Source organism: Puia sp. (genome assembly GCF_035546395.1).
Taxonomy (GTDB): domain Bacteria; phylum Bacteroidota; class Bacteroidia; order Chitinophagales; family Chitinophagaceae; genus Puia.
In genome coordinates this window covers 57,672-115,342 of record NZ_DASZXR010000008.1, presented here as the reverse complement: position 1 = coordinate 115,342, position 57,671 = coordinate 57,672, and the positions used below count along the sequence as shown (strand labels likewise).

General features: G+C 53.0%; 53 protein-coding genes (1 of these 53 only partly in view). 30 read left to right on the top strand and 23 right to left on the bottom strand.

Annotation, left to right across the window (positions count from 1 at the left end; genetic code table 11):
- Nucleotides 1–26 precede the first annotated feature (26 nt).
- A complete protein-coding gene (locus tag VHE34_RS08960) occupies nt 27–359 on the top strand; it encodes a hypothetical protein (RefSeq protein ID WP_325586894.1) in 333 nt (110 codons plus the stop codon).
- A gap of 125 nt (nt 360–484) precedes the next feature.
- Here the strand turns inward: VHE34_RS08960 and VHE34_RS08955 are convergent, their stop codons facing one another.
- The 5 genes from VHE34_RS08955 to VHE34_RS08935 all read right to left on the bottom strand — a co-directional run bounded on the left by VHE34_RS08955 (nt 485) and on the right by VHE34_RS08935 (nt 6,352).
- Nucleotides 485–1,165 carry a hypothetical protein gene (locus VHE34_RS08955; RefSeq protein ID WP_325586892.1) on the bottom strand — a complete coding sequence of 227 codons (681 nt, stop codon included), beginning with the start codon at nt 1,163–1,165 and terminating at the stop codon, nt 485–487.
- A 345-nt stretch (nt 1,166–1,510) separates the two neighbouring features.
- Entirely contained in the window at nt 1,511–1,813 is a 303-nt protein-coding gene (locus VHE34_RS08950; RefSeq protein ID WP_325586891.1) for a hypothetical protein, read from the bottom strand.
- A 268-nt stretch (nt 1,814–2,081) separates the two neighbouring features.
- On the bottom strand, nt 2,082–4,283 hold the full coding sequence (katG, locus tag VHE34_RS08945) for a catalase/peroxidase HPI (RefSeq protein ID WP_325586890.1): 2,202 nt from the start codon (nt 4,281–4,283) through the stop codon (nt 2,082–2,084).
- Nucleotides 4,284–4,406: 123 nt separating this feature from the next.
- Nucleotides 4,407–5,729, bottom strand: a complete 1,323-nt coding sequence (locus tag VHE34_RS08940) for an ABC1 kinase family protein (RefSeq protein WP_325586889.1) — start codon at nt 5,727–5,729, stop codon at nt 4,407–4,409.
- Nucleotides 5,726–6,352, bottom strand: a complete 627-nt coding sequence (locus VHE34_RS08935) for a TetR family transcriptional regulator C-terminal domain-containing protein (protein ID WP_325586887.1) — start codon at nt 6,350–6,352, stop codon at nt 5,726–5,728. The genes VHE34_RS08940 and VHE34_RS08935 overlap by 4 nt, the downstream gene beginning before the upstream one ends.
- Before the next feature lie 98 nt (nt 6,353–6,450).
- Here VHE34_RS08935 and VHE34_RS08930 point away from each other — a divergent pair, with 98 nt between their 5' ends.
- On the top strand, nt 6,451–7,470 hold the full coding sequence (locus VHE34_RS08930) for a hypothetical protein (RefSeq protein ID WP_325586885.1): 1,020 nt from the start codon (nt 6,451–6,453) through the stop codon (nt 7,468–7,470).
- Between the two features lie 18 nt (nt 7,471–7,488).
- Entirely contained in the window at nt 7,489–8,529 is a 1,041-nt protein-coding gene (locus VHE34_RS08925; RefSeq protein WP_325586883.1) for a hypothetical protein, read from the top strand.
- On the opposite strand, the gene VHE34_RS08920 is transcribed toward VHE34_RS08925, so the two are convergent.
- Together VHE34_RS08920 and VHE34_RS08915 are read right to left on the bottom strand one after the other, a co-directional pair.
- Nucleotides 8,526–11,036, bottom strand: coding sequence for an Hsp70 family protein (locus VHE34_RS08920; RefSeq protein WP_325586881.1), 2,511 nt, complete (start codon nt 11,034–11,036; stop codon nt 8,526–8,528). The genes VHE34_RS08925 and VHE34_RS08920 overlap by 4 nt on opposite strands.
- Nucleotides 11,037–11,047: 11 nt before the next feature.
- Nucleotides 11,048–11,362, bottom strand: a complete 315-nt coding sequence (locus tag VHE34_RS08915) for a hypothetical protein (RefSeq protein WP_325586879.1) — start codon at nt 11,360–11,362, stop codon at nt 11,048–11,050.
- Between the two features lie 99 nt (nt 11,363–11,461).
- On the opposite strand from VHE34_RS08915, the gene VHE34_RS08910 reads away from it, so the two are divergent.
- Both VHE34_RS08910 and VHE34_RS08905 read left to right on the top strand, forming a co-directional pair.
- Nucleotides 11,462–11,992, top strand: coding sequence for a hypothetical protein (locus tag VHE34_RS08910; RefSeq protein WP_325586877.1), 531 nt, complete (start codon nt 11,462–11,464; stop codon nt 11,990–11,992).
- Nucleotides 11,993–12,000: 8 nt separating this feature from the next.
- The gene (locus VHE34_RS08905; protein ID WP_325586875.1) at nt 12,001–12,303 is read left to right on the top strand and encodes a helix-turn-helix transcriptional regulator; all 303 of its coding nucleotides are present in this window, start codon (nt 12,001–12,003) and stop codon (nt 12,301–12,303) included.
- A 27-nt stretch (nt 12,304–12,330) separates the two neighbouring features.
- Here VHE34_RS08905 and VHE34_RS08900 read toward each other — a convergent pair whose 3' ends face one another.
- From VHE34_RS08900 to VHE34_RS08880, 5 genes are read right to left on the bottom strand one after another with little or no spacing between them, the layout of a single operon-like run.
- Nucleotides 12,331–13,524 (bottom strand): glycoside hydrolase family 130 protein, encoded by a 1,194-nt coding sequence (locus VHE34_RS08900; RefSeq protein WP_325586873.1) that lies wholly within the window; start codon nt 13,522–13,524, stop codon nt 12,331–12,333.
- 11 nt (nt 13,525–13,535) lie between these two features.
- Nucleotides 13,536–14,579, bottom strand: coding sequence for a LamG domain-containing protein (locus VHE34_RS08895; protein WP_325586871.1), 1,044 nt, complete (start codon nt 14,577–14,579; stop codon nt 13,536–13,538).
- A gap of 7 nt (nt 14,580–14,586) precedes the next feature.
- Nucleotides 14,587–16,104, bottom strand: a complete 1,518-nt coding sequence (locus VHE34_RS08890; protein ID WP_325586869.1) for a RagB/SusD family nutrient uptake outer membrane protein — start codon at nt 16,102–16,104, stop codon at nt 14,587–14,589.
- A gap of 18 nt (nt 16,105–16,122) precedes the next feature.
- The gene (locus VHE34_RS08885) at nt 16,123–19,509 is read right to left on the bottom strand and encodes a TonB-dependent receptor (protein ID WP_325586867.1); all 3,387 of its coding nucleotides are present in this window, start codon (nt 19,507–19,509) and stop codon (nt 16,123–16,125) included.
- A gap of 25 nt (nt 19,510–19,534) precedes the next feature.
- Nucleotides 19,535–20,599 carry a FecR family protein gene (locus VHE34_RS08880; protein ID WP_325586866.1) on the bottom strand — a complete coding sequence of 355 codons (1,065 nt, stop codon included), beginning with the start codon at nt 20,597–20,599 and terminating at the stop codon, nt 19,535–19,537.
- A gap of 75 nt (nt 20,600–20,674) precedes the next feature.
- Between VHE34_RS08880 and VHE34_RS08875 the strand changes: the two genes are divergently transcribed.
- Nucleotides 20,675–21,244 carry an RNA polymerase sigma-70 factor gene (locus tag VHE34_RS08875; protein WP_325586864.1) on the top strand — a complete coding sequence of 190 codons (570 nt, stop codon included), beginning with the start codon at nt 20,675–20,677 and terminating at the stop codon, nt 21,242–21,244.
- Here VHE34_RS08875 and VHE34_RS08870 read toward each other — a convergent pair.
- Together VHE34_RS08870 and VHE34_RS08865 are read right to left on the bottom strand one after the other, a co-directional pair.
- A complete protein-coding gene (locus tag VHE34_RS08870; RefSeq protein WP_325586862.1) occupies nt 21,231–22,031 on the bottom strand; it encodes a TonB family protein in 801 nt (266 codons plus the stop codon). The two genes, VHE34_RS08875 and VHE34_RS08870, sit on opposite strands and share 14 nt — an antisense overlap.
- A gap of 7 nt (nt 22,032–22,038) precedes the next feature.
- Entirely contained in the window at nt 22,039–22,731 is a 693-nt protein-coding gene (locus tag VHE34_RS08865) for a hypothetical protein (protein WP_325586860.1), read from the bottom strand.
- A gap of 1,003 nt (nt 22,732–23,734) precedes the next feature.
- On the opposite strand from VHE34_RS08865, the gene VHE34_RS08860 reads away from it, so the two are divergent.
- Nucleotides 23,735–24,238 (top strand): hypothetical protein, encoded by a 504-nt coding sequence (locus tag VHE34_RS08860; protein ID WP_325586858.1) that lies wholly within the window; start codon nt 23,735–23,737, stop codon nt 24,236–24,238.
- A gap of 31 nt (nt 24,239–24,269) precedes the next feature.
- Here VHE34_RS08860 and VHE34_RS08855 read toward each other — a convergent pair whose 3' ends face one another.
- The 3 genes from VHE34_RS08855 to VHE34_RS08845 all read right to left on the bottom strand — a co-directional run bounded on the left by VHE34_RS08855 (nt 24,270) and on the right by VHE34_RS08845 (nt 27,521).
- A complete protein-coding gene (locus VHE34_RS08855) occupies nt 24,270–25,499 on the bottom strand; it encodes an MFS transporter (protein WP_325586856.1) in 1,230 nt (409 codons plus the stop codon).
- Between the two features lie 263 nt (nt 25,500–25,762).
- A complete protein-coding gene (locus VHE34_RS08850) occupies nt 25,763–26,512 on the bottom strand; it encodes a hypothetical protein (RefSeq protein WP_325586854.1) in 750 nt (249 codons plus the stop codon).
- Between the two features lie 256 nt (nt 26,513–26,768).
- Nucleotides 26,769–27,521, bottom strand: a complete 753-nt coding sequence (locus VHE34_RS08845; protein WP_325586852.1) for a hypothetical protein — start codon at nt 27,519–27,521, stop codon at nt 26,769–26,771.
- 187 nt (nt 27,522–27,708) lie between these two features.
- Here VHE34_RS08845 and VHE34_RS08840 point away from each other — a divergent pair, with 187 nt between their 5' ends.
- From VHE34_RS08840 to VHE34_RS08825, 4 genes are all read left to right on the top strand, one after another.
- On the top strand, nt 27,709–29,190 hold the full coding sequence (locus VHE34_RS08840; protein WP_325586850.1) for a rhomboid family intramembrane serine protease: 1,482 nt from the start codon (nt 27,709–27,711) through the stop codon (nt 29,188–29,190).
- A 77-nt stretch (nt 29,191–29,267) separates the two neighbouring features.
- The gene (locus VHE34_RS08835; RefSeq protein WP_325586848.1) at nt 29,268–30,908 is read left to right on the top strand and encodes a hypothetical protein; all 1,641 of its coding nucleotides are present in this window, start codon (nt 29,268–29,270) and stop codon (nt 30,906–30,908) included.
- Nucleotides 30,909–30,926: 18 nt separating this feature from the next.
- The gene (locus VHE34_RS08830; protein WP_325586846.1) at nt 30,927–31,814 is read left to right on the top strand and encodes a YihY/virulence factor BrkB family protein; all 888 of its coding nucleotides are present in this window, start codon (nt 30,927–30,929) and stop codon (nt 31,812–31,814) included.
- A 188-nt stretch (nt 31,815–32,002) separates the two neighbouring features.
- Nucleotides 32,003–33,025: a carboxypeptidase regulatory-like domain-containing protein gene (locus VHE34_RS08825; protein ID WP_325586844.1), complete on the top strand. Its 1,023-nt coding sequence runs from the start codon at nt 32,003–32,005 to the stop codon at nt 33,023–33,025.
- Nucleotides 33,026–33,106: 81 nt separating this feature from the next.
- Here the strand turns inward: VHE34_RS08825 and VHE34_RS08820 are convergent, their stop codons facing one another.
- Together VHE34_RS08820 and VHE34_RS08815 are read right to left on the bottom strand one after the other, a co-directional pair.
- Complete coding sequence (locus tag VHE34_RS08820; protein ID WP_325586842.1) at nt 33,107–34,297, bottom strand: ATP-binding protein; 1,191 nt, start codon at nt 34,295–34,297, stop codon at nt 33,107–33,109.
- A 220-nt stretch (nt 34,298–34,517) separates the two neighbouring features.
- Complete coding sequence (locus VHE34_RS08815; RefSeq protein ID WP_325586840.1) at nt 34,518–34,871, bottom strand: hypothetical protein; 354 nt, start codon at nt 34,869–34,871, stop codon at nt 34,518–34,520.
- A 71-nt stretch (nt 34,872–34,942) separates the two neighbouring features.
- Here VHE34_RS08815 and VHE34_RS08810 point away from each other — a divergent pair, with 71 nt between their 5' ends.
- From VHE34_RS08810 to VHE34_RS08750, 13 genes are all read left to right on the top strand, one after another.
- Nucleotides 34,943–36,247 (top strand): SWIM zinc finger family protein, encoded by a 1,305-nt coding sequence (locus VHE34_RS08810; protein ID WP_325586838.1) that lies wholly within the window; start codon nt 34,943–34,945, stop codon nt 36,245–36,247.
- Nucleotides 36,247–37,746, top strand: coding sequence for a DUF5691 domain-containing protein (locus tag VHE34_RS08805; protein WP_325586836.1), 1,500 nt, complete (start codon nt 36,247–36,249; stop codon nt 37,744–37,746). The genes VHE34_RS08810 and VHE34_RS08805 overlap by 1 nt, the downstream gene beginning before the upstream one ends.
- 4 nt (nt 37,747–37,750) lie before the next feature.
- Entirely contained in the window at nt 37,751–38,833 is a 1,083-nt protein-coding gene (locus VHE34_RS08800; protein WP_325586834.1) for an AAA family ATPase, read from the top strand.
- Entirely contained in the window at nt 38,830–41,100 is a 2,271-nt protein-coding gene (locus VHE34_RS08795) for a DUF5682 family protein (protein ID WP_325586832.1), read from the top strand. The genes VHE34_RS08800 and VHE34_RS08795 overlap by 4 nt, the downstream gene beginning before the upstream one ends.
- On the top strand, nt 41,093–42,232 hold the full coding sequence (locus tag VHE34_RS08790) for a VWA domain-containing protein (protein ID WP_325586830.1): 1,140 nt from the start codon (nt 41,093–41,095) through the stop codon (nt 42,230–42,232). Before VHE34_RS08795 ends, VHE34_RS08790 begins: the two co-directional genes overlap by 8 nt.
- A gap of 27 nt (nt 42,233–42,259) precedes the next feature.
- A complete protein-coding gene (locus tag VHE34_RS08785) occupies nt 42,260–43,042 on the top strand; it encodes an endonuclease NucS domain-containing protein (protein WP_325586828.1) in 783 nt (260 codons plus the stop codon).
- Between the two features lie 351 nt (nt 43,043–43,393).
- Nucleotides 43,394–44,305, top strand: a complete 912-nt coding sequence (locus VHE34_RS08780) for a site-specific DNA-methyltransferase (protein WP_325586826.1) — start codon at nt 43,394–43,396, stop codon at nt 44,303–44,305.
- 5 nt (nt 44,306–44,310) lie between these two features.
- Nucleotides 44,311–44,772: a hypothetical protein gene (locus VHE34_RS08775; RefSeq protein WP_325586824.1), complete on the top strand. Its 462-nt coding sequence runs from the start codon at nt 44,311–44,313 to the stop codon at nt 44,770–44,772.
- Nucleotides 44,769–46,073 carry a hypothetical protein gene (locus VHE34_RS08770; protein WP_325586822.1) on the top strand — a complete coding sequence of 435 codons (1,305 nt, stop codon included), beginning with the start codon at nt 44,769–44,771 and terminating at the stop codon, nt 46,071–46,073. Before VHE34_RS08775 ends, VHE34_RS08770 begins: the two co-directional genes overlap by 4 nt.
- The gene (locus VHE34_RS08765; protein WP_325586818.1) at nt 46,073–47,965 is read left to right on the top strand and encodes a DEAD/DEAH box helicase; all 1,893 of its coding nucleotides are present in this window, start codon (nt 46,073–46,075) and stop codon (nt 47,963–47,965) included. Before VHE34_RS08770 ends, VHE34_RS08765 begins: the two co-directional genes overlap by 1 nt.
- A 5-nt stretch (nt 47,966–47,970) precedes the next feature.
- On the top strand, nt 47,971–48,804 hold the full coding sequence (locus VHE34_RS08760; RefSeq protein WP_325586816.1) for a DUF3883 domain-containing protein: 834 nt from the start codon (nt 47,971–47,973) through the stop codon (nt 48,802–48,804).
- A 39-nt stretch (nt 48,805–48,843) separates the two neighbouring features.
- Nucleotides 48,844–49,917: a DGQHR domain-containing protein gene (locus tag VHE34_RS08755; RefSeq protein WP_325586814.1), complete on the top strand. Its 1,074-nt coding sequence runs from the start codon at nt 48,844–48,846 to the stop codon at nt 49,915–49,917.
- 9 nt (nt 49,918–49,926) lie between these two features.
- Entirely contained in the window at nt 49,927–50,883 is a 957-nt protein-coding gene (locus VHE34_RS08750) for a hypothetical protein (protein WP_325586812.1), read from the top strand.
- 104 nt (nt 50,884–50,987) lie between these two features.
- On the opposite strand, the gene VHE34_RS08745 is transcribed toward VHE34_RS08750, so the two are convergent.
- Together VHE34_RS08745 and VHE34_RS08740 are read right to left on the bottom strand one after the other, a co-directional pair.
- Complete coding sequence (locus VHE34_RS08745) at nt 50,988–51,425, bottom strand: hypothetical protein (protein WP_325586810.1); 438 nt, start codon at nt 51,423–51,425, stop codon at nt 50,988–50,990.
- Between the two features lie 57 nt (nt 51,426–51,482).
- Complete coding sequence (locus VHE34_RS08740) at nt 51,483–51,746, bottom strand: S8/S53 family peptidase (RefSeq protein WP_325586808.1); 264 nt, start codon at nt 51,744–51,746, stop codon at nt 51,483–51,485.
- Nucleotides 51,747–51,777: 31 nt separating this feature from the next.
- On the opposite strand from VHE34_RS08740, the gene VHE34_RS08735 reads away from it, so the two are divergent.
- Nucleotides 51,778–51,981 (top strand): hypothetical protein, encoded by a 204-nt coding sequence (locus VHE34_RS08735; protein ID WP_325586806.1) that lies wholly within the window; start codon nt 51,778–51,780, stop codon nt 51,979–51,981.
- A 300-nt stretch (nt 51,982–52,281) separates the two neighbouring features.
- On the opposite strand, the gene VHE34_RS08730 is transcribed toward VHE34_RS08735, so the two are convergent.
- On the bottom strand, nt 52,282–52,527 hold the full coding sequence (locus tag VHE34_RS08730; RefSeq protein ID WP_325586804.1) for a hypothetical protein: 246 nt from the start codon (nt 52,525–52,527) through the stop codon (nt 52,282–52,284).
- A gap of 177 nt (nt 52,528–52,704) precedes the next feature.
- Between VHE34_RS08730 and VHE34_RS08725 the strand changes: the two genes are divergently transcribed.
- The 5 genes from VHE34_RS08725 to VHE34_RS08705 all read left to right on the top strand — a co-directional run bounded on the left by VHE34_RS08725 (nt 52,705) and on the right by VHE34_RS08705 (nt 57,507).
- Complete coding sequence (locus VHE34_RS08725; protein WP_325586802.1) at nt 52,705–53,760, top strand: Fic family protein; 1,056 nt, start codon at nt 52,705–52,707, stop codon at nt 53,758–53,760.
- A gap of 370 nt (nt 53,761–54,130) precedes the next feature.
- Nucleotides 54,131–54,289, top strand: a complete 159-nt coding sequence (locus VHE34_RS08720) for a hypothetical protein (RefSeq protein ID WP_325586800.1) — start codon at nt 54,131–54,133, stop codon at nt 54,287–54,289.
- Entirely contained in the window at nt 54,282–54,611 is a 330-nt protein-coding gene (locus VHE34_RS08715) for a hypothetical protein (RefSeq protein WP_325586798.1), read from the top strand. Before VHE34_RS08720 ends, VHE34_RS08715 begins: the two co-directional genes overlap by 8 nt.
- Nucleotides 54,612–54,849: 238 nt before the next feature.
- Nucleotides 54,850–57,231, top strand: a complete 2,382-nt coding sequence (locus tag VHE34_RS08710) for an ABC transporter permease (protein WP_325586796.1) — start codon at nt 54,850–54,852, stop codon at nt 57,229–57,231.
- A gap of 102 nt (nt 57,232–57,333) precedes the next feature.
- Nucleotides 57,334–57,507 (top strand): hypothetical protein, encoded by a 174-nt coding sequence (locus tag VHE34_RS08705; RefSeq protein ID WP_325586794.1) that lies wholly within the window; start codon nt 57,334–57,336, stop codon nt 57,505–57,507.
- A 21-nt stretch (nt 57,508–57,528) separates the two neighbouring features.
- Here VHE34_RS08705 and VHE34_RS08700 read toward each other — a convergent pair whose 3' ends face one another.
- Nucleotides 57,529–57,671: the 3' portion of an AsmA-like C-terminal region-containing protein gene (locus VHE34_RS08700; RefSeq protein WP_325586792.1), read on the bottom strand. It continues 2,605 nt past the right edge of the window; the window shows 143 of its 2,748 coding nt (coding positions 2,606–2,748); its start codon lies off the right edge, out of view; its stop codon occupies nt 57,529–57,531.

The window sequence follows — 57,671 nt, the reverse complement described above, 5'->3', positions numbered from 1 at the left end:
ATTTTACCCCCTCAAAAAGTGAAACCATGGCCAAATACTGTTTGACCTACGACGCCAAAGACGCACTAGCCTGGGACCCCGAAGAATTGAAACTCGAAGTCTCCCGCCTCCTCCTCGACAACGGCGGCGACTACCTCGAAAGCCCGGTGGCCAACACGATCCTCTTCGAAGACGGCAAGGACCGCAACGAACTCCAGCAATGGAACCATCTCCTCAGCAAGAACCTGCACGAAGATCTCTTCTACTACCTCTGCGTCGTCGCCCGCACCAAGGAAGGCGATCACTTCGAACGCAACGAGGGCGACCCGGATCTGAACGATGATTACCAGCAGCTGCTGGAAGATCTCGAGCGGGATTAAGGCCGGGCGGCGCAAAGCCGTCAAAGCCCTTAAGGATTATTTGGGCGTTCCCCTCCGCTACAAGTCCTCGACCTCCTCCGCCAAGCGTCGCGCTCCGACACGGGACTCCTCGTTCGTAACCTTCGCTACGCTCGGTACGACCAACTTAGCCGCCCAAATTTCTTGTCGAGTTTGTTTTGCTCGATTTGCCTCAAAAAGTCTTCTCGCCTATTTATGCACTCATGTACTTTTTGAAGCCAATCGTCCACATCAACGCCATAGGCCTTAAAGTGGATTTTATCCCAGTTTATGCCAACGATTTCCCGATACAATGCTTCCGTCTCTTTACGTCCCTCGTATAAATTGATCTTCAAAATAGCTTCTCGGAATTTGGCCTGATGAAATGAGTTAGTGGTCGCGCTTAAAGGCGCTTTTCGAGCATATGATTCCATGACACCCAAAAGATGACCGATGGATATTTCTTTATAAGACAAAATGGGCTTTTGTTCTCCCACGCTAATCAGCACCTCATTGAAAATTAGCGTGTGGTTTTCGTATGGTATACTAAACTGCTGATTCCTTTTGGTATAAAATTCCTGCACAAGAATTATTGCCGTGAAACACTTGTCAGGGTTCTCTTCCCATAAAGGATACATCACGAAATGCGGACGATATTCCTCCGATCTGGGTAACTTAATCAATTCCAAACCGAGAAGTACACATCCGGCAATCCTATAGAATTTGTTCTGCGCATAGCCGGACAATTCGGGGAAGGCTTTTAGCCAATCGGTAGCGATGATTTTCTTAGTTTCAGTTCTTATCGGCATATTTTAGTCCGGCAATTTGCAAGTTCCAATCACGTCCAATTGAGCATATATCTGTTATTTCAGCGTCTTTATTCCGAATTTTGCTTCTATTCTCCGCGCATCGACGAAAGATTGATGAATATACTGGCATGCATCAAATTCCGACGTGAAATTTCGCACATCATTTTTACCTCCTCTTTCATCAAAATAGAATACTTCGAATGAAGTTCCCGTTTGACACAACACTATTGTGTCGGGCATTAAACCGCAATCCAAACTGTAGTTGTTGGAATTAATACCCAATTCAGTCAATCTTATTTTTAGTTCCTGAACTGTCATATTTTAAATTCGAGGTTGAATTGTCATTTATTTCTTCATTTCCATTATTTTTCCCTGTGCTATTTGTACTGGAAAAGTACCCAATTTAAATTCGCATCCAACATGAAGTTGATCTTTTAGAAAATCTCTATCGATAATAGCTATTTCGGCCATATATTTCTTGCCTGGTTCCATAAAGCCAGTTCCAAGCGGAGTAATTTCAGCTGGAGTAGAAGGATTTTCAGGCGATATCCAGAAGGACATGCGTATCGGATTCATGACCGGGAATTTGAATCCTATCTTGGTGTTTTCAATAAAATTAACCTCAGCAATCATAAGAACATCTTCCATTCAGCTACGATTTAGAAACATTCCGCCATTAATATGGTTTCTTCTGCAATTATCCCGAAATTCATGGTCAATTGTAACCAATAGACATTTTCGAAAAGCAATTTTCCTCTTCCTTCATCACGCCAATCCATTTCAAATTCAACCGTGTCTTCGTGCCCGGGCATTCCACCAAAGCCATCTTGTAATGTCGAATATATCCCCCTGGCCGGCTTCCCGCAAAAAAGAGGCCTCCCGCAAGGGAGGCCCCATCAAAATATAACAAAATCCCCTACAAATCAAACCGATCCCCATCCATCACCTTCCCCCACGCCGCGACAAAGTCCCCCACAAACTTTTCCTTCGCATCCGCAAACGCATACACCTCCGCAAACGCCCGCAGCTCGGCATTGGACCCAAAGATCAGATCCACCCTCGTGCCCGTCCACTTCTTCTTACCCGTGGCCCGGTCACGCCCCTCGAACTCCTGCGCCGCATCCGAAGTCGCATGCCAGCTCGTGCCCAGATCAAGCAGGTGCACAAAATAATCGTTCGTCAGCACGCCGGGAGTGGAAGTCAACACCCCATGGGCAGACCCATCCCAGTTGGCGCCCAGCACGCGCAACCCACCGATCAGCGCCGTCAGCTCGGTCTCATTCAATCGCAGCAACTGCGCCTTGTCGATCAGCATCTCTTCCGCCGTTCCGGGAGCGGCTGCACTCAGATAGTTCCGGAACCCATCGGCCTGTGGCTCGAGCACCGCAAAGGACTCGACATCGGTCTGTTCCTGCGAAGCGTCCACGCGGCCCGGATGAAAGGGCACCGAAATAGAAACACCCCCATCCTTCGCCGCCTTCTCGACAGCCGCACAACCCGCCAGCACGATCAGATCGGCCAGCGACACCTTCTTCCCGCCGGAAGCCGTCTTATTAAACTCAGTCCGCACACTATCCAACACCCCAAGCACCTTCGCCAGCTGCGCCGGGTTATTCACCGCCCAATCCTTCTGCGGAGCCAGCCGGATCCGCGCCCCATTCGCGCCACCGCGCTTGTCGCTGCCGCGGAACGTCGACGCGGAAGCCCAGGCCGTCGAGACCAACTGCGCCACCGAAAGGCCACTCGCCAATATCTTCCCCTTCAACGCAGCAATATCCTGGGCATCGATCAGCGCATGATCCAGCGCCGGCAACGGATCCTGCCAGATCAATTCCTCGGCCGGCACATCGGGACCGAGATACCGCACCCGCGGCCCCATATCCCGATGGGTCAGCTTGTACCACGCCCGAGCGAAAGCATCCGCAAACTCGGCGGGGTTCTCATAAAAGTGCCGCGAAATCTTCTCATACGCTGGATCGACGCGCAGGGCCAGATCGGTGGTCAGCATCGTCGGATGCGTCTTCTTCCCCGGAATATGCGCATCAGGCACCGTCCCTTCCCCGCCGCCGCCAACCGGCCGCCACTGGTTTGCGCCCGCCGGGCTCTTGTACAGCTCCCACTCATATCCAAAAAGATTCTCGAAGAAATTGTTGCTCCACTTCGTAGGCGTGGTCGTCCAGACCCCTTCCAACCCGCTGGTGATCGTGTCGGCGCCGAAACCCGTGCCATAGCTGTTCTTCCAGCCCGTGCCCATCTCCTCCAGCGCCGCGGCGGCCGGCTCCCGGCCGACAAACTTCGTAGATGCGGCGCCGTGGGTCTTGCCGAAGGTATGGCCGCCCGCGATCAAGGCCACCGTCTCGTAATCATCCATCGCCATCCGCGCAAACGTCTCGCGGATATCCCGGGCCGAAGCCAACGGATCGGGTTTCCCATTGGGTCCCTCCGGGTTGACATAGATAAGTCCCATCTGTACCGCGCCCAACGGCTTCTCAAGGTCCCGGTCGCCCGTATAGCGCTTGTCACCCAGCCACTCCGTCTCGACGCCCCAGTATACATCCTCCTGCGGCTCCCAGGCATCCTCGCGGCCACCCGCAAAACCGAAGGTCTTTAAGCCCATCGATTCCAATGCGATATTACCCGCGAGAATCATCAGATCCGCCCACGAGATCTTCCGCCCGTACTTCTGTTTGATCGGCCATAACAACAACCGCGCTTTGTCCAGGTTCTGGTTGTCGGGCCAGCTGTTCAGCGGCGCGAAGCGCTGCATCCCGCTTCCCGCACCGCCCCGGCCGTCGTGGATACGATACGTACCCGCGCTATGCCAGGCCATCCGGATAAAAAAGGGCCCGTAATGCCCCCAGTCCGCCGGCCACCAGGGCTGCGACGAAGTCATCAGCGCGTGAAGATCCTTCTTCACCGCGTTCAGGTCGAGAGAGTTGAAAGCCGCCGCGTAATCGAAGTCCTTCCCCATCGGGTTAAAGACCGGCGAATGCTGCCGCAGGATATACAACTTCAGTTCATTGGGCCACCAATCCCGGTTTCTCGTACCGCCGCCGGCGCTGGACCTCATCGTCCCATTGTGAAATGGACACTTGCTTGTGGATGTGGATGTTTCCATGTTTTTTGGTTTGAGGTACTAAAGCTACCCCTATGGCGGACAGCGGCCAAATTGATATTTTTTATGATCTGATAGTCAATCTCTATGAGTTTGGAAAAATCATCCGGCCGGAGAGGCCGCCCCCTACCTCCCCCGCAACATCGCCGGGGTATATTCATTGGACGTAACGATCCTCGCCTTCAGATCGCTCAGAATAGAATACAATCCAAAATACGTGCGATTCACATACAGCGAATGCCGCGACCCACGCGCCACCTTCGACTCGCGCACCTCCTTCAGGTTGTAGAGATAGTCCACATACGCATAGATCTCCTCGAAATAGGACTCATCTCCAAAATCGAACGTCTCGCGGGTAAACGGCAGTGTCAGCATATCGATCATTTTTTGGAACAATCCCGAGAAGAACACGATTTCCTTCTCCGTATCGGTGGGATGGATCATCTCGAGGTTGGTATAGATCTCCCGCCGCCGCTGTTCGTCGCGTAACACCTCGGGGTTCGTCAGCAGGAAATAATTGACATAAAAATCCTCCGGGATCTCCTTGATACACCCGAAGTCGAACACCCCAACGGTGCCATCATCCCGCATCAAAAAGTTCCCCGGATGCGGATCGGCATGCACCCGTTTCAACGAATGCACCTGGTATTGATAAAAATCCCACAACGCCTGGCCGATGGAATTCCGGGCCTCCTGCGAAGGATTGCGTTGCAGAAACTCCTTCAAATGATACCCGTGCAACCAGTCCATGGTAATAATTCGGTCACTCGACAATTCCGGGTAGTACGCCGGGAACACCAGGTTCGGAATGCCGCCGCACTGCGCCGACACTTCCATGCTCCGCCGCAACTCGAGGGTGTAATCCGTCTCCTCGAGCAGCTTCCCTTCGATCTCGTCGAAGTATTTATCCATGTCCACCTCGTTCATCCCCACGATACGAATCGCAAACGGCTTCACGATCCGCAGGTCCGACTTCACACTCGCCGCCACACCGGGATACTGAATTTTCACCGCCAGCTCCTTACCCCATTTCATCGCCTTATGCACCTGGCCGATGGACGCGGCATTGGCCGCCTTCATGTCAAAGGAATCGTATAATTGCGTGGGCGTCTTGCCCAGGGTCTTGACAAAGGTATTCACCACCAGCGGCCCCGAAAGCGGGGGCGCGCTGTATTGGGACATCGCAAAACGCTCGGTATAGGCCTTGGGCAGCATCCCCCGATCCATGCTCAGCATCTGCGCCACCTTGAGCGCACTACCCTTCAGATCGCTGAGGGTGTCGTAGATGTCCTCCGCGTTATCGGCATGCAACTCCTCCCGCGTCGTCGTGGGATCGATCAGCTTCTTTGTATAATGCTTCAGGTAATTGGCGCCAACCTTGGCGCCGGTCGCGATAAATCGGGTCGCCCGTTCGACTTTCCCGGTCGGGATATTGGTCTGCTCTTTCATTTTTTCGTAAACACAAATTTGCCGAAGTCAAGGATACTATCCAACGTATTACTACTGATCAATTGAAAACTCAGATTCACCGCCTTTTCGATCGCGGCATCCGTCATCTCGAACCCTTCGCTGTCGTCCTTGACCCAGTACTGCAGCACAAACAACGCCTGCAGCCAGAATCCATGAACGTATTGATCCGAGATATACTTGCGCTCTTTCACTTCCCCGCTCTGGTAGCCTTCCTTGATCAGGTCGCGGATATAATCATAGAAGGCGACCCGGAAGAACTCCAGTTGGTCGAGATGCAGGGGCGGGGCGAGATATTTTGCCTTTTGCAACAGGATATAGCTCCGGTTCTGACGCAGCTGCTGGACCCAAAGGAAATAAAAGGCCAATAGCTTCTCCCTGACCCCATAATTGCGGTAGGTTTCGTCCTCTTTCAACTTTTCGAGCGTATCCTCGAAAAAACTACGCCAGGCGTCTTTCTCGACGGCGTCAAAGGAGGAATACTGGTCGTAAAAGCCGGCTTCCGGCATTTCCAGCTGCTGGCAGAAGGCATACACCGACACCGGCCGACGGCCGTTTTCCAGCCAGTACTTGATATAAGCTTCGCGAATTTGCTTTTTGTCCATGGAAGGGGTGTTTAACGTTATGAACAACAGTCCGCGGGACGGGTTGGTTTAGCAAAAAACGACATATTTAGTATAAATTTCTCCCTATCTTGTCCGACATGCGCTACCTATCGCCCACCTCTCTTCCCGACAGCCCGCCGCTTGACCCGCCGGACAAAAAGGCGATTCAATTGTCCCGGAGAAAGCTGCTGGCCGAGCTGGAATTGAGCGCAGATGGCACCCTCCTCCTCAAAGACAGGCCCTTCAGCCGCAACGATATCCTCGAATATTTCGAGACCCTGCAGGACGACACCGTCTTACAATACCACGCCGCCCTCGGCAAGGATGAGGCCCTGCTGGCCTTTCTCGAAGAAGGCATCCTCGGCGAAGACGCCCGATTCGCCGGGGCCCCCATCTATGACGACCCGGGCTTCATCCACTGGATAAGCCCTTATTTCTACACGGCTTTTACCGCGTTCGTTACCGATTGCCTGCGCGACATCGACGAGACCGGCCTGAAGGCCCTGCTGCGCAACCGCCTCCTGTTGACCGGCTATGATGAGGAACAGGCCTGGTTCCACATCGCCCAGGGCTTGGAGAGTACCGTCTCCCGGCTCGAAGAGCTGCACCGCCAGGCGGAACAGGATAACACCGTTCCCCCGCCCGCGGACATCCTTCCCCTCGTCGACGAGGATCGCATCCCACTCATCGTCCTTCTTCCCGAAGCCCCATTTGCGGCGGTAAGGGACCGGTATGCCGTAGCCCTCATGCAGGTGGCCATCCTCGTCTTCAACAAAAAGAAGGAGAGCCGCGACACCGCCCAAAAATGGCTCGAGAACGCCCAGGTCCTCGCCGTATCGAAAGACCTGGCCGCCGAGGTCATGGACAAGCTCCGCGAAGTGGAGAAGATCCGTAAGAAACCCGACGCCGGCCTCGTACGCGCCGCGGTGATCATGGGCATCATCATCCTCAAGTTCGTCGTCTTCCAGAGCCCCCGCAGCTCAGGTTATGAGGCTCCTAAATTCACCAATTTCACGTATATCAACGGCAGAGACACCGTCGCCATCAAGAGTATCCACCAGCTGGATTCGATGATGCATCGCCGGCCCGATTCTGTAAAACTTCGACAGTCCCATTGATTGTTTGTATTTTGCCGTATGCACTACCTAAGCCCCGCATCCTTTCTCGGAGACCATTTTCAACTTCCCCTCGACGCCAGGGCCCTCCAGCGGGAAAGAAAGCGGCTGCTCGCCGACCTCGAGCTCACGGGCGGGGACAGCATCGAACTACAAGGCCGGCATTTTACAAAGAACCAACTCCTTGCCTACTTCGACGAGCTGCAACAGGGAAACATCGCCAGCTGGCACCTCGCTATAGCCGAAGACCCGGTGCTCCTGCGGTTCCTGCAGGACGCGACCATCCGACCCGGCGCCGACTTCAAAGACACCGCCGTATACACCGATCCCGCCTTTATCCATTGGCTAAGCCCCTATTTCAGCTCCGCCTTCACCGACGCAGTCACCGCCTGTTTTGAAATGGGGGATGCGGCCCGGATGCGGGCGATGCTGGATAACAAGCTGCTGATGACCGCGGACCACGAAGAGCAGTGCTGGCTGTTCATCGCCGGCATCCTCGAGAAGAATATCGCCCTGTTCGACCACTACCATACCCGCGGCCAGAAGACCGCGCCGGCCATGATGCCGATCACGCAGATCTCCGCCTTTATCGGTCATGGCTATATAGAGGTCATCCGGCAGCTGCCGGACCACCGGTTTGGCCGTCTGAAAGACAGCTATGCCTTCAACATGCAGCATCCCGCCATCGCCGTCTTCAACCGGGATCTTCGAAACCGCCCCCTGACAGTGATCTGGCTCGAAGAGGCCATCAGCCTGGCCGTATCGCCCAACGCAAAAGCGGTGATCAGGGCAAAATTGGAGGAGTTCAACCAGTTGATGAGAAAAAGGAAAAGAAGGCAGTATTTTCGTTATGCATGGATAGCGATGGTCGTCCTGGGCCTTATTTCCGGGATCTTCGGGGATCCCTCTTCCAATCCGGGCGAATTCTTTTTCCAGAAGACGCCCACCGACCCGGTAAGGACCGTAACCCTACCCGACCCAATGACAGACACCACCGGCCACCTCGACTCGTATACCCCGGAAGTGCATGCACCCGGAAAAGATTCCGCCCGGCATCCTTAACCCCTCAACCCCGTCCCCTTGATCGTCTCGCCGTCACTCTTATCGATAAGCAGATCGTACATCCGGTAGATAATACTGAGTATCTCATCCACATTCTTCCGCCCCAGCGCCTCATCCCCCCGCGCCCGTAGCGCTTTCACCTCCTTTTGATTGCTAAAAAGCTCCAGCGGCTTCATCGCATACATCGTATACAACCACGTGACATACGAAACATCTTTTTTCCGCACTTCCCAGATCTGCCGGTCCATCTCCCTTATCCTCGACCGCAAGAATTGCGTACTCGCCGATTGTATCCATTCCTTCTCCCCGGCGCTGATCTCGTCGAATTTCCGGAGGAGCTCCTGCTGGCCCGAACCCCCGAGCAGCTCGCGGTAGAATTCCTTTTTCTCAAAATATTCCTCCCGCAGCAGGTTTTGCGTCTCCCCCCTGGCCACAGATTCGATCGTTTGGGCGATCTTCCGTTTCTGATCGTCCAGCTGGAATTTGACGTCCGTCACATCCTTGGGACCCAGCCCCCGCAGCTTGCCCTGGATGGCCTCCAGCTGGTCGATGGCCTGTTGCAACAAGGCGCCCTCCTCATAGCGTTCGTTGTCCAACAGGTGCTTCAGTTGACCCGTCGCACTGCGGCGCAGGAAATCGATCTCTTCTTTCAGCCGGGCGAGGTTCACCGCCCGCGACGAAGGATTGAACACTTCCTGGTATTCCTGGTCGATCATCGGGATATAGGCCGTGACCGTTATATCCCGGCTCTCGCTAATTTCGAAGCTGAGTTCGATATCACAGCCTTTTATCAGGTCGGTTTGGAGATCTTTGCCGCTGATGCCGATCACCCCGATGGGTAGATTGGTCTGCGGCGCCGAATAGCGGCTGCCCTCGAGGACGTTGATCAGCAGTTGGTCCTCGCTCCCTTTGGCGATCGTCCGGCTCAACACCTTCACCGTCGTCTTTCGCAGCGGCAGGATCGCGTTGCGCTGGAAGATCACCTCCAGCTGCGTCACCTTGTTATAGGTGTCGTCCACTTCCAGGCAGATATCGTTTGGCAGCGGTTGCCCATGGATCGAGAATTTGCCCTGCACGATCGTAATATCCGGTAGCTCCGCCACGACAGGCATGCCCTTCGCGTCGAATAGCCGGAGGCGAAAGACATTCAGGGTGTTCGGCAACAGGGGCAGCATCTCGCTGATGCGGGCGCCCAACGGCTTGAGCCCGCTGTCAAAGCCCCCGTCCGATCTGCCGATCCGGTACCGGCTCCCCTCCGGTGCATGTTGGATCGCCGCCGCGAAATATTCCTCGCTGTCTTTGCTGTTGCGTGAATAGGCCATCTTGACCTCTACCGGCGTGTGCCCCTGCGGCGCCGCAGGCGCCATAGCACTCCTTTCCGTTTCCACTACGGGCAACCCACTGCTCCGACTACCGGCATACCACGCCGCCCCCTCCACCACCGCCGTCGTCGGATCGATCGACGCATTCACCGCAATGCCCAACTCCTGCGCCAGCAAGCTCCTCACGAGAGGAATATACGTGCTCCCGCCCACCAGGACAATCTCGGTAATAGCCGACGGCGCCAGCTGATTTCGTTCCAGCAGGCGGCGGATAAACTGCACCGAGGCCAGGACCCGATCGCGGATACAAGCCTCGAACCGCGCGCGCGTGATCGTCAAAAACTCCTCGTGGGTCTCCCCCTTTTCGTCCGTAAAGTCGAATTCCATTTCGGCCGTCGCATGCGAGCTTAGTGCGATCTTTACCTCTTCGGCTTTATAAAGCAGTTGGTAGTAGAGCTTGTTAAAGGAACCGTCCGAGGCGCGCATCTTCACCAACAGGTCCCCGATCCCATATTTCTCGGCGAGAAAAGGCACAACCACCTCCTCCAGCAGCAGGTTGTCAAAATCGACGCCGCCAAAATAGTTGTCCCCCTCATGATCGATCACCTTCATCTCGTCATTCTCGATCCGCACCAGCGCCACGTCATAAGTGCCGCCGCCAAGATCGTACACCAGCCACTGCCCCTTCCCGTCGTCCCGGCCCTCCTTGTTGGCGAAGGCCAGGCTCGCGGCGATGGGTTCCTGCAATAGCAGCACCTCCTTGAAGCCTGCGGCATAGCCCGCCTCCTTTGTCGCGTTGCTCTGGATGGTGTCGAAACTCGCGGGGATGGTGATCACCACCGACTCCGGGGTCTCGCCCGTGAAGATGAAATTCTTCAATTCCTGCAGGATGATCGCGCTCAGTTCGATCGGCGTCTTGAAACTACCCGAATTAGGGACGAAGAAGGTCTCGCTCGTCCCCATTTTGCGCTTGAAGAACCCGAAGACGTTCAGGGGGTCTTTCTCGATGTATTCCCGGGCCTTGTCGCCGATGAGTATCCGTTCCTTCCGGAAGGCAATTACGCTGGGGAGCGTCATTTTCATCCCGGCCGGATTCTTAAAAATGTCCACCGCTCCGTTGCCGCCCTTGGCGATCAGGGAATTGGTGGTCCCAAGGTCAATTGCGAAGTTGATCGTCTGCGCCATAGTTCCGCAAGTTAAGCCTTAGTCCCCACGATAACCACCCCTTTCTGCAAAAGCGTCTGTCCCGCGTCCTGCCGCGCATACAGCACCGGTTTGATCACATCGAGCACAAACAGCTGGCCCCCCGCCGACGCAATATTGGCCTCCAGGTCGGTCCGCGTCTCCTGGTAAGGCTCGCCCATCGGGTTCAGCAACAGGACGCCTGCCTCGTCCAGCACATCCTTCATCCGCTGGACATTCCGCCGCACGCCCGGCGAATCGCTATCGCTCAATTTCTTTTCGAGCTCGAAGACAAGATTGGCCATTCTGACCCAAAGTTGTTGTGACATGGGCCCAATTTAGGGAATAAAATGCTAACATCTTTAGTTTTTAACAACTAAATACATTAGCTTCATGATTTTATTGTAAATTTGTAAATTAACTTATAAGTGAATACCTTTGTACTGGAGATTTGGGACAACGAGGCCGGCAAATGTACGTTTTATACGGTACGATGGGCGGACGCCGGGGAGAACGAAACAGATAAGTTCTTTAATAAATATAACGCTATTCCGGAATGGAAAGGCGCGACCCAGCAACTGCTGAGTTTTGTTTTGGATAGCATCGGAGAAGACCATGGCGCGATCGATAGCTTATTTAACCGGTTCGAGAACGAGGTAGTAGGTCTTCCCAACAAGGGGGAGGTTACGGTTGGCGAGATCGTCTTCTTATTCCCAAATTTTCCCTTGCGGCTGTATGCGTTGCGGATCAATAATCGCACCGACCTGGTCATTTTATTCAATGGCGGTGTCAAATCTTCCCAAACTAACCAGGGAAGTCGGGATTTGAACCTCAAATGGCGGGAAGCCTGCCAATTCGCAAGAAGAATAGAAGAAGCTATAAGAAATGGTGAACTGGTGGTAGACAAGAGGAAAAGACGTTTGTACACCGACTTCGGAGACGAAGAAATTCTTTTATAAAAAAGTAAATGATGAAAAGCAAAGTTGCCAAAAGAATACAAGATGAAACACCCGAAGAGGTGAGGATCTTTGTCCGTCAATACACCGATATTGTCGTGCGGATCAATCGGCTCATGCAGGCCAAAGGATACACGCAAAAGCAACTCGCCGAAAAAATGAATAAAAAGCCGTCCGAGATCAACAAATGGTTGAAAGGAAATCACAACCTCACACTCAAGACCCTTGCAAAATTGGAAGCAGAATTGGGCGAACCCATCATTTTTACATCCGAAGAGCAGCTGCGAAAAAAACGTCGCAAGCAAATAGCTTAATCCGCGCCACCCACCAAAGGTTCACCCCTACTTCGCCGCCCTCGCCGCCACGGCGATCTTCGAATCCGCCGTCCCATAATACAACAACCACTCCCCCTTCAACAACGCCAGCCCCTCCAGAAAACACACCTCGTTCACCTGCCCCGTGATCTCATACGGTTTATCCGGCTTCATAAAATATCCCCCCAACCGATGCACGATCTTCAGCGGATCCGCCCCATCCAGCAACACCTCCGAAGCCGCATACGTCCCCTCCGCCAACGCCGTATCGCCAAAAGAAGGCACATTCCGGCTATTGTACATCAGCAGGATACCCTTCGGCGTCAGCATCGCCGGCGGACCCGATTCCACCAGGTCGCTGTCAAAATGTTTACTCCGGGTCGGCACGACGATCTTCAGGTCGGGCATCGCCAGCGCCTGGCCGCGCAACGCCACCGGGTCGGCCTCCCCCGGATGTTTCTCCACCGGCGTCCAATTCACCAGGTCATCCGAAGTAGCGGCCCAGATAAACTGATCGCCCCAATACATCCAGTACTTCCCCCCCACCTTCGTCGCCACCACCCGGCCATCCGCCTCATAAGTCGACACGATGGACCCCGATTTCGACCACTTGTCGATATATTTCCCGCCATAGGCGCGGGCAAACGCCGGGCCCTTCTTCGTCCAATGCACCAGGTCGGGCGAGGTAGCCACCATCAGCCGCGCCAGGTTGCCGTCGTAGGCCGTGTAGGTCATATAATAAAGACCCTCCGCATCCTGCACCACCCGCGGGTCCTCGCACCCCCCCTCCCACTCATATTTCTTCCAGGCATCCTCGGCCGGATACAGCACCGGCGCCGTCTCCCGGGTAAAATGCAGCCCGTCGCCGCTCACGGCCAGCCCTATCCGCGAAGTACCCGCCGGCTTGCCGATCTTGTCCTGCGCCCGGTACAACATATACACCTTCCCATCCCGTACCACGATGGCCGGGTTGAAGACGTCCTTCTCTTCCCAGGACACCCGCTGGTGGCGGATCGGATCGACAAAACTTCCCGTCCCGGGTTGGAGCACCGGGTTGACGCTGTCCACTTTCTCAAAGTTCACCAACGCCCACCCCGTCGAATCGGGCGCCAAAGCCGCGGCCGCACTGTCCACCGTCGTCTTCCCGGCCCCGGCATCACCCGCCCCCTGGCAGCCCCCAAGAACAATGGCCGCGAAAAGGCCCAAAAAAGCTTTTCTCATTGACAAATGATTTAAAGACTACTCTCGTCCGTATAGATCGACAACACCTGCGCATCCGTCAGCGCGGTATTATAAAACCGAATATCGTCCAATGCCCCCATAAAATAGTCGGCCCCCCAAAAATAATTCGGATCGTTGGTATCCGTCAGGTTATACGCCGCCTTCGGCAGCTCATTACCGATCGCAAGGTCGATGGAAGCAGGAACCGGCATCGGCGTCCCCGTCACATCCACCGTCCTTATCAGCTTCCCATTGATATAGAACTTCTCCGTCCCCGGCGTAAACGTAACCGCCACATGCACCCACACATTGGGCCCATCCACCGCCACCCCGCCGTCATCCACGTCATGATACCCCGTGCTCGTCTGCACCGTCAAAAAGGGCAGGTTACCGCTCTGCAGCTGGAACTTATACCCATTCCAACGGTTATACGAGAACATATAGTTGTTGGCGTTAGTCCCGTCCCGCTTCACCCACAACAGGATGGTAAAGCTCTGGGGATTCAGATCCCCGCTATGCGGCACCTGCACCGTCGCCCCATTATTAAAGTAATACGCATTATTCGCCCGGCCAAACCTGTCCGCCACCAGCACAGGCAACGTCCCCCCATCCACCGCCGTGGCCGCACTCGCGCCGACCCATCCCGTCTTCAGCGCGCCATCATGCCCATTCCCCGACGAGTCCTTCGCATTCCCCGTAAAGGTCCAATACCCCACCAGGTTCGCCGCCGACACCTGCTGTAGCAGCTGGTTGCTAAACTGCTGGGCCGCATGCAACAGGCTATTCAACGCGTTGTTCACCTCCTGCTGCGTATATTGATTGCTCGCACTCACCTCCTTCGCGAGGTTGATCACCGAGTCCAGCGCCTCCCGCGCCCCCACCGCATAAGTCCCGGGCTTGGTACCTTCCACGGAATTATTGTAGACATTCGTCAACGAGTCGATCGCCGCATTCAGCGCCGTCTTGTTGGCATTGTAGGAGGCCGGCCCGCTGTTCTTCTTACACGCCACTGCCAGCAACAGCCCGCCGCCAAGAAGTAAAAAAAGTATCCTCATAAAAATATTATTTAAAAAGATTCGGATTCGCATCCCGCTCACTCTGGGGAATCGGGAACCATTTATTCGTATCATAATTGAAATTCGGCGCGATCGGCTGCAACACCGAATTGGCGTAGGCCTTCCCGTACCGGATAATGTCAAAAAACCGGTGGAACTCCAATGCCAGCTCGCTTCGCCGCTCCCGCCGGATAATGTCGCGAAGCTGAGTTTGATCCGTCGTCGTCACATCCGGCAGCAAGCCCGCCGGCACCGAAGGATAGCCGGCCAAACTATTATCGTATTGATAAGAATTCCGCGCCCGGGCCCGCACCTTGTTCAAAGGGATCAGCGCCGCCGCCGGCTGCCCGCTCTCATTCAGCGCCTCGGCGTCGATCAGCAGGATCTCGCCCAGCCGCAACGCCTCGTAGTTCACCGTCCCCACATTCTTCGTCGCCGCGGGAACCTCCGATAGGGGCTGGACCATCTTCTTCGTGTTGTACCCCGTGCTGCTCCACGTCGGATCATAGGGCAGATCGAAATACGAATGCCCCGCCCGCGCGATCGAATAGTCCAGGCGCGGATCCGCCTCCCCACCCGGGGCCGACTCATAATTGTCCACCAGGTTCTGCGTCGGGAGGAAGAACCCATATCCATTCGTCGGCGCCGGCGGCCGCGGCGCAAACCAGACGTTCAGCTCGTTGCCGATCCCCAGCGTCCCCGACAGGTGATTCACCGTAAAGATCTCCTCCGTATTGTCCTTCGTCGCCGCGCTGAAATTATCCGAATACAAATGGGTCAGCTGGTATCCCATCCCTTCCACCTGCTCCGCCGTCTGCGCAGCCAGCTGGTAATGATTCGCCAGGTCGCTGTGAAACAAATACGTCTTGGCCAGCAGCGCCAGCGCCGCCCCCTTGGTGGCCATCCCGAGGGATGGGGCGGTGGCGGGCAAGGCAGCAGCCGCCCCCATACAGTCCTGTTCGATCTGCGCGAACACGCTATCCTGCGGCCGGGCCGGCGTCTGGGCTTCCTTTGCCGTTTCGACCTTCAGGTGCAGCGGGATATTCCCATAACAGGTCGTCAGGATGAAATAGTAGTAGGCCCTCAAAAATTTTGCCTGCGCGATCCCCGAGGCCTGCATCGACGGAGAGACCTTATTGTTCCCCGTCAGCCCGTCCAGCACCACGTTGCAGGCAAAGACCCCGTTGTAATAATTCTTCCATACCGCCTCCACCGCCGAGTTGGAAGTCAGGATATTGAACTGGCTCACCGCCTGGAAATCCTGCTGGTCGCCGATGCTGCCCCCGCCCTTGATCGCATCGTCCGAAGCCAGGTCGCCCAGCACCCAGATCGCATTGTTGGCCCCCGCGTTAAAGGAAAGGAATTTATACGCTTCGTTCACCGCCTGCTGCGCGTTGGCGTCGGAGGTGAAGAAGTTACCGGGTGTATAGCTGCCCTGTACGGGCTGGTCGAGTATCTTCTTACAACCCGCGCCGGCAAACAACGCCGCCACCCCCATAAAAATCAAAAAGCGTTTTATCCGCATGACAATCGAATTAATGAGTTAGAAATTGATATTGGCCCCGATGGTAAAGGTTCGCGCGGCAGGATACGTGCCCCAGTCGATATTCAAGGCTTTGGGTCCCTCATTGGCCGATGCCGCATTGGCGCTGGTCGTCATCTCCGGATCGAGCCCCGAATATTTGGTGATGGTGAACACATTCTGCACGCTCGCGTAAATCCGCATCGACTTTATCATCAACCGCGTCAGCGTCCTCGAACCCAGGTTATACCCCAGCTGGATATTCTTCAGCTTCAGGTAGTCCCCGCTCTCGAGGAATCGCGTCGACATCTGTTTGTTGTTCGTCGCATCCGTCCAGGACAGCAGTGGCACCGAATTGCTCGTTCCCTGTCCGTGCCAGCTCTTTGTCGCCACCTTCTCCGTCATATTGAACGGCCGGTAGAAGCCCTCGATATCCATGCCGACCTGGTTATAGATCTTGTCGCCGCGAACCCCCTGGAAGAACAGGTTCAGGTCGAAGTTTTTAAACGTCACATGCCCCGTCAGCGCATAGGTCAGATCGGGTATCGGGCTGCCCGCGTACACCCGGTCCGTCTGATCGATCACCCCGTCGCCGTTCACGTCGCGGAACTTTATATCGCCCGGCCGGATGCCCGGTCCCTGGTAGGCGTGGACGAACACTTCCTTCGGCGTCTGGAAGATGCCGTCCGCCTGTAGCATATAGAAGGCGCCCACCGGGTGACCCACCGCCGTGCTCGTCGCAAACGTGTTGTTGTCGACCCTGCCGGCAGCGATAGGCTGGTTGTTCAGCAGCGCCAGCACTTCGTTATGGATGGTCGTCACATTTGCATTGACCTCCCAGGACCAGTCTTTGTTGATTGTTTGGCGGTAGCCGGCCTCGAACTCGAAGCCGCGGTTGACGATCTTCCCATTGTTCTCGAAGGCCGGGCTCGCCACCGACCCCGCGCTGCTCGGGTCCTGCGGAGCCTGCAGCAGGTTGGTCGTCCTCTTATTATAATAGTCTACCGACAGGTTAAAGGCCCCGTTGAACAGGCCGAGGTCCAACCCCACATCCGCCATCGTCGAGGTCTGCCATTTCAGGTTGGGGTTGCCCTTGGCATAGATGGTGGACGTGATCACCGGGGTATTGCCAAAGGCATAGTAGCCATTGCTGCCTACCAGCGAAGCATAGCCGTAGTTGCTCAGGGCGTTTTGATCACCCAGCTGGCCGAGACTGCCGCGCAGTTTCAACAACGAGACAGCCCGGATATTTTGCATGAAATTCTCCTTGTCGATGCGCCAGCCCACCGAGCCGGAATAGAAATTCCCCCATTGGTCGGTGGGGTCGAGCCGCGAGGACCCGTCCCGCCGGAAATTGAAGGAAGCGAGATAACGGCCGTCGTATTGATAGGACACCCGCGAGAACAGCGAGGACAGCGCCCAGGTGGATTCATTGCCGCCGACGCCCGGCGTCAGGCTGGTGCCGTTGCTCAGGTATTGGAACGTGGAAGTCTGATCCGGGTAGCCCGAATTGGACGCCGAGATCAATTTCACGTCGTTTTTGATAATTTCCGTCCCCACAAGGGCCGTGATATCATGCTTGCCTACGACAAGATGATAGTTGGCGGTATTGGTCCAGTTGTAGGTGAAGTCTGTCGTATTGGACTGAGCCAGGGCGTTGGGTGAGTTCTGGATGCGTTGGATACCCCAGGTCGGGAAGAATTGTTTATAGTCGGTGATGATAAAATTCGTCCCGAGGTCGGTTTTGAGCGTAAGATTCTTCACCGGGGTGACCTCGAGGAAAACATCCCCCAGCAGCGTATAGTTGTAGAAATTGCGGTTGGTGTTGGCCGCCAGCGCCACGGGATTGAGGCCGTCGCCAAAGACATTGGCCCCGCCAACAGCATCCGGCAGATCGACATACTGCCCCGCATAGGGACCGCTGGAATATTTCACCGGCGTCACCGGCGTCCGGAACAGGGCATAACGGACGATACTCGCTCCCGGATTCGATCCCCCCGGCGCCGAGTAGCCGTCCCCCGAGCTGCCCACCTGCCGCGTCTTGCTATACGCCAGGTTCATATTCGTCCCGACTTTGAACATCTTGTTCAGCGTGCTTGTGATCGCCGTGTGCAGGTTGAAGCGATCGTAGGAAGAGTTCAGGATCATTCCCTTCTGGTTGAAATAGTCGGCCGACACGATATAACGCGTGTTCTCGTTGCCCCCGCCGATGGACAGCTGGGCGTTGCCGATGAAGGCGTTCTTCAACACCTGTTTCTGCCAGTTGACATCCGGCAGCGTGTCCAGCATCCCCGTGGGCAGCGGCGCCCGGTTGCCCGACCCGCCGGCGACAAAATCGTTCGCCGCGGCGGTATTATAGGCGTTGAAATATTGTCTCGCATTCGCCATGGCGATCAGGTGCGCGGGTGTTTGCGTGCCGGTATAACCGTTGAAACTCAGCCGCGGCTTGCCCATACTTCCTTTCCGGGTTGTTATCAGCACCACTCCATTAGCGGCCCTTGCCCCATAGATCGAGGCCGAAGCCGCATCTTTCAGCACGCTGATGCTCTCCACGTCGTCGGGTGCAATCTCGTTGATCCCATCCGAAGTGGGTATCCCATCGATAACGTACAAAGGAGCGCTGCTGCCGAAACTCGACTGGCCGCGGATTATCACCGATACCCCGTCGCCGGGCGCCCCCGTTACCTGCGTCACCGCCACGCCCGCCGCCTTGCCCTGCATGATCTGCGCCGTACCACCCACCGGCAATCCGTTGACATCCTTTGCACCTATCGTCGATACTGAACCCGTCAGATCTTTTTTCTTCGCCGTCCCATAGCCGATCACCACCACTTCATTGATGCTCCCCGCCTGCGGCTGCAAGACCACGCTCACCGTCGTTCTTCCGCCCACCGCCACCTCCTGCGGCTGATAGCCGACAAAACTAAAGACCAGCGTCGCCTCTTCCGGCACCGTGAGTGCGAAATTCCCATCGTTATCCGTCGTCGTCCCCAACTGCGTACCCCTGATCTTCACGCTGGCGCCGGCCAGCGGATCGCCCGCCGCAGAAGTCACTTTTCCCGTTACGCGGATCTCGCTCATCGGCGCCTGTCGCGAGGTGACCACGATGAGATTGCCCGCGAGTAGTTGGTAGGCGAGCGGGGTATTTTTCAGCACCGTCTCGAGAATTTGGGGAATCGTCTGATCGACCACCGACACGTCGATCTTCTGCTTGTGGGGCAGGACATCGTTTTTGTAGAGGAAGGTGTAGTTGCTTTTCTTTTCCAGCAGATCGAAGAATCGCTCCCAGCTGATCCCCTTTTCGGTGAGGGTGAGTCTCTCCTGCGAGTGAACCTTTGCCGACACCTGCAAAAAGGTAAGCAATAGAATGGAGATGGACAGTTTCATGCCCAGAAGGATTTTTTTCATACGCAAGCCGTTATGGTTCCCTATTTTATTTGATGAGGATCGAGTCGCCCGCCAGCTCATAGTGGAATCCGAGTGAGAGTTGCAGGGCGTCCATGACATTTTTTATAGGTTGGTCCTTGAAATATCCCGTCAGTTCTTCGTCCAGGTATTTATCGTTCCCGAAGCGGATGCGGATATTGTACCAGCGTTCCAGCTTCGCCGCCACTTCCCGGAAGGGTTCCTTGCGGAAGATGAGTTTGTCTTCTACCCAGGAGGTTTCTATGATGGTTTTATAGGTGGGGTCCGCGACCACTTTATGCACCTGCTGTACTCCGTTGTGCATCGTCACCTTTTCGCTCGGCCGCAGTGCGATAGCGCGGCCGGGCATATCGATTTCCGCCTTACCGTCTATCAGCGTGGTTTCCACCACCGAGTCCCCCGGATAAGCCCTTACGTTCAATGAAGTGCCCAACACCTTAACGACAACGTTGCCCGCATGTATCAGGAAAGGATGTTCGGGATCATGCCTGATATCGAAGAAACCTTCCCCCGAGAGCGTCAGCTCCCGCTTCCCCGTAGCATACTGCACTTTGCTACCCGCATTCAGCCACAGCTTGGAGCCATCCGGCAGATCCAGGTAACTCCGTGTTCCATATTTCGCAGCGACCTCATGCCATGCGACCGGCGCCTGCATTGGCGTTGGCGGAGGTGTCTTCTTATTATAGCGAAAAACGCCCAGCGTCCCAAACACCACGACCGCTGCCGCTGCCGACCAGCGGATCAGGCGGATGCGAAGCATCCGGCGCGACCGCTCCTTCACGCCTGTTACCTCTTCCATCGGGACCGCCTCTTCCGCGCCGCGGCCCACCACATGCAATCCCGCCGCGCGCAACCTCCACTGCCTCAATCCCCGCTCCATCATCTGTTGCTCTTCGCGTTCCGTCACGCCCCTAGGTGGCGCATCCGTCACCCCATCCAGCGCCGAAGACAAAGCCTGCAGCATCGGGTCCTGCTCCAACGCAAGCCGCAGTTCCTCCTCTTCCGCGGGAGTGAGTTCGCCGGCGAGCCGCCGGGACAATAGGATAGTTATTCGATCGTGATCGGACATCATCAAAACAATATGGTATAAAGGAAGGACACAAATTTTTGAAAATACCCTTAAAAAGAAATAAAAAAATTAATTTTAATGGTCGATCCGTCAATGGACACCACGCTACATACAGCGAAACTGACTCCGACCGGTTTGAACGATGAGCATGCCTTTGAAGAATTGTACAGGCACTTTTTTGTTCGTTTATTCCGGTTCTGTTATGCCATTGTCCATGAGAAAGGCCCAGCCGAAGAGATCGCCAACGATGTCTTTCTCAATCTGTGGAAGCGGCGAGGGGATCTCCCGGCGATCGACAACCTGGAAGTCTATCTCTACGTCTCCGCAAAAAATCATTGCCTCAATCATCTCCGCCGTCAGCGCCCCCAATCCTCCTCGCTCAGCATCGAAGACATCAACGAGGAGGCCCTCCAGTTCCAGCCCGATCCCGAAAGCCTGCTGATCGGCGCCGAGACCCTCAAAAAGGTCATTGCCGCCATCGACCAGCTGCCGCCGAGATGCAAGCTCATTTTTAGATTGATAAAGGAGGATGGCTTGAGATACAAGGATGTCGCCCGGCTCCTCGATCTCTCCGTCAAGACCGTCGAAGCGCAGGTCGCCATCGCCGTGCGCAAGATCGCGCAGGTGCTGGGCCCTACTCAAGTTTGAATACCACGGGTTGGATCTTTATCGCTTCCCGCGGCTGGCCGCCGACCACTGCCGGCTTCCACTCCGGCATCTCCCGGATCACCCGAAGGGCTTCCGCATTGAGATGTTTGTCCGTCGTATAGGTCACCCTCGCGTCCATTATCTGTCCGTCCCGGGTCACCCGGAACTTCACAACCACGGTTCCCTGGATACTATGCTTCACGGCATAGTCGGGATATTTCAGGCTCTTGTTGAAGTAGCGGAGCAGTTCCGTTTTTCCGCCCGGGAATTCGGCATCCTGCTCGAACACCTTGCCCGCCTTGTTCGGCGTACCGTCCTCGTTGAAAAGTACGAGGGAACTCTCTTTTCCGGCCTTGTACACCGCTGTTCCCGCCACTTTACCCGAGGGAAAGTAGGCGGTCCAGGTGCCCGTGCGTTCTCCGCCAAAGTTCTCGCCTTTTAGCATCACGTGGCCACGTTCGTCGAAAAAGGTCTCGGGTCCGGTGGCTTTTCCTTTGTCAAAAGTGCAGGATCGGAATTCGACGCCTTTGTCATTCCACCAATGGAAGACCCCCATCTGCACCTTCATCGAGTCATCGGCGTAAAGACCCATCATATCCGGGGCGCCGGAACGATAACGGATCGCTACCGCCCAGCCCGAATCCGTCTTTGTCTTTGTCACGATATATTCGGCGCTGTCGGCAGTCGTCTTTTTCCAGATGGCGTTGTACCCAATCGTTTCCTGGGCCCGGGTGGCCTGCCAGGTCAGCAGCCCCGATAACAAGAAGAGGAGATTGCGCTTTTGCATAGTTTGATTATAATTCTGTTATAAGGCGGTCTACGAAGTGACGGGTCATCGCGCTGATGTTGGCGTCATATTCGCTGAGATGCTGCTTGGTCAGATTGCGCAGCGACTTGAACATTCCCAGGGTCAGCGTCTTCTCCTGGTCGGCGATCGTGATGCTTCCCTTTTTCAATTCCTCGTTGTTGGCGCCCAATAGGCGGTAGCCGATAACCATATCCTTTTGTTCGGGCTGCACCGATAATCTTTCCCAGCCGACCATCGTGACGATCACCCAGATGATATGACCCTTGTCATCCACGACGAAAACCTGCGGGATTTGTTCGACGGTGAGTTCCAGCCGGTTGCCGTTCAGCTTCTGCTTTAGGCCATGACTCGCATAGGCCAGCAATGTCGACGTGAAGTTGTCGATGGCGATCTGCGGGTTGAGCGTGCAGGTGTTCCGGTAATCGAATTGCCAGTAGAACAGCAGTGGCAGCAGGTGACTGGTATTCTTCCGGGTCTGGGAGAGATTTACTCCCGTTTCCGGCAGGGCGGAGGAGACGACAATGGATTCCGTCTTTTTTCGCTGTGACAACGGAGGCTCTTCGGAATAATGCTGAGCCACCCATTTATTCACCTTGTGCGGCCCGAGACAACTGGAAAGGCTAAGTGCTATGACGCCCCAGACCACTGGAAGCGCCCTCTTTACGGCAAAATTCAACATTGGAATGTGCAGATGGGGTTAAAATTGGCGCAAAATAAAAAAAATCTGCCTTTGCTTTAGGAGACTGAGTGATCGTGCGATTTGACGGATAGTCGTGTCGGTTTGGGTGATAAGCGTGTCCGAACGTCCGGGGCCAGCCGGCAAAACAAAAAAAAGGCCATCCATTACCGATGTAATTGGATGGCCTTGACCCTTTAGACAACCTGTCGCAAATCGTAAAATAGGTTATGGCCGGGCCTCTGGGGAATATGTTACGGTACGTTCGACTTCAAGCGTTCTTCAGGGATACGGATATTGTAGCGGGAAATTTCAAAGGATGGATTTCGCGGGTTTTTCAAGGTGAATTCAGTTGCTTTTCACGGATCGGTTTCAGACGGTTTTAAGGGATTGGATGGTCTTCAAGGGATTGGATGGTTTTCAACGGATTGGATTGGTTTTCAAGGACAGTTTCGGATGGTCTTCATGGATCGGATCAAATGATTCTCATAGGGCGGATTCAGGTTTCTTTCTTCTAAGCGGCTTACATATATTAGTCATCGCAGGGAGTTCCGGTGTAACCGTGATCGACAAATTATTTTTACCGCAAGAGCATCGCTCAGCGCACCCAAACAAAAAATTGTGGAAAACTTGCAGCAGGGAGGAAAAAGACGAGGGCGAAGAAGTCCAAAAAGAATACCTATCTTGAGTAGTATTCCTTGCATACCATTCCGGGGCAGAGGTTCCCCCTGAATGGTTTTTCCAAACCAAGCTTTTACGAATGGATAACTGTGTCTGACGACGATGTCAGAGCCAGATTCTTTTGGCCAAAGAATCCGGCATCGTTGAAACCCACAGGACCGCATGGCCCCCTATTGACCCGAAGACAATTGTACATTTTTGTAAAAATACAATTTATTTGGCTTTTTAAGGCCACAGATTTTACAACAATCAACGATAATTTGCCAGAGCAATGTTACAATAAAATACAATGAAGTACAAATTTTTTACAATAAATATTATCCATATGGCTCCAAAAGGAAAGAAATCCGACGCCCGTGTCCCCCTCTTCAGGGAACTCTATTGGAAGATCAGGGCTATCCCCATCTCCAATGATATGATGGCCGCAAGACTAAACATGGGCGCCGCCAACCTCTCCAGTTACGCATCGGCCGGGGGCAAGACACCCGGTCCCGTATTCCTCAAAAAGTTCTTTCTCGAATTCAAGCCCGAGATCGTCCAACTCGGTTACAAGCTCGACTACGAGGACACGGCCGCCGGTACCGCGGGCGATCCGCCGCTGGGAACGTATGCCCCCCGGGCCGAAGAATTTGCCCGCCTGCTTGATTCACACAAAAGATTGTCCAACAACTTTGATAAAATCGTCGAGACCCAACGGGTCATCGCCAACAGCAACGATCGGATGTCAAAGAGCAACTATATCCTTGCCATCACCACAAAGAAGGTGGTCGATAGGCTGCATCCCGATATAAAACTGGGCCGGCCATACCGAAATAAAAAAGATAATTGAAAGTCGTGAATCCGCGGGGCCGGCATATTGTTCACCGTCGCCGGCCCGGCTTCCCCCAAAGCGCCGGCGCAAAACCCACCGCCACCACCGACGCAATGATCCCCTGTCCCAGCACCGTCGCCGGCGCACCGATCCGCTCAGAAACAGCCCCCACCAGCAGACTCCCCAGCGGGATCATCCCAAAGATCGCCATCAGCAGGATGCCGATCACCCGACCTCGCATGTGCGGCGCCGATTCGGATTGAACGAAGATATTGCTCACGGTATACTGTGCGATGCTTCCGAATCCCATCCATACCGCCCAGAACAGCGCCAGCGGCAGTCGCGTCGTCTCCGCGAAGGCGATCAATCCTCCCGCCAGCAGCAGGGTGCTGACAAGCAGGATCTTTTTGATCGGCGCCTGCGGCGATCGCGACGCCAGGTAGATCGTCCCGACGACCGAGCCCACTCCCACAAAGCTGTTGATATAGCCAAAGGTCGAGGCATCGCCTTTAAAGATCACCTTCGCAAAAATGGGCAACACGGTGTTGTACGGTAACACCAGCAGGCTGACGATGCCCAGCATAAGGATCATCGTCCCGATATCCCGCCGCTCGGTCAGATAGCGAAAACCTTCCGCAAATTCCGCCAGCGCGTGCCGTTCCGTTCGCTTCGGCTGATGCGCGGGCAGGGTCATCAACAGGAGCGAAACGATCACCGCCCCAAAGGTCGCCGCGTTGAGGAGAAAACAGATCGGCGCCCCAAACGTGCTCAACACGATCCCCGCAAGGGCCGGCCCCAGCAGCTGCGCGAGACTCGCCGTAGCGGTGGTCAGCGCCAGCGCGTTCGGCAGATCGGCCTTGTCCGCCACGACATCGTTGATCAGCGATTGCCGCGCGGGAACGTCGAAGGCGTTGATGATCCCCAGCAGAACGCTCAGCACCAGGATCGCCCAGACGACGTTATGCCCCGAAAAGGCCAGTGCCGCCAGCCCTACAGATTGGATCATCGAAGCCACCTGCGTGATCCGGATGATCCGGTACCGGTCGTAGCGATCTGCCGCCACCCCGCCGGCCACCGAGAAAAGGAAGGAAGGAAAAATCTCGCAAAAGATGGTCATCCCGATCAGAAAGGCAGATTGCGTTAGTGAGTATACCAGCCATACCACCGCCGTGCGCTGCATCCAGGTGCCAAACTGCGACACTGCCCGGCCGATAAAATAAAGCGTATAGTTTCTGCTGCGAAAGGCGCGGAAAAGATTGAACTCGCTGACCTTCTTCATGGGACCGTGAAGGTAGGAATAAAAAAAGACCACCCGTTACGACGTAAGGATGGCCTTCGGCTATTCTTCTTCTAAAAACAACAACGCGTTGGCGACTACTAACCAGGCCAACTAACATTAACACTAAGCTAAAAATTTTAATTTGTTCCTCCGTCCACAATTCAACGAACGTGTCGATTACCCATTAAACCGTGTTGTTTGGAGCCATAAACGGTTCCGGTCCCGCCGGCAGCCGGCGGTGCGGCGGCCTCCCTGGCCTGTCGTCAATAGTAGATATAGCTCTTCACCACCGACGACCCATTATCCACCGCATCCGTCTCCTGCGTCACCCGGCCGGCGTTATCGAAGACGTAAGCGTAGGTCACCGTCGCCGTTGGATTACCCGATCCATCCTTGACCGTCATCGTAGCGGGCAGATATTTCGCCTGTGCAGGCCAATAGATCGGCGTAGTCGCCAGTTGAAACGTTTTGTTGGTATAGGTGTAGGTGGTTATGGAATTGATACCACCGGAGCCGTCCCCTTCCACATCCTTTACCAGGTTGCCATTGTTGTCATAGGTGTAGTCGTTCCGGCGAAATACAAAAGGCAGGCCGCCGGAATAGTCGTAGGTGATCTTGCTGATCAGGACATTGCCGTTGAAGATGTATTTCTCCGTCGTCGTATCGTGCGAGTTGTTGTATTGCCAGGTACTGTCGACTACCGTACCGCCTTTGATAAAGGCAAGCTCATGAATGGAGAATTGACCATTCTCGTACAGATCCAAGGTGAAGCTGGCCGTTCCATTATAGGCGTAGGTCATTTTCAGCGTTCTCGAGGTCATGGTCGTAAGCCGCCCGTCGGCGTCGTAGCCGAGACTAAAGGTGTCGGTCTGGTCAAAGGGCGTCCCATGGACGGCTTCGACGTACGACTTTATTCGGTTGGGGTTGGCGGAAGAGTTGGAGTTGCTGCTCTTCTTGCAGGAAACGTACAAACAAAATACGGCCAGGACGGCCAGGTGGAGCTTGCGGGTCATTAGGGTTAAATTAGATAACGAATTTAAGCAAAAACCTGCCCCCGTACTTTTAAGGGCACAGAACTAAACCAGCGTGTAAAAAAGTCGGGAAACCGTGTCGATATCGGTGATAGATGTGAAGCAACCCCGCGCTGTCAATGCTGCCCGAGATAGCTGATGGCGCATCCAACGCCAGGTCGTCCCCGCGCAGATACGCCTGGGTCGTCTTGCAGGGATTGATGTGAATTCCCGGAAAAAACGCCTCGAATAGGCCCGATCAGTACGTAAAAGTCTTCACCGTCACCTCGCCATCGTCCTCTGTATCGGTCTCCATGATGAGCCGGCCGGCGGAGTCGTAGACATAGTCAAAAGTGATGGTTCGCTTAGAGCTCGTTCCATTGGTGATCACCTGTGTTGCAGGCAGATTCTTCGCCGGCACGGGAATATTCGCGGGAAAGACGATCGGTAGCGGACCGGGCTTATTGGTGTAGGTATATTCGTTGACGTATTGATATGAGTTCTGGCCGTCGGTTTGAACGGTCTTGATCGTATTTCCATTAGCGTCGTATGTATATGCCACGACAAGAAAGATACCTGGCGTGCCGCCGTAAATCCAGGACAATGTTTCTTTGCTCAAAAGGCCGCCACTATACTCATATTTCCCCACCATCGAGTCGCTCGGATCTTGTATCCGAAAACTGCTGTCGATCCCTTCATTCGTGAAAAAGTCCTTCTCGTGTATCGACGGCTGTCCGGCCCCCACGAAATTCCATTCAATGCTTGTAGTTGTAGGATAGGAAAAAGTATATTTTAGGTTCTGGGCGATGGCGCCGGTCATTCGGCCTTCCTTATCGTAGGCGAGCTGAAAGGTATCCACCCGGGAATTCGACGGTGAATGATAACTCAATAGGTAGAGTCTGGGTTTGTTGGCAGGGACAGGATCGCCGGAAGCAGCGGGTGTGCCATTCTTCTTGCAGGACACGACTAAACAAAACGCGGCCAGGAGGTTCAAAAGGGGCTTATTGCTCATCAGGGTTTAAATTGGCCCGCGAATTTAATAAAAAACCGGCCTCCGTTCGTCGCGGACAATACTGACTACACCGCCGTGCAAAAAACCCAGGAATTCGTGTCGATCCGGGGGTTATTGTGCTACACCACACACCCCTTGCGGATTACAATTTAAATGTCTAGTTTACCTGGGCAAAAACCCCTCCACCATGTCCTTCGGTCTTACCCCTAACTCCTCCATGGATATCGGCCTCGACGGCCTTCATCCTGCTCAATTCATTGCCCTATCGGTCAACGTCGCCAATGCCCTGGATTGGGACATCCGCTATATCAGCGAAAGCGGCCTGATCGCAAACACCTCGAAAAAGACGTGGAAGCGAAAGCAGGAGGTCACCATCCGGATCGCCGATGACATCGCCAATGTCAGGAGCGTGTCCATCGGAAACGAGATGTACGATCGGGGCGCCAATCGCAGGAATGTCCAGCAATTTTACGATCTCTTGTCGGAGCAAAGGCTTGCCACGTCAGGGGAGGAATTGACACAACAATTCGAGTCCCTGAGGCCAAATGTGGCGAGCGGCAAGGGTGACCTCCTTCAAGGCCCTGCGCCAACCGCAAAGGACCAACGCCGGGCGTTTCTTTCCTTATTCATTCCACGGGGCGGATTCTTCATCACCCCGGTCATCATCGATATCAATATCACCGTCTTTATCCTGATGGTTTTGAGCGGCGTCAATCCTTTACTGCCGGGGACGCACAGCCTCATCCAGTGGGGCGGCAATATCCGCTATCTGACCCTGGATCACGAGTGGTGGCGGATCATCACCTGCTGCTTCTTGCACATCGGCATCTTTCATCTTTTGCTCAACATGTACGCCTTGCTGTACATCGGCATCCTGCTGGAGCCGCAACTGGGCAGGGGGCGCTTCTTATCCGCCTACCTTTTTACAGGCATCATGGCCAGCCTGGCCAGCCTCTACTGGCATCCCCACACCCTTAGCGCCGGCGCCTCCGGCGCCATCTTCGGGATGTACGGGGTATTCCTTGCCCTGTTGACCACCAATCTCATCGAAAAGAAGCGCCGGTCGGCCCTGTTGAGCAGCATCGGCATTTTCGTCGGATACAATCTTTTGGTCGGCAGCAAGGCCGGCGTCGACAACGCAGCCCATATCGGCGGCCTCCTGAGCGGGATCGTCATAGGGTATCTCTTCTATCCCAGCCTGAAGCGACCCGAAGCCCCTGCGTTAAAATACTCCGGCATCGCGCTGGCGGGCGTCGCCGTCCTCCTCACGACGATCGTCGGATTTAAAACCATCCCCAATTACTACGGCCAATACGATGTGAAGATGCGGCAGTTCGGCAAATACGAGCGGCTTGCACTGAATGTGTTCAATCACAATAATTCACAAACGCCGCAGGACCAGTGGGTCAAGGCTCTTCGCGATACCGGAATCTATAATTGGAACCGGGCGCTTGAGGCAGTGAACCAGGCCCGGCAACTGCAACTTCCCGCAGCCCTTAAGTATCGCACCGATACCCTGATCGAATACTGCCACCTTCGCATTGCGAGTTACAACTACTTTATCGAAAAGATCAAGCATACCGAGCCCGAAGGCACCGACTCGGTCGCCATCTACAATGCGCTGATCGACGATCTGATCGCCCCCTTAAAGGCGCCGGTCAGGAACTAAATAATTTCCCCGATTGAGGCAAATTTTACTCAAACCGGCAGAACTCCCACTGGCACAATATTTACCCCCGTGCCTATATGCCCATCCACAAAAGAACCCGGTTCTTCCTCCTGTCCGCGCTGGCGCTGATCATCCTGGCCGTCATCGGCTGGCAATTCTATAAATACCGGCTTGTCCACGAGAAGATCGCGCAGGCCGTGCAGGAAAAGACAAAAGGGCTCTATCTTTTGCATTACGATCATCTGGCCTTCGATGAGGTCGCCGGCATGCTCCACGTCAGCAACATCGACATCCGGCCCGACACCGCTGTGTATCAGCAGATGGTGAGGGACAAGACGGACCCGCACATGCTCCTGCAAATACAGGTGGATTCGCTCGATATCGCGCGGGTAAAAACGCCAATGGCCCTTCTCAACAAAGAACTGGAAGGAGGCACGGTTATGGTCTCAGGCGCGCGGATCAGGATCATGATCCGGCATTTTAAAAAGGACACCACGGTTTACAATCCCGCCCCCGATCTGACGCAACAGTTGCTGGGGAAGTTGTTGAAAATAGCCGTCGACAGCGTACAGATCAGGGATGCATCCGTCCTCGTCGGCAGCCTGGATAGCTCCACCGTTTATTTTCGCGGGAACAAGGTGTCCATCCTGCTGTCCCATCTTCTCATCGACAGCAACGCCAAAAAGGACAGCAGCACCATCCTTCTTTCGCGTGAGCTGACCCTCGGCTGTAAGGAGTTGCAGCTGCCTACCGGCAACAAAAAATATACTGTCGGCGTCGACAGCCTGCTGTTCACCAGCACGGACAATACCCTGCGGGTGGCGCAACTGACGCTCAGGCCCCGCCTTTCGGAGACGGCGTTTGCGGCATCCTTTCCGGCCCAGAAGGACCGGTATGATTTTTTGCTCCGGCACATCGCGCTCCGGCATATCGACAGAAAGGCGATCTGGCGCAAGGCCATCCGGGCCGATAGCCTCGTCATCGGCGAAAGTGCGTTCAAGGTCTACCGCGACATCTCCCGCCCGCCCGATACCACCAGCAAGGTCGGGAAATACCCGCAACAGCAATTGATGCGACTTCCCTTTCCTGTTTCCATCGGCAAGATCATTTTTGACCACTCCTTCATAGAATACAAAGAGAAGAACGGCAAGAGCCACAACAGCGGGAAAGTTCAATTTTACGACGTCCGGGCCGCGATCCATAATGTCACGAATCGCCGCGCCGACCGGCAAAAAGACAACCGGTGCGTCGTGGACTTCCGCGCCAGGTTCCTCGATAAGGCGCCCGTCAACGCCCGCCTCGTCCTGTTCCTGGGGGACCCCAAAGGCAGGTTCACCATCGAAGGCGATATTGGCGGCATCGCCGCTGCCCATCTCAATCCCCTGATCGAACCGATGGGCCTCGCGCGGCTCGACCGGGGCGAGATAGACCACCTGCGATTCGCCATCCGCGGCACCGATTCCACCGGGGATGGCCGCGTGAGCCTGTCCTATAAGCATCTCAAGGTCTCGTTGTTGAAAAAAGATAAGGATCAGCCCGGGTATGACAAGAAAGGGCTCGCCAGCCTCTTAGCCAATATCGTAGTCAACAACTCCAGCCCCGCCGGCGGACCCGACCCGAAAGAAGTTCATTTCCAGCGCATCCTGAACAAGTCGATGTTCAATCTCATCTGGAAGACCCTGTTCACCGGCATCAAGAAGTCTGCGGGAATGAAATAGGCCAAACGAAATAGACCGATGGATACCACCAAAGATACCCGTCACACCATAACCGCTGCGGGGCAGGTGTTGCGGACCGCGTACCGGCTGTTCCGGCAAAACGATCCGCTGCGAATGGCCGCGGCCACCTCCTTTTTCGTCAGCTTCGCGCTGCCGCCGATCTTTTACGTGCTCATTATCGTGCTGGGGCTTTTCGGCAACCGGAAGATCGTTGGTCACGATCTGTTTCAGCAGTTGAGCGTCGGCCTTGACAGCAGCATTGCCGCCCAGGTGCGGGAAGTAGTGAGGAATATCCGCCGGCTACCCCTTAGCCTGGGCATGCAGATAGGCGGGTTCGTTTTTATGTTGTTTGTCGCCACCACACTTTTCGAGATCGTGAAGAATTCGATCAACCAGTTGTGGAAGATCAGGGGAAAGGCGCAGCAGGGCGTGGGCTTCGTCCTGCTCAACAGGATCCGCGCGGTGGTGGTCATTCTGCTGGCGGGCATCCTGTTCTCGGTTGTCCTGTTGGGCGATGCCGGCGGTTGGCTGCTCCCGCTACAGGTGAATGCGATGTACTACCGGGTGATCATGTTCGTGGCTGTGACCATCTGGTTCTTTGTGATCCTGAAATACCTTTCGTACGGCCGCCCGCAGGCAAAAATCGCCTGGTCGGGCGCCGTCTTTACGACCCTCCTGTTCGCGCTAGGGCAGCAGCTGCTGCAGCGCCTGTTGAACTATGACAGCATGAAGATCATCTATGGTACGTCCACGGCTCTGGCCCTGTTGCTGTTGTTCGTCTTCTATTGCTCCTTTATCTTTTATTTCGGGGCCTGCTTCACCTGGGCGCTGGGCCAAAGGGTCGGGCTGCCGATCCAGCCGTCGCGCCATGGGGAGGTGGTCGAGGCGGGTCCTATCCAGAGATAAGCAGCAGGGGACGCTTTTTTGATACTTTTTTAAAATGATTGATTTGTCCTATTCCGGGGATTAGGTATCAATTGTCCCCCCTTTCCCGGTTAAGCAGCCAACCCGCCTTTCTCATCATTTTTGTCCGCGGCAATGATTTTAGGTATGTAATCCCGTCGATCCGTGCATCCTACCCGAAACCGCCGCTTATGTCCAAAGACCTGTCTCTATCCATCCTGACCCCCTGCTCCGAATCCTGGGAGGCGATGTCCGCCAAGCCCGCGGGCCGCTTCTGCTCCACCTGCAGTAAGACGGTCGTCAACTTCGCCACGATGACCGATCAGCAGGTACTCGATTGGTTAGCGCGCCACACCGGATCCGTTTGTGGACGTTTTCACCCGGATCAACTCAACCGGCCGCTGACTGCGCCATCGCCAAAGAAGCCACGCCGCTATTGGCATTATCTCATTGCGTTGCTGTTTTCTTCCTCGGAACTCGCCGCCCAGACCCAGCCGGCGCGGCCGACGACTACCCAGCAGTTGCCCTTCGGCCGGGAAAACCGGTACCTGCTGGGTGACACGGTGATGGTTTCCGGGCTGACTTCGCCGCCAGCCATCCTTCATGGGAGGCTGGTGGATGAGAGGGGACGCCCGGTGCCCTATGCGACGATCATGTATAAAGAACATAAGGGCGTCGCCGCGGATGCCGATGGCCGCTTTTCCATCGCGACCGCGGATCTGGCCGGCGTTCGTACCCTGACCATCACCGCGGTGGGTTACGAGACGCTAAAAGTCGATGTGAACAACTTGGATTTGAGCGCTGTCATGCAAACCCTGCCACCCATGAAGATGGAAACCGTGCTGATGGGCGACGTAGTCACCGTGGTCCGGCATCGCAAAAGGAGGCCCATAGCCGATACCCTTGCCAGGATCAAAGACACCGTCGCCGCCTGTTTCAGCCCGGTTAAACAGAATTTTACGATCTACCCCAATCCCGTCGCCCGCGGCAATTCGATCACTATCACCGCGCAGGTCGACAAGCCCGGGACCTATGTCGTACAACTTTTCGACCTGTCCGGCACCCTGCTCCAATCGACGACCGCCGCCCGCGAACAGTTATCCCGCGCCATGCAGCTCACCCTTCCCGGCAGGCTTTTACCCGGAACCTATATCCTTCGCATCTCTCATCCCGCAATGGCAAAACCATACACACAATCCATCATCGTCCTTTGATCCGGGCAGATCTGTAAGAGCATTTAAGGTATTGTGATCCGTTAAACGAACCGTTCGGCTTTTCCGAACAGTTGAACTCCTCTACGATTGTTCCAGGAGTTTCTGCATCAAATTGGATAGCGGGATTGCAGTGATGGCTTCTCCCATGGGAAAGGTCTCCAGACCCGAGTAAACAACAAAGCGCTTATCGGGTTTTATATCCTCGCAGCCGGCATAAAACCCTTTTGAAACCGATGGCGCTGAACTACGCTTGATCTCAATAGCCCATTTTTCGCCACCCGGAAATTCCAATACCAGATTTATTTCAGCGCCGCCCGGTGTGCGATAATAATAAGGCTGGACCCTTGAGGGAACTACGGACATAAGATTTTCGATGACAAACCCCTCCCAGCTTCCTCCAACTACAGGGTGACCTAAAAGACCATTATAGTCCGGGATATTGAGCAATGCATGCGTAATACCACTATCGCGCACATAGATCTTGGGAGATTTAACCAGGCGTTTACCCACATTGGTTGTCCAGGGTTTCAGCCGCCTGACCAATAAGAGATCGGTCATCAAGTCAAGATAACGACCAACGGTGGTGCTGGACACATCTAAGTTTCTCGCGAGTTGTGAAGCGTTTAATACAGCGCCCTGGTTATGGGCCAGCATGGTCCAAAACCGTTCGAGTGTTTCGGCAGGGATTCGCGGTCCCATTTGAGGTATGTCGCGCTCGAGGTAGGTTCTGACAAAATCATGGCGCCAGTCCAGACTGTTTCGATCCGAGGCCGACAACAAGCTTTCCGGAAAGCCGCCGCGAACCCATAAGCTATTTAATTTGTCGAGGCTGTTGCCGGCAAATTCGGCAGCATCAACCGGATGGAGTTCCAGGTACGCAATACGCCCTGCCAGCGATTCACTGGATTGCTGTAAAAGATCAATGGATGCAGCGCCCAAAAACAAGAATTGCCCGGCCCGATTCCCCTTTCTGCGTTGCTTATCGATAATCCCTCTTAGGGCCGCGAATATCTCAGGAAGACGCTGGACTTCATCGAGTACGATTAGCTTGTCACTATTTTCGACATGGAAAGCTTCGATATCCTGTACTTTTTGCAAATCTCTACGGTTTTCTAGGTCAAGATAGACGGAGGGAGTGGTTTCGGCGATATTGAGAGCAATTGTTGTCTTACCTACCTGGCGCGGTCCCAATAATGCCACGGAAGGACTGCGCTTCAGTGCTTCGATAATTTGAGATTCCAGTCGCCGCTTAATCATCTGCAAATTTAACATTTAATGTTAAATTTGCAGACTTGAAATTCAACCCTAATATCTTAAGTTGACTATCAATAGTTTAGCCCACTCTCAAGGAAATAGCAGCAATCCGAAAAGTGTTCCATTGGCCTGACTATCCGATAGAAAGTATCGTGGCAACAAGGTTACTTCGTGATAAAAGCAAGGGAAATCCAACAAAAAGTCCAAAAGGACGGAGTCCAGGCGCCACCACATCCAATCAGGTAATATTGCCGTTATGAAGCAAAAACAATCGGCAAACGAGAAGCGTGGTGCAGAGCAATACTATGAGCGCTGCGACAAGATAGGTCTTTGCCTTCGAAAGCCGGCCTCGCATATAGTTCACTTTCATCAGATAATAAAAGATTGGGCATATTAGTACAATAGCGGAAAGAGAATAGGCCAAGTTTAGCCATTTATCCAGACTCGCTGGGTAATTCCCATCACCAACGAATCCCCAAAGAACGAAAACCATAAGGATGTTCATAATAAAGTAGGTAAGTACTACTGCGAGTAGGGCGACAGCGAGCAAATGGCCGATGTCAGTTTTGGCATTGACAATCGATTTGAACATAGATATGAAGATACAATTCAGTGCCAACTCTTTCGTATATTCCCACTTTATTGCACCAACGCACCTAACCCTTGAACCTCTCCGAAGAACAAATTCTTGCCCTCGCACCCGATGACTCCTCCCGGAAATCCGGCAGGGACCTCGCCACTCCCGCCAAATGGGTCACTAAAGGCGCCACCGACGCTGCCCTCTGGGGCGAATGCCAGGGCAGCGGAAGCAAACCCTATCAAACGCAAATAGACCTCAACAACCTTGCCTTCAAGTGCTCCTGCCCCAGCCGCAAGTTCCCCTGCAAGCATGGCCTCGGCCTGCTGCTCCTGCGCGCAAGACAGCCACAAGAATTCGCCGCCACCCAACCCCCCACCTGGGTCACCGAATGGCTCAGCAAACGATCCGAAAAAGAAGAGAAGAAGGCCGAAAAGAAAGACAAACCCGTCGACGAAGCCGCCCAGGTCCGACGCCAGCAGGCCCGCCAACAAAAGGTCGCCGACGGCCTGGATGAGCTCAACATATTTATAAAGGACATTGTCCGCCACGGCCTGCACAGCCTCCCCGGGAAAGGCCCCGGCTTCTGGGAGAACATGGCCAAACGAATGATCGACGCCCAGGCCCCCGGCCTCGCTTCACAACTCAAATCCATCGCGGACATCAATTTCTTTCAAGAAGGCTGGCAGACGCAATGCCTCGACCGCATCCTCAAACTGTATCTCATCATCCAGGGATACAAACACCTGGCGTCACTCGCGCCCGCCCTTCAACAGGACATCCGGTCGCTCATCGGCTTTCCGCAAAACCAAGATGAGCTAAAGGCACAGGAAGGCGTCCGTGATGAATGGTTCGTGCTTGCCCGTCAAACGAGTGAAGAAGACAAGCTCATCGTCGAACGCAATTGGTTCTATGGGCTAAAGACACATCGCTACGCCCTCATCCTGCAGTTCTACGTCAAGAACCAGCCGCCCGCTGCCAGTTATACACCCGGATTGGTCGTCGACGCCACGCTCGTGTTTTTCCCGTCGGCCGTGACCTTACGCGCCCTCGTGAAGGATCAGTACAACACCTGGAAGGCCAAAACCCATCCCGAAGGGTTGAGTGACTGGACGGCCGTTATCGAACGCGAAACTGCCGCCAATGCACGCTATCCTTTCGCGGAAGACTGGCCCTGCATCGTCACCCGGCTAACACCCCTATCCATCAACAACGAATGGTGGCTGCAGGACGACCGGCAACAATTGATGCGCCTCCGCGCCAGGGAAAGCGCGACCTGGAATCTGCTCGCCCTCAGTGGCGGGGCCCCAATGCGCATGTCGCTGATCGGCAAAGAAAAGGAGTACACCCCCCTGGGCGTCTGGACCGATAACGAATACAAAATACTCTGATGGAAGCCTGGAACGATATGATCAATACCGCGCTGCTGGGAACGGAGAAAATGCCCCTACCGGCACAGGCCGGCATCGGGGCGCTGCAACAGGCCATGGCGCAGATAAATTCACAGGCGGGCCTCGACAAGGAAGAGCAGTTTCTCCAACTGGCGGCTGTCACCTTCAACGTCCGTCAAAGCGGCACCAAACCCCTGCACCAGCCCACGCCGAATTGGATACAAGCCGCGGCCGAATCCCTCCCCTATTGTTCGACAAGAGCCGCCCAGGTGCTGAAAGACCTCCTCGAGGACGAATACCAGCCCCTCGTAAATCTTTGGCTCGAGCGCTGCATCGCCGCGAAGCGAATCGTCATACCCGAGCTGGTCCCCACCCTCTTAAACCGCGCAATCCAGCACAAAGAGATCCGCCCATCCGTCGCCACCGTCTGCGGCTGCCGGGGCCAGTGGCTCAGCCGCTTCAACCCCGCCTGGGAGTTCACCAACACCACCGGCGAAGAAGAATTATGGCACACCGGCAACCTCGACCAGCGTAAGGCAGCCTTGAAGCGGATGCGTGAAAAAGACCCCGCCAAAGCCCGGCAGTGGCTGGAAGGATCCTGGCCGCAGGACAACGCCAATGCCCGGGCCGAATTCCTCAAACAACTCGACGGCGCGGTTCAACCCGAAGACGAACCCTTCCTGGTTGGCGCACTCAACGAGAAAAGTCAGAAAGTAAAGGACGCAGCCATCGTCCTGCTGCAGCAATCGCCGGACAGCATCCTGGTAAGAAACTACGCGGAAACCGCCGGGCGGCAAATCACGATAAAGAAGGAAAAAGCGCTGCTGGGCCTCTCGACAAAAACCACGTTACATATTCAGCCGGCCCCGGTGCCTGAAAAGGCAGCCTGGCTCTCCGGCATCGACTACCTCAGTCCAAACAAAAATTACAAGGATGAGGAATACGTCCTTTACCAGTTGATCCAGCATACTCCACCAGCCTTCTGGGAACAGCATTTCGCACTGTCCCCGGTCCAGATCCTCGAATATTTCACAGGGCCGCATGAAAAATATTTCTCCGCCTTCGCCAAAGCCGCCGGTCAATTCAAAGCTGTCGACTGGGCAAAGGCCATACTGCTCGTGCAAGGCGAGGGTCAATTTGGACAATACACCCCGCTGCTGCAACTCTTACCCCTGCCCGAACAGGAAGCCCGCATCATCCGGAGTCTGCACAAACATGAGAACAGCGAAGCCCAGCTACAGAAGGCCATGCGATGGCCGGAAAACTGGAGCCACGAGCTGGCAAAAGAGGTCATCAACTACACCGCGAAGCAGCCCTATAAATGGACCCTTCATTTTTATAAGGATCAAATCACCCGGATCCCGGTTTCCATCGTACCCCAATTAAAAAATTTCGCTCCGGCGGAACCGGCGCACGCGCAGATGTGGGCAACGCTGGCCGACCAGCTCACGCATCTGCTCCGGCTCAAAGAATCCACTCAAAACGCCTTTAACGAATAAAATTATGTCCACACTATTAAGGCAGCATGCCGAACAATTATTCGCCGAAGAACTGGCCGAACTCGCAAAGCAGGACACCGAAAAGCGTCCCGCCAATTGGAAGCTGTCTCCTGCCGGCGTCGTCACCTATCTCGTCGGTGGGAAACTCAGGAACGGTTTTCAGGTCACCCCCAAGTACATCGGTAACCGCCGCCTGATGGAGATCGCCGTCGCTACCCTCACCACCGACCGCGCCCTCTTACTCTATGGTCTGCCCGGCACGGCCAAGAGTTGGGTCAGCGAACATCTTGCCGCGGCCATCAGCGGCGACTCCACGATGATCGTCCAGGGTACCGCCGGCACGAGTGAGGAGTCGATCCGCTATGGATGGAACTACGCGCGTCTCCTCGCCGAGGGTCCCAGCGAAAAGGCCCTCGTCGAAACACCCGTCGCCCGCGCCATGAAAGCCGGAAAGATCGCGCGCATCGAAGAGTTGACCCGCATCGGCGCCGATGTCCAGGATGCGCTCATCACCATCCTCTCGGAAAAATCCCTGCCCGTCCCCGAACTCAATATCGAGATCCAGGCGATCCGGGGTTTTAACGTTATCGCCACGGCCAACAACCGCGACAAGGGCGTCAATGAACTATCCAGCGCCCTCAAGCGGCGGTTCAACACCGTCGTGCTGCCGGTGCCCGAAAGCATCGAGGAAGAAATGGATATTGTCAAAAGGCGTGTGGATAGTTATGGTGGCGGCATTGAGCTGCCCGCAGAACCCCCGGCGCTTGCGGAGATCCGGCGCATCGTCACCATTTTCCGCGAATTGCGGGCCGGGGTCACCACCGATGGCAAGACGAAGATCAAGGTCCCCAGCGGCACCCTCAGCACCGCCGAAGCCATCTCGGTGGTCAACAGCGGGCTGGCCATGGCCGCGTATTTCGGGGATGGACGGCTGACCGCTGCCGATCTGGCCGCCGGCATCATCGGCTCCGTCGTCAAAGACCCCGTACAGGATAAACTCGTCTGGCAGGAATACCTCGAGACCGTGGTCAAACCCCGCGATGAGTGGAAAGATATTTACAGGGCTTGCAGAGACATGGGCGTATGAGCGTACACGTATTAGGCATACGGCACCACGGTCCCGGTTCGGCCCGGCATGTCCGGCAGTTCCTCGAGGAATTGCAGCCGGATATCGTCCTCGTCGAGGGGCCGCCCGAGGCCGATGCCCTCCTGCAATGGGTGGGGCATGCGGAGCTCAAGCCCCCCGTCGCGTTATTGGTCTATCAGCCCGACAGCCCGCAGGAGTCGTCGTTTTATCCTTTCGCCGAATTCTCGCCCGAATGGCAGGCGATCGCTTATGCCCGGAAGAAAAATATCCACGTGCGGTTTATCGATCTCCCGGCCACCAACCGGTTTGCCTTCAAGGAAGCCCCGCGCGAACATATCGACCCTATTGCTGAACTCTCCGCCGCTGCCGGCCATCCCGGCCGGGAGGTATGGTGGGAACAAACTTTCGAATACCGCCGCAGCCACGAAGACGTCTTCACGGCCGTGCAGGAAGTGATGGCCGAGCTCCGCGAGGCCTTCCCGGATCAATCAGACCAACTCACAAAAGTCCGTGAAGCCCATATGCGCCGTACCGTCCGGCAGGCGCAGAAGGAGATGTTCGATCGCATTGCCGTCATCTGCGGCGCCTGGCATGTGCCCGCGTTGGTGGGGATGCCGCCGCAGAAAGAGGACAATGAATTATTGAAAGGCCTCAGCAAGGTCAAGGTCGAGTGTACGTGGATACCCTGGACCTATGGCCGGCTGAGCTATGCCTCCGGTTATGGCGCGGGCATTGCATCATCGGGCTGGTACGAGCATGTCTGGCATCACCCCAATGATGATGGAACGCGATGGATGGCCAAGGTCGCCGCGTTGTTCCGCAAGCAAAATATGGACACCTCCGTCGCCCATGTCATCGAGGCGGTCCGTCTCGCCGGGTCGCTGGCGGCGTTGCGCGGGTATTCAAAGGCGGGGTTGGAGGAGTTGAACGAGGCGACCCTCAGCGTCCTCTGCAATGGCGAGCCGTTGATGATGGCCGTTATTGAGCGGGAGCTGATCGTCAGCAATCGCATCGGCGAGGTGCCGACGGAGATCCCCAAGCCGCCGTTACAGGTCGATATTGAAAAACAGCAGAAACGGTTGAGGCTCCCGCCGACGGCCGACTTCAAGGACTATACACTTGATCTGCGGAAGGACACCGATCTCGAACGCAGTATCTTCCTTCACCGGCTGCAGCTGTTAGAGATCAAATGGGGCCATCGCTCCGATGTTTCCGGCAAAGGCACCTTCAAGGAGCAGTGGCGCCTGCAATGGGACCCCGCGTTTTCGATCGATATCATCGAAAAAGGCAACCAGGGCAACACCGTCGGGGAGGCCGCCGGCAATTACCTCATTCAGCAGGCCCGCGAAGCGGCGTCCCTTTCCGAGGTCTGTGCGCTGCTCGAAAATGCGTTGCCCGCCGAGCTACCTGCCGCCGTCGAGATATTGATCCAGCGCATCAACCATCTGGCCGCCGCTTCCGCCGATGTGGTCCAGCTGATGGAAGTCATCCCCGGGCTGGTCAATGTCACCCGGTATGGGAATGTGCGGAAGACCGACGCCGACCTCGTTTTGGGCATTGCAACGAGTATCATCGTCCGCATCTGTATCAGTCTTCCCCCCGCCTGTACGAATGTCGATGACGACGCGGCGGCCCGGCTGACGGAGTTGCTGTTCAAGCTGAACGAATCCGTGAATTTGTTGCAGGAGGCCTCCATTCTCGCCGAGTGGCAACAAGCGTTGGCGCAGATCGCTAGTGGTAAGACTGTGGCGCCGGTGATCGCCGGCTATGCTACCCGCCTGCTGATGGACTATAAGTTGTTGGTAGGGGAGGAGTTGGTGCGCCGATTCGATTTTGCCATGTCGGCGGCCACACCGCCGGCGATCGCCGCGGCCTGGCTGGAGGGATTCCTCAAGGGTAGCGGGACCTTGTTGTTATTGGATAACCAGTTGTGGAGCGTGGTACATGGCTGGGTAGCGGGCCTGGACTCTGACAATTTTGTGCAGGTGTTGCCCTTGTTGCGGCGCACGTTTTCCCATTATACGAATGCGGAGCGGCGGAAGCTTGGGGAGAAAGTCCGGTCCGGCGATGCGGGCGGGGTCTCCAGGGGGGCCCTGGCAGCCGATTTTGATGTCGAGCGGGCGGTGCGGGGCATACCTGTCGTGATGCAGTTGCTGGGGCTGCCGTTGTCTGCGGCGCCTGCGTCCCCGGGTGCGGGCCAACAGACGGGCTTTTCCTCCAGGGCGGAATCATCCAACTCGAACCTTCAAAATGAGATCGATGAATAAGGAAGAAGATCTGCGAAAATGGCGGCTGATCCTGGGTGGTCAGCAAAATGACGGAACCGGTTTCGCCCTGGACGGGCAGGACCTGAGCATTGACAGGACCCTGGAGGCGTTGTATGACAGTCCAAAGCAGGGAGGCCTCGGCCCTTCGTCGCCGAATGTCAGCCGGTGGTTGGGCGATATCCGGACGTTCTTTCCCAATAGTGTGGTGCAGGTGATGCAGCAGGATGCCTTGAAACGACTGAACCTGACGCAGATGTTGTTCGAGAAGGAGACCCTGGAAAATATTGCCCCCGATGTGCAGCTGGTGGCGACCCTCATGACCCTCAGCAAGGTCATTCCCGCGAAAACGAAGGACACCGCCCGGCAGGTAGTGCGCAAGGTCGTGGACGAGTTGATGAAGAAGCTGACCCAGCCGACGCAGCAGGCTATCACCGGGGCCCTCAACCGCAGCACGCGCAACCGCCGTCCCCGCCACAATGAAATCAACTGGCACGCCACGATCCAGAAGAATTTGAAGCACTACCAGCCGGACTACAAGACCATCATCCCCGAAACCCGCATCGGCTATGGCCGCAAGCGCCAGTCGCTGAAGGATATCGTGTTGTGCATCGACCAATCCGGCTCCATGGGCAGTTCCGTCGTCTACAGCGGCATTTTCGGCGCGGTGATGGCCTCGATCCCCGCCGTCCGCACCCGGATGGTGGTGTTCGACACGGCGGTCGTCGACCTGACCGAAGAATTGACCGACCCCGTCGAGCTCCTGTTCGGCGTCCAGCTCGGCGGCGGCACCGATATTCATCTGGCGCTAGGGTATTGCCAGCAGATCATCACCCGGCCCCTCGACACGGTGATGGTCCTCGTCACAGACCTCTATGAAGGGGGCAACCAGGAGGGGATGCGGAAGCGGGCAGCCGAGCTCGTCGCGGCGGGGGTCAACCTGATCGTCCTCCTCGCCCTCAACGACGACGGTGCCCCCGGCTATGACCACGGAAACGCTCAATTTCTTTCAAACCTCGGCGTCCCCGTCTTCGCGTGTACCCCCGACAAGTTCCCTGATCTCATGGCCGCGGCGATGAGCAAGCAAGATGTAGGACAGTGGGCTGCGAAGGAGGAGTTGGTGTTGAAAAAATAGCAAAAACTCTTAAATTCAAAATACCATATGGACAAACCAGCTATTTGGCAAATGATCAAGGAAGCCGTCGAAAGCCTTGGTGGGCAAGCGGACTATCCATCGATAAAAGTTTACATCGGAAACAAATGGGGTGACGTAAATGAGAACACGGTCAACGCACAATTGATCGCGCTATCTGTAAATCAGCCATCAAGGGTTCATTATCCCCAGAACAAAAAGCCCCGGATCGCTAATGGCCCGTACGATATCCTCTATTCCAATGGACCTGGTCAAGTGGTTCAATACAGACCCCAGGAACACGGTATCTGGGAGATCTATGAAAAGGAATTCGGAGCCCTCGGCGTGCGTTTAATCTCGTCAGACGCGAGCGATGATGAGGAAGGCATCGACCAAGCCAGCAACTCATTATTGTTCCCTCTCGAAGCAAATCTCCGCGATTTCCTGATTGCCAATCTACACACCGTGAAGGACTATCGATTGAACCTTTATACCGACCCGCAGACTGGACGCGATGGCAAGGAATTTCCCACCGACGTAGGTCCTATCGACATTTTGACGCAGGATGAGAATGGAGACTTCGTTGTATTTGAGCTCAAGCTTTCCCGAGGTCCCGACCGTGCAATCGGGCAGTTACTTCGCTATATGGGTTGGATCAACAAGCACGTTGCTGCTGGGAGACGGGTAAAAGGTATTATCGTCGCCAACAAAATGGATGAGAAGATTAAATATGCCGTTTCGGTAACCAAAGATATCGTTTTGTTTGAATACGAATTGCAATTCAAGCTTTCCAAGCCTTCTGCTCTCGAATAGATCTTCCCCTAGAAGCATCACTTTATCTTTAATGGGAAAGTACTGGCTTCTGACCGCACGAGATTGCCCTACCAAAACAAATATAAATCAAACACTTATATCTGATCTCGACTTGCAAAACACAGAACCCAATTCCGCGAATCGAGAGTTGCCAACGGAAAATGGGTGTTTTAACTCTTGCTTTAATTTATTCTTTTTCTTTACTTCGTTTGCCCTAATTTACTTTTTTGATTTACAGAACATTAACTCGATCGCTAGCCTCAAAAAAAAGAGCTAAATTTGTTAGTATTATGTTACTATGTTGGTCGCTTATTGCGAGTCCTAATTAACTATTTATCATAATTTTAGCGCATGGGAAAAAGCATTGGTTCAACAAAAAAAAAGCAAAAAGAAATACTACTAGAGTCACAGTTGGATGCAAGCATCGCAAATATCCTGACAAAACAATACTGCCAAATCGAGGTTAAGGATAATTTGTCCTTCATGCGATCATTGCAAGATCAATCAATGCACTTGATTGTAACTTCACCTCCTTACAATATTGGAAAAGAATATGAGAAAAAAAGGTCCCAAGAGTTGTATATTGAAGAACAAGTAGGAACCATAGCTGAAGCTGTAAGACTCCTTCATCCACAAGGGTCGATATGTTGGCAAGTTGGAAATTACGTAGAAGACGCCGAGATTTTCCCGCTTGACATTTTGCTTTATCAAAAATTTAAGGACCATGGCCTTAAACTTAGAAATCGAATAGTCTGGACTTTTGGCCATGGTTTGCATACCCAAAAACGTTTTAGCGGCCGGCACGAAACGATTTTATGGTTCACGAAAGAAGACAATTATACTTTTAACCTGGACCCAATTAGAATTCCATCCAAGTATCCAAATAAAAAGCATTATAAAGGTCCCAATAAAGGGGAGTTAAGCAGCAACCCCCTTGGCAAGAACCCCGGCGATGTCTGGGACATTCCAAATGTAAAGAGTAATCATGTCGAAAAAACACTGCATCCATGCCAATTTCCCGTAGGCTTGGTTGAAAGACTTGTTCTTGCTCTCACAAATGAGGGCGAAAACGTCCTAGATCCATACATGGGAGTGGGCTCCACAGCAATTGCTGCATTAAAAAATGGACGAAACGCCTATGGTTGTGATGTTACATTGAAGTACGTTGACATCGCCTTAGAGAGAGTTGAAGCCTTTTTTGCTGGGACTCTTCGAACGAGACCAATGAACAAACCTGTATATGAACCACCCTCTAAACAGTAATAATAATGAGATATGTTGAGGCCTTTAATCATCACAATGGCGAAGCCGAATGGAGGAAAAGAGAATTGTTTGACTGGATTACGGACGTATTTGAAGCACCTGGTGTAATGGTTGAGAAACGAAGTACTACTGAGATTAGGTCTCATATCCGAGCCCAACTTGACGATCAAGGCTGGAGCGGAGAAATTCAAATAGACCAAAGTTGTGATTTAACTGTGTTTTCCAGAAAAGACGATCTTGCTTTTCAGGTTCAAACTGGAAATATTAGCAGGGCCTTTTATGATTTGGTAAAACTCAACTATCTATATTCGACCGGCAAAATTGAGGCTGCAGCTCTCGCAGTGCCTTCGTACATAGCAGCGCAACGCATTGGAAGCAACATTGCTAGTTTTACAAGAATAATGAATGAATTATCGTTGTTCAGCCGAGTCATTTCAATTCCATTACTTTTAATCAGTTTCGAATGACTCCTAATTATAAGATTTCAGTTGTACCGCTTGCTGACCGAGAAGCACTTATCATCAATGAATGTGCTTCCGCTCAAAGGACACACCGATTTCATGAATATAGGTCAACACGTGAGGACCTAAAAGTGATTCGGTTGGCAATCAACATCCCGATATACCGAGTCGCGAACTATCGCACCTCAATTCAGCAGATGAAATGGATAAGAGAGAAAAATACCACTCCAAAATATTTTTCAGGTGGCGAGGAAAATGATTCGGTTCAAAGAATCCAGCACAGCTTTCTTTGGAATCTAGCACTTACGGAAAAGGAATCTATTTCTTCGATTGTTGAAAGGCTAAGAGTCGAAAAGCAGCGAGATCCCATTCTAATTTCATCTTCAGGTGTGGTTGTAAATGGTAACCGTCGCCTTTCCGCCATGCGAGAACTCATGATGGAAGATCAGGAATTTCTGGAATCCTTCTCTTTCATCGACTGCATGGTGCTGCCGCAAGAAGCTACTGAAGACGATATGAAGGAAATTGAGGTTCGACTGCAAATGACGCCGGAAACCAGGTTGCCGTATGACTGGATTAGTGAATGCATTGCAATAAAGGATCTAACTATCCGAGGAAAAAGCTTTGATCTGATCGGCAATCTTATGCGCCTGGATCCACCTAAGGTAAAGGAAAAATTGCAGATGCTCAATGAAATTGATTTGTATTTAAATGAATGGAAAAATCGAATTGGCGACTATGATTCAATACTGGATGGGGAAGAAATCATATCTCAAATTACAAGAAGGCTAAATCGCAAGGAAGGGCTACAGCAGGAAATAGCCAGACGATTCGGATGGATCTTGTTAGATCAACGAGGAAAAGAAGGGCGCGTTTACGATCTCAGGGAGGTCACCGGAAATCTTTCCAACATAGTAATCAACAAAATATTGGAGGAATATTCCGATTTAATCAGTTCAGATAGCAGTAACCAAGATGGAGAATTAATTTTGGAAATCCCAGACGTTGCTGCAACTCCGGAGCAAGGCATGCTATCCTTTCTTGAAACGACACGAAATAATGAAGGCCTCCAACAAGAAATTGTAGACAAATTTAAGGTTGTAGTTGAAGCCCAAAAGACACAAAAAATTGGAAACGCAGCCCTACTCGCAATTAGAGATGCACACACAAAACTAGAGGGGGTAGATGTTACTACAGCTGATCGAGGCACCATTGAACCAATGTTACGGCAACTTGCTTCGATTGAACAGCGTGTCGACCATCTGAAAGGGCAACTGAACCAAATAAAATCAATTGCAGCCAGTTGATGCAAGAATTTCACCTTAGCTATGATTCCCTAACCAATTCTGGCGTTTTAACGAACGACAACCTTAACGCACCTGGTACTTGGCAAAGGTTTAATTCGGCAGCTCTCAATATTGATCCCTCTGCTACTCCGAGCCCTAATAATATCCGACTTCCATGGTATCAAATTCTTTCGCTTCTCAGGGAATTTTTGCCTCTCCAAAGAAGTTTATCATTTAGGATTATCCCGGACCAATCAGCTAATATACTCATCCAAACCTTTCTTCGTGATCTAGCAACGACCAAGCAAGCAACCCAAGGGCTCACTTACACAATTACAGAATCAGAAATTATTTCACGACTCAATGAAAACGGCTTTACTGAAAGAGCGCTACGTCAATTTCAAATACGGGATATTATAAAACTTCTCAGTATTCCAAACGGTGCAAATTTTTCTGTCCCTGGCGCAGGAAAAACAACCGTAACACTTGCAGTCCATATTCTTACTACAAACGAAAACGACAAACTGCTGGTCATTTGTCCTAAGTCTGCTTTCCCAGCTTGGAGCGAGATAATAAGGATGTGCATTAATCCAAAAGCGGGATGGCCCTATGGAACGGGTGAGTTTCTAAATTTGAGCGGCTTAAATGATCGAGAAGTGATGGAACTTGTAGGGTCCGATCATCGCTATTTCTTCACGAACTACGAACATTTTGTTTCCAAAAAAGATACATTTTCTTTTTTATTAGCAACCAAGCCCTTTCATCTTGTGCTGGACGAATCCCATAGAATGAAAGCTGGCGAGTTATCGCAACGAGGTTCCGCATTACTGTCAGTCGCCAATTTACCGAAAAGAAAAGATATTCTTACAGGAACCCCTATGCCACAAGGGCCAGAAGACCTGCAGTCCCAGCTTGACTTTCTATGGCCTGGGTCATCGTTAGGTATAAGAATTCAAAAAGGAGAGTTACCTCGTTCTGTCATCACAGGGTTATATACCCGTACTACAAAGTCTGAGTTAGGTCTTCCTCCCATAAACAGACATTTTATTCAGATAGAAATGACTGGGCCTCAGGCTGCACTTTACGGTATCGTGCGAAACGAAGCCTTGCGGCAATTAAGCTCTTTTCGAAGCGGAAAAGGGATTGACGTCATTAAAGCTCGTAAATCGGTAATGCGTTTGTTGCAACTTTCGTCCAATCCTCAACTCGCTATTAGAGGAATATCCGACGATATATTTCTGACGGATAGCTCTATTATCAATGCCATTGTGGAAACACCAATTTCTCCGAAGATGGAAGAGACGTGCCGAATTGTGAGAAAAAACGCTCGTAATGGGCGGAAATCAGTAATATGGACCATATTTACCCAGAATATAATTGACTTAGAACGGCTACTCGCTGATCTTAACCCTTTAAGTATTTATGGCATGGTCAAAACGGGTTTGTCATCAGATACAACTACGCGGGAAGGTAGGCTTCTTCAATTTCATACGGATAATAGCTGCCAAGTCCTTATTGCGAATCCTGCTGCTGCAGGCGAGGGAATAAGCTTGCATGAAGTTTGCCACGAAGCAATATATCTTGACAGAAGCTATGTTTCAACTCATTATTTACAGAGCATTGACAGAATCCACAGACTCGGATTGTCGCCTAAGGAACAAACAAATGTTTACATAATCCAGTCTGCACCCCCCGCGGGATTTGGCTCGATTGACTATAGTGTAAGCCGACGTTTGGCGCGCAAGATTAGAGCGCTTGAACAACTGCTTGATGATGTTGACCTACATGAGATAGCCTTCGATGAAGAAAATGCCCCAGAACCGGTTAATTACAATCTTGACATTGATGACATTATTGATCTGATTCAAGAACTTGAAGGAAAAGGAAAGTATGATCCCACTGACGGCATCTAAATAACATGTCGGTTCCAATCTTAAATATGAGTTGCGTTTTAGCATTACAAGTCCTGCATGAACAGGCTCAAAATGACAATTCATCTTGTAGTAAGCTATTTCATTTCAAGCAAAAATATCATCCTTCTTGGTCTCACCTCGACTGGGATAGTGCCATAGCATGGGCCCAATTGATAGGCATAGAGAAAAGAACCTTAAAATTGGACGACCTGGCTAAAAGTTGCTGCCAAAAATTCATTGCCTCAAATCCGACCCTTATAAAACTTGCCGCCAACGGTAGAGAGTCATTTCTTGGAATTCTTTCCGAAGATGAAAAGCAAGTATTTCGGGTCGCGGGTCTATCGCAAAATAATCTTGCATTAGAAAACATTCTGTGGTGGGATAAGTTCAAATTAGAAAAGCGGACAGAACTAGATGAATTAAAATTGCTCCAAGGTCGGATGGCTGAGCAGTGGACGATGGAGCATGAGCAAAGTGTATTGCGGGGCTGGGGAATTGTTCAGCAGCCGTATTGGGCTTCTTTGGATGCAGACTACTATGGCTACGATATCCGCTCATATCGGCGAGCAGCAGATGGCAGTCTTTGCACTTTATTAATCGAAGTAAAGTCGTTTGCCGAGCCAGCTACGCCAATAATCTATGTTACTAGGAATGAATGGGAAAGAGCTGTGCAGGCTTCACCAAATTATAGTTTTTTTGTCTGGTGCATTCGCGACAAGGCAAAAATGATCTTGTCCGCATCAGAGTTACTATTGCATATTCCAATCGAAACCGATATAGCACACTGGACGACTCTTAGAGTTGACGTAAGCTACTGGTGGAAGAATTCAACAAACTAAATATTTAACTTATTTCAATTCCATATCAAATTAAAGCTCATGGCAAAAAAAAACATAAGTGAAATAAAAAAGAAAAGGCCTATAAAATCGAGTGCCGTGAGCAAATCTCTATCATTTGACTGCCTTCCCATTGTCCAAGGAAATCACATATTAGTTGTCTTTAAAGCGAGCGCTAAATCGCTATGGGACATTGTTGAAATCAACCAAAGAGATACAGATAAAAATACTGGTTATCAAAGGGCGCTTTCAGAGTCAAGAGTTGCCTCTGTACAGAGATATATTGAAAAAGGGAACACAATTCCGATTAGTATATTAATTGCACTTGGCCCAGCGTCACATCTCTCCAAGGATAGAAAGTCTCTGTCAATTCCTCAAATACCCAACGCTGGCTGGGTAATTGACGGCCAACACAGGTTGGCTGGGGCTAAAGAAGCTGCCAACGACATTGAACTAGCCGTTGTCGCAATTCTTCATCCCTCAGAGCAAGAACAGATAAAACAGTTTGTAATAATAAATCAAGAAGCTAAAGGAGTACCTCGTTCACTCTACTATGATTTATTAAAACATTTACCACCCGATAAATCCGAAACTGATTTGGCAAAAGAACGAGCGGTTGATATCGCAAATCAATTAAAAAAAGACGAAAATTCTCCCTTTTATTCGAAGATTGTAATTACAAGTCCAAAAACATCGGAGATATCATTAAATAATTTTGTGCGCAAGGTCTACCCTCTCTTGAGTAAGAATGGTTTCTTCAATACATATACCTTGATCGAACAGACTAAAATTATTGAGAATTATTTTTCTGCATTTAGAAACGTCTTCCCGCAGTATTTCGAATTCGCCTCACCGATTTTTTACAAAACATTGGGATTTGGCGGGCTGATGAATTCTCTTCCTACTATTTTCCAACTAACACTCAAACACTATCAAGGGTTTACTGTTGCAGATATTTCCAAAATTCTTAGAAACATCGCAGATTTTGATTTCGGCGAATGGAACTCTGGCACGGGAACACAAGCAGAAAAGCAGGCTTCCGATGATTTAAATGCGCACTTATCAAGAAGACTAGGCGATGACACCGACGACAATTCGACTACAATCCGGCTATAAAACTTTAAAATGGCGACAGATCAAAAATTTCAATCGTTCTGTGATAAAAATATTCTGAGGAAGAAGTGGGAACGGATTAGAGACAATTGGGCGCCATATCTGGAAAGTGCCAAAAATTTAAATCTTGATGATGACGATTATACCCAATTACCGCAAATATTTTCGGAAGTTGCTTCCATTTACTCGGCCGAAGAACTTGGAACTAAATTTGTTGAGGCAGAATACGTGCGTCCTTTTCTACTGAAAGAATCTATTACTTTATTGAGGAAAGCTTCTAACGTAATTAGCAACGCTCAATCCGGTGTTCTAAAGGGGTACAAGACATGGTCACTAGTCAATGCTTACCATGGTGCCCATTTCGCTGCAAAATCAATTTTGAGTTTCTTTGGGTATACTTTTCCTGTGGTCACAAATCCGTCTGGGATTTCGCATTTGGCTTTTATTGATGTTTGGCCTACTTTGACCATAGGATCTGGTCGCTCTAAGAAAGTAACTTTCGAGGTTGATAAATTTATAAGACTTTCAAAACCTCCTGTTGCAAAGATTGAACAAAGGCATATTTGGATGACGTTACTGCGTCTTCTAAATACTTGTTCCGTCGAAGATGTTTGGCCCAAGAAATACACCAAAGTAATTCGAACCATAGACTTTAAGGAGTTTGGAAGGCAAAGAAACCATCTCTTTTACGACAATAATGCATGGTTGTTCGATGATCTTATAACTTTTATCGTCACTCCCAATTGGGGTATTATTCTAGAGGATTTTTACGACGATTATCGGAGAGCTATCAAAGACATGGATTCAGACTTCTCGATTTTAATTAGCATGGTCCTTCTAAAAATGGCGTATTTGCTGCTAGAAGACACATGCAAATATTCGACAATATTGAATGATTCCTTAAATGACATTCAATCTGTTTTGCAATCAACAGAATGGCATCCACTTTACATACAATCAGCTTTTTGAACGATCATTCCGTCAAAGGACAACTCACCTTGCGAATACTTGATTACATTATTGCTAAACGGCCACTGGGTTATCAAAACGATGGAAAGCATCTGAGGGAGCATTCAACTTATCATGCCATTACGGCGCCCAGGCTCGACATGCGTCGCATCCACCTCCGTCCAGTCCACGGCCACAAACTCTGTCCCCACATAGGGCGTGACCCGCACATTGACCACCAAATTCCTGGCCGCATTCGGCCCATTGTTGGTCACCTGGACATAGATATAATTTTCCTGCCCTCGCTGTACGTCCTCCGCCTGTGCCAACACCGATGGGTCGAAAACATTGTCGTCCATCGGCCGTACAACAATGTCGGCAAAATCCCGAAAGTCACCGCCGGGCGGGGTACTCGGCTCCGCACCCGTATCCGCCGGATAGTCCTTGATCAGGACATCGGCAAAGTCAAGACCCCTGTAAAGGTTGATCCGGCCATAGCCCATCACAAGATTCCAGGAGCCATTGGGAAATACCGGATTATTTACATAAGCCAGCACATCCACCTTATCCGCCGTTTGCTCGATGACCGTCCCTATGTGCTGCCGGGAAAGCGAGGGATACTAACTCCTCAGCAACGCCGCAAACCCCGCAACATGCGGGGTTGCCGCCGATGTGCCGTCAAAACAGTTCACACAATTGCCTGCCGCATCTCCCGCACTGGGATAGGTAACGCAGGGCGCCATATACGGCCCACCCATATTATTAAAGCCCAGCGAAGCCTGAAGATCGGTTGACCAGATGCGTACACGGGGCGCCACGACCGATAACCCTTCACCATAGCAGCTGCTACAACATCCGCCGCACAATTGATCCCATACGCGCATTACGGAATTGAAAAATAACTACCTTCAAACCATGACAAGAACCATAAAATCCTACCGGATCGAACGGGCAACGACCATGCAAGCACTGGTTGATGCCATCAATAAACTCCTGACCGAAGAAACCGGCTGGGAACCCCATGAACAAGTCTTCCAGGCCCAGGTCAAGACGACCGAAGGCTCCCAACTCACCCATTATTATTGCCAGACCATGGTGCAAGTTGCCTATTCCGCCTGATCCTCGACCCGAATAGGAACCGACACCGTTGGGCGCCACGTCGTGATCCATTGGGCCACGGGCCGAACGCCGTTGGTGGCACCCCGGTATCCATTAGACGACTGACCCAGACTACCTCACCACACCGCCGTCCCCTTCTCAATCGCCGCCTTTCCGTCCATCGTCTCATACTGACAATACCACACATACGTCCCCGACGGCGCCGCCTGTCCCCCTACACGCCCGTGCCAACCTACCCATGGCGTCTTCGTCTCAAAAACCCTCCCACCCCCAGCGATCGAATACCGCAAACAGTGCCAGCTACACCCGACCGTAGGGCATCGGCCACAGCACATCAATATGCCCATTGCCATCGGGCGAAAAAGCCGTCGGCGCAAACAACCCGACCAGGCAGGTGGTCCCTTTGACAAAAACGGTATCCGTCGCCGTACATTTGTTCGCATCCGTCACCGTCACCCAATACACTCCCGGATCATTCACCGCAATCCGCGCCACCGACGAGCCATCGGCCCAGCAGCCGCAAGGTAGCCCGGGACGTTCAACCATTCGACCATCCGGCACTTACCCAATAGATACCGGGCGATCGCGCGACGATTTTGAATAACTTAGACGGCCAATTCCCAATACCGCCCCTATAAAATGGCGTTTAATGCGCCGTTTTTGGATATTTATGGATAATTATATGTATATTTTGCCCATTTATGGATATTTATGGGTAATTATATGGATATAAACATTCAAAGCCTCCACATCACTTCCGAGATACTCACCCTTATTGCCGACATCGACGAATTTAAGGGCGCCTGGCGTGCATTGGGCCAACTAGCCCCGGAACAACTAAGTTCACTGAAACAAGTCGCCACCATTGAAAGCATCGGCTCATCCACCCGTATCGAAGGAAGTAAGCTCACCGATAAACAGGTCGAGGAACTACTCAGCAATCTTTCGATCAGAAAATTCTCCAGCCGCGATGAACAAGAAGTCGCCGGCTATTCCGATGTAATGAATCTGATCTTTCAGAATTACGATCTTATTCCGTTATCTGAAAGCTACATCAAACAATTGCACGCAGAATTACTGCAATACAGCGACAAGGACAGCTGGCATCGCGGCCAATATAAAAAATCGCCCAACCACGTCGAGGCGTTCGCGCCGGATGGCAAAAGCCTCGGCGTCGTTTTTGAAACGGCAAGCCCGTTTGAAACACCCTTGCACATGGAAAGACTGGTACAATGGTCAAACGAAGCCTTCGCCGAAAAAAAATTGCACCCTCTACTGATTATATCGGCCTTCGTTGTAGAATTTCTGGCCATCCATCCCTTCCAGGATGGAAACGGGCGCCTCTCCCGTGTACTGACAACGTATCTATTGCTTAAAAACAACTACGCTTATGTACCCTTCAGCTCCCTCGAAGCAGTCATTGAACGAAGCAAGGAGGGATATTACTTATCTCTGCGGCAAACACAAGGCACATTGAGGTCAGAAAACCCGAATTGGCAACCCTGGACACTCTTCTTTCTAAGAGCCTTGCAACACCAGAAACAACGCCTGGAGGGAAAATTGAACCGGGAAAGGCTGCTATTAGGCCAGCTACCGGAACTGTCTTTGCAGCTTCTTGAATTGGTAAAATCCCGAGGTCGGATTACCGTCAGGGAAGCCGTGGCCATGACCAATGCAAACCGAAATACGGTTAAGAAACACCTTGAATCTTTAGTTGAGAAGAATCATTTGCAACAAAACGGGACGGGTAAAGGCACTTGGTATGCTATAAAGGGCTAATAGGTAATCCGGTACGCACTGCGTTCCAAATCGGCCGCGGCTCACCCACACAATACACCGGGTTGCGATCCAACGCCGGCCTTGGATCATAGAGGCCCAGCAGCCGCAAGGTTGACCAACGGCTACCTCATCGCCGAATACGCAGATGGTCGGAAGATGATTGTCGAGGAGATTAACGGGCGGTTGATTGAAACCAGGGAATATCATGCCTAAGACCTCTATGTGGTGGGTGGCACAAACGGCGTACGCAAATCGACCATCCGCGAAGAACTTCTTGGTGCGCCCGTTCCTTACGTCAATGCTGATTTTATTGCAAAAGGACTCAAGGTCCAGCATGCTTCACTGATGCTAGCCGAACTGGCTCGTCAATATGGTAGCGAGCAAAGAAATGCAGAAGTCAGGCTATTGCATCGAACTCTACTATATCGGCGTCAACAACCTGCAGATCACTACAAAGCGAATCCAGGACCGCGTTAAACGCGATGAACATCATGTTCCCGCGGATGAAGTGTATGCTCGTTATGAGTAAGCTGCTACGCCACTATTTCTCGATGCCCGATAAGCTTTTGATCATAGACAACACCGATCTGCTGGCACCGACACCCACAAATGCCCAAGTCGAATTGAAAAATAACTACCTTCAACCCATGACAAGAACCATACAATCCTACCGAATCGAACGGGCAACGACCATGCAAGCATTGGTTGATGTAGTAAATAAACTCCTGACCGAAGAAACAGGCTGGGAACCACATGAACAAGTCTTCCAGGCCCAGGTCAAAACGACCGAAGGCTCCCAACTCACCCATTTTTATTGCCAAACCATGGTGCAAGTCACCTATTCCGCATAGCCCGCAACCCCCAATACCGCTGAACGCCGCCGGGCGCCAAATCAAGATCCATTTGGCGCCGCAGCTGATATCCGTTGGTGCCGTCCCGATATCCACCGCGCGCCGAAAACCATACCTCGTCCCATTCCGCAACAACCCCTGTCACGTAACCGAACACCCGCCCGACCCCACAACCCCGTACACCTCTGAAAAACAGCCCCTTCCAAACTGGCACTCCATGTGCGGCGAAAGCCCTATCATGATAAGAAACCTCCTCCTCGTAGCCTTCCGCAACTTCAAAAGAGACCGCTGGTATAGCCTCCTCAACATCGTCGGACTGATGATCGGCATCACCTTCAGCCTCTTCCTCATCTTTTACATCCAGGATGAGCTCAGTTACGATCGGTATAACGTCAACGCGTCCCGCATCTACCGCGTCGGAGCCTATATCAAAGAACCCGAACGGGCGCTTGCTAAAAACGCGGGCTCCCAGTTCGTCCTCGTCCCACAGCTACGAAAGGACTATCCCGAAATAGAAGAAGCGGTTCGATTTACCAACATGGGCCAAAAGTTGTTGAAGAACGGTAACCTGGATCTCTATCAGGACAAGGTTTTCCTCGCCGACAGCAACGTGTTCAAAGTTTTCACCTATCCCTTTATCGAAGGCGACCCCAACACGGCCCTGGTCGCTCCCAACTCGCTCGTGTTGACCGAATCCGTCGCCGTAAAATATTTTGGCAAAAGCCAGGGTGTCGTCGGCAGAAGCCTGCAGGATGACAAGGGAGCAAATTTCAAAATCACGGGCGTCATGAAGGACGTTCCCACCAACTCCCATTTCCGGTTTCACGTACTGATCTCCATGAGCACGGTGCCAAAGGATTTTGGCGGCGGCTGGGGCGCGTTCAGCGGGTACAGCTACGTCCTCCTTCGACCCAACACCAACCCCGCAGCCCTCGAGAAAAAGCTGCTGGCGCTGAGCAAATTCCTGGACCCCGTGTTCGCCCCGTTCAACGTGAAGATCCACTATGTCCTGCAGCCGGTGACCGGGATCCATCTGCATTCCGGCATGGACAGCGAACCCGAAGAGGTAGGCAGCATGTCCTATATCTACATCTTCTCCGCTGTCGCCGTCTTCATGCTCCTTATCGCCTGCATCAATTACATGAACCTCACCACGGCCCGCTCTGCAAGACGGGCCAAGGAGATCGGCATCCGCAAGGTGACCGGGTCCACGCGCTGGCAGCTCATCGCCCAATTCCTCGTCGAATCCGCGCTCACCGCCCTCGTAGCCATGTTCCTCAGCCTGATGCTGATCGCCCTGTTCCTGCCCGTTTTTAATTCTCTCGCCGGTAAATCCATCGCGACCTCCAGCCTCTTCCAACCCGGAACCATCGGCATCCTCGCCGCCATCATCTTGTTTGTCGGCCTGTTGGGCGGCAGTTATCCCGCCTTCTACCTTTCCAAATTCAACCCCGTGGGCGTACTAAAAGGCAGCCTGGCAACCGGCTCCGGCAATGTCACCCTCCGCCGCATCCTGGTCGTCACGCAGTTTACTATCGCGATGATCATGCTCATCTGCACCCTGGTCGTCTATGGCCAGCTGAACTACCTGCGAAACGTCGACCTGGGCTTTAACCAGCAACAAGTAGTCTCCCTGTCGGCCAACGCGAACTACGATGTCCGAAGCAATATCCGGTCCTTCGTCGCGCAGCTTCGGAAAGATCCCCGCGTCCTCGACGTCAGCACGGCCCAGACCGTGCCGGGACACGGCTCCAGCTTCAACCTCTTCTCCATCGAGACAAAGAATGGCTTTATCCCCGAAGGCATCGCCAACTACGCGGTGGACGACAATTTTTTCAAGACGATGGGGATGACAATCCAGGCCGGCCGGAATTTCAACGGTCTGAGTGATACCCTCCACAGCATCATCGTCAACGAAGCGATGGTTAAGCGCTTCGGTTGGGATCAACCCATCGGCAAACGAGTGAAATACCCGGGCGATACCTCCTCCTTCGCGCTGGAAGTCGTGGGCGTCGTCAAAGACTTCAACCAGGCCTCGTTGTACAATGCCATTGCTCCATTGATGCTGTACTATAGCCCCGTGAGCAATGGCATCCAGGTGAAATTGCGTGGCCAGGATGTCGCGGCGACGCTGGCGGACATCGGAAAAGCCTGGAAAACCAATTTCCCCGATCTCCCCTATTCCTACACCTTCCTCGATCAGGATTTTTACTCGCAATATGCCGCCGACCAAAAACGCGGCAAGATCTTCACGGCATTTTCCGTCCTGACCATCCTCATCACCTGCCTCGGTCTGCTCGGGCTCATCGCGTTCACGACCGAACAAAGGCAAAAAGAGATCAGTATCCGCAAGACGATGGGCGCCCGCATTGGCCAGATCGTGCCCCTCATCGTCCGGAATTTTATTTTCCTGGTGGGCATCGCCTGTCTGATCGCAGTCCCGGTCGCATCCCTGTTTATGGATAAATGGCTGAAGCTATTTCAGTACAACACCGGGTTGACGGCAACGCCCTTTGTGCTGTCCGTGCTAACCGTGCTGACGATCACGTTGCTGACCGTCATCTTCCACACCCTCCGGGCGGCACTGGCCAATCCGTCGAAGGGATTGAGAAGTGAATAAGATGACCATTGCTTTTTGCCGCCACCATCCATGTCCGTCGGTGGCACCCCCATACGACGCCCGCAGATCGACGAAATATCAGTATATTAGTTAACGACACTTATGATACTCTACGCCATCCTCAGATTTTACTTACCGATCGGGTTAATGATCGGTTGGGTATTCTATCAATTGGTCATAAAACGAAAGAGCTGGGACAGCATTTTTGCCGACGCATTGACCTGTTGCGTGTTCGCAGCCGTCTGGATATTCATCGCTTACCTGTTGACTAAGTAGCGAAGCCCTACCGACGCCCCCTCAATGCTTCACCGTATCCGTCTTCTTCTTCCCAAACAACCCCTTGATCAACCCCTTCCCCGCCTCCGCCGCCTTCTTCCCCAAATCCGCCGCCGGAGCCGCAGTGTCCCCCGCCGATGCAGCTCCCTTCGCGCTGTCGCCGC

Bases quoted from the DNA above. Each gene is read 5' to 3' on its own strand.
- VHE34_RS08880 (WP_325586866.1), bottom strand. From the start codon at position 20,599: ATGATGTCCGATCACGATCGAATAACTATCCTATTGTCCCGGCGGCTC.
- VHE34_RS08840 (WP_325586850.1), top strand. From the start codon at position 27,709: ATGTCCTTCGGTCTTACCCCTAACTCCTCCATGGATATCGGCCTCGAC.
- VHE34_RS08825 (WP_325586844.1), top strand. From the start codon at position 32,003: ATGTCCAAAGACCTGTCTCTATCCATCCTGACCCCCTGCTCCGAATCC.
- VHE34_RS08900 (WP_325586873.1), bottom strand. From the start codon at position 13,524: ATGAGAAAAGCTTTTTTGGGCCTTTTCGCGGCCATTGTTCTTGGGGGC.
- VHE34_RS08805 (WP_325586836.1), top strand. From the start codon at position 36,247: ATGGAAGCCTGGAACGATATGATCAATACCGCGCTGCTGGGAACGGAG.
- VHE34_RS08740 (WP_325586808.1), bottom strand. From the start codon at position 51,746: ATGCGCGTATGGGATCAATTGTGCGGCGGATGTTGTAGCAGCTGCTAT.
- VHE34_RS08930 (WP_325586885.1), top strand. From the start codon at position 6,451: ATGCGCTACCTATCGCCCACCTCTCTTCCCGACAGCCCGCCGCTTGAC.
- VHE34_RS08800 (WP_325586834.1), top strand. From the start codon at position 37,751: ATGTCCACACTATTAAGGCAGCATGCCGAACAATTATTCGCCGAAGAA.
- VHE34_RS08795 (WP_325586832.1), top strand. From the start codon at position 38,830: ATGAGCGTACACGTATTAGGCATACGGCACCACGGTCCCGGTTCGGCC.
- VHE34_RS08770 (WP_325586822.1), top strand. From the start codon at position 44,769: ATGACTCCTAATTATAAGATTTCAGTTGTACCGCTTGCTGACCGAGAA.
- VHE34_RS08890 (WP_325586869.1), bottom strand. From the start codon at position 16,104: ATGCGGATAAAACGCTTTTTGATTTTTATGGGGGTGGCGGCGTTGTTT.
- VHE34_RS08895 (WP_325586871.1), bottom strand. From the start codon at position 14,579: ATGAGGATACTTTTTTTACTTCTTGGCGGCGGGCTGTTGCTGGCAGTG.
- VHE34_RS08760 (WP_325586816.1), top strand. From the start codon at position 47,971: ATGTCGGTTCCAATCTTAAATATGAGTTGCGTTTTAGCATTACAAGTC.
- VHE34_RS08765 (WP_325586818.1), top strand. From the start codon at position 46,073: ATGCAAGAATTTCACCTTAGCTATGATTCCCTAACCAATTCTGGCGTT.
- VHE34_RS08830 (WP_325586846.1), top strand. From the start codon at position 30,927: ATGGATACCACCAAAGATACCCGTCACACCATAACCGCTGCGGGGCAG.
- VHE34_RS08845 (WP_325586852.1), bottom strand. From the start codon at position 27,521: ATGAGCAATAAGCCCCTTTTGAACCTCCTGGCCGCGTTTTGTTTAGTC.
- VHE34_RS08925 (WP_325586883.1), top strand. From the start codon at position 7,489: ATGCACTACCTAAGCCCCGCATCCTTTCTCGGAGACCATTTTCAACTT.
- VHE34_RS08820 (WP_325586842.1), bottom strand. From the start codon at position 34,297: ATGTTAAATTTGCAGATGATTAAGCGGCGACTGGAATCTCAAATTATC.
- VHE34_RS08960 (WP_325586894.1), top strand. From the start codon at position 27: ATGGCCAAATACTGTTTGACCTACGACGCCAAAGACGCACTAGCCTGG.
- VHE34_RS08955 (WP_325586892.1), bottom strand. From the start codon at position 1,165: ATGCCGATAAGAACTGAAACTAAGAAAATCATCGCTACCGATTGGCTA.
- VHE34_RS08870 (WP_325586862.1), bottom strand. From the start codon at position 22,031: ATGCAAAAGCGCAATCTCCTCTTCTTGTTATCGGGGCTGCTGACCTGG.
- VHE34_RS08875 (WP_325586864.1), top strand. From the start codon at position 20,675: ATGGTCGATCCGTCAATGGACACCACGCTACATACAGCGAAACTGACT.
- VHE34_RS08710 (WP_325586796.1), top strand. From the start codon at position 54,850: ATGATAAGAAACCTCCTCCTCGTAGCCTTCCGCAACTTCAAAAGAGAC.
- VHE34_RS08790 (WP_325586830.1), top strand. From the start codon at position 41,093: ATGAATAAGGAAGAAGATCTGCGAAAATGGCGGCTGATCCTGGGTGGT.
- VHE34_RS08835 (WP_325586848.1), top strand. From the start codon at position 29,268: ATGCCCATCCACAAAAGAACCCGGTTCTTCCTCCTGTCCGCGCTGGCG.
- VHE34_RS08755 (WP_325586814.1), top strand. From the start codon at position 48,844: ATGGCAAAAAAAAACATAAGTGAAATAAAAAAGAAAAGGCCTATAAAA.
- VHE34_RS08885 (WP_325586867.1), bottom strand. From the start codon at position 19,509: ATGAAAAAAATCCTTCTGGGCATGAAACTGTCCATCTCCATTCTATTG.
- VHE34_RS08940 (WP_325586889.1), bottom strand. From the start codon at position 5,729: ATGAAAGAGCAGACCAATATCCCGACCGGGAAAGTCGAACGGGCGACC.
- VHE34_RS08725 (WP_325586802.1), top strand. From the start codon at position 52,705: ATGGATATAAACATTCAAAGCCTCCACATCACTTCCGAGATACTCACC.
- VHE34_RS08815 (WP_325586840.1), bottom strand. From the start codon at position 34,871: ATGTTCAAATCGATTGTCAATGCCAAAACTGACATCGGCCATTTGCTC.
- VHE34_RS08860 (WP_325586858.1), top strand. From the start codon at position 23,735: ATGGCTCCAAAAGGAAAGAAATCCGACGCCCGTGTCCCCCTCTTCAGG.
- VHE34_RS08735 (WP_325586806.1), top strand. From the start codon at position 51,778: ATGACAAGAACCATAAAATCCTACCGGATCGAACGGGCAACGACCATG.
- VHE34_RS08865 (WP_325586860.1), bottom strand. From the start codon at position 22,731: ATGTTGAATTTTGCCGTAAAGAGGGCGCTTCCAGTGGTCTGGGGCGTC.
- VHE34_RS08950 (WP_325586891.1), bottom strand. From the start codon at position 1,813: ATGGAAGATGTTCTTATGATTGCTGAGGTTAATTTTATTGAAAACACC.
- VHE34_RS08775 (WP_325586824.1), top strand. From the start codon at position 44,311: ATGAGATATGTTGAGGCCTTTAATCATCACAATGGCGAAGCCGAATGG.
- VHE34_RS08920 (WP_325586881.1), bottom strand. From the start codon at position 11,036: ATGGCGCAGACGATCAACTTCGCAATTGACCTTGGGACCACCAATTCC.
- VHE34_RS08705 (WP_325586794.1), top strand. From the start codon at position 57,334: ATGATACTCTACGCCATCCTCAGATTTTACTTACCGATCGGGTTAATG.
- VHE34_RS08715 (WP_325586798.1), top strand. From the start codon at position 54,282: ATGAGTAAGCTGCTACGCCACTATTTCTCGATGCCCGATAAGCTTTTG.
- VHE34_RS08935 (WP_325586887.1), bottom strand. From the start codon at position 6,352: ATGGACAAAAAGCAAATTCGCGAAGCTTATATCAAGTACTGGCTGGAA.
- VHE34_RS08750 (WP_325586812.1), top strand. From the start codon at position 49,927: ATGGCGACAGATCAAAAATTTCAATCGTTCTGTGATAAAAATATTCTG.
- VHE34_RS08905 (WP_325586875.1), top strand. From the start codon at position 12,001: ATGATGAAAAGCAAAGTTGCCAAAAGAATACAAGATGAAACACCCGAA.
- VHE34_RS08850 (WP_325586854.1), bottom strand. From the start codon at position 26,512: ATGACCCGCAAGCTCCACCTGGCCGTCCTGGCCGTATTTTGTTTGTAC.
- VHE34_RS08915 (WP_325586879.1), bottom strand. From the start codon at position 11,362: ATGTCACAACAACTTTGGGTCAGAATGGCCAATCTTGTCTTCGAGCTC.
- VHE34_RS08780 (WP_325586826.1), top strand. From the start codon at position 43,394: ATGGGAAAAAGCATTGGTTCAACAAAAAAAAAGCAAAAAGAAATACTA.
- katG (WP_325586890.1), bottom strand. From the start codon at position 4,283: ATGGAAACATCCACATCCACAAGCAAGTGTCCATTTCACAATGGGACG.
- VHE34_RS08720 (WP_325586800.1), top strand. From the start codon at position 54,131: ATGGTAGCGAGCAAAGAAATGCAGAAGTCAGGCTATTGCATCGAACTC.
- VHE34_RS08730 (WP_325586804.1), bottom strand. From the start codon at position 52,527: ATGGTTGAACGTCCCGGGCTACCTTGCGGCTGCTGGGCCGATGGCTCG.
- VHE34_RS08855 (WP_325586856.1), bottom strand. From the start codon at position 25,499: ATGAAGAAGGTCAGCGAGTTCAATCTTTTCCGCGCCTTTCGCAGCAGA.
- VHE34_RS08785 (WP_325586828.1), top strand. From the start codon at position 42,260: ATGGACAAACCAGCTATTTGGCAAATGATCAAGGAAGCCGTCGAAAGC.